This window comes from Romboutsia lituseburensis DSM 797 (assembly GCF_900103615.1).
Taxonomy (GTDB): domain Bacteria; phylum Bacillota; class Clostridia; order Peptostreptococcales; family Peptostreptococcaceae; genus Romboutsia_F; species Romboutsia_F lituseburensis.
In genome coordinates, this window is the sequence record NZ_FNGW01000005.1 from 115,343 (window position 1) to 173,013 (window position 57,671).

The following is a 57,671-nucleotide window of genomic DNA, read 5'->3' on the forward strand; positions in this document are numbered from 1 at the left end:
ATACTCCTTTTATAGCTTTAAAACTTTTTTTAGTTAAGATTACTAATGCAAATGGTATTATGATTATGAATGGTGCTAATTGAATTGATATGAGATAACTTAAATTCATAACATCTAATCCTGTCACTGTTGCTAATGTGGTTACTGGTATACCAATTGCTCCAAATGCTGTCGGAACTGTATTTGCTATAAGACAAATTATAGCTGCAAATACAGGATTAAACCCTATTGATGCTAATATACTAGCAGGTATTGCTACTGCAGTTCCATACCCTGCTACTGCTTCTAAAAAACCTCCAAAACCCCATGCCAGTATTAGTACTTGTATTCTTTCATCTGTAGTTATACTTGAAAGCATATTTTTCATAGTATCCATACTTTTTGTTTCAACAGCTAAATTATAAGTAAATAATGCAGCTACTATTACTAAAAGTATAGGCCAAATAGCAATTGCTATTCCTTCAACAGATGCTGTTATAGCATCCATAAAAGACATCTTCCAAAATATAACCGCTATAACAAATGTCAAAATAGCAGTAAAAAAACAAGTCTTATGAGCTGGCAACTTTAATGCTCCTAAAGATACAATTAACCATATTATAGGTACTATGGCTATAAAGAATAAGATATATTCATTCATCAAGTTTCATCCCCTTTTTAATTTTTATTATGTAACTTGAATGATGGTATGTGGTATTACCACTTATATCTTAATGGTAGTCAAAGTATAATACTATTTCAACCATTGTTTGAAAATTAACAATTTTCTGTATTGTTCATTTCCTCATAACTCTTTCTTATTATGTCCATGTGCTCTTTCATTTTATTATACGCTTCATCTGGATTTTTGCAACTTATTGCCTCATATATTGCATCATGCTTATCAACTAGTACCTCTTTAGTCCAGGAAGTTGCTATTATTTTTTCTCTTGCATCTTTTATGAATCCTTCAAACAGCTTTGAAGATGTCACAAATAAACTTTCAATTAAATAATTTTTACTCATTGATACTAATTTTTTGTGAAATTTTTGATCTAATCGTACAATTTCTTTTTTGTTGCTACTTTGTTGTGTTTCTTTTTTCATTTCGTCAACAATAGCTTTAAGTTCTCTGCAATCCTCCTCTGTAGATTTTATAGCTGCAATTTTAACTGTTTGAAGCTCTAACATTTCTCTAAGCTCTAATACATTTTGCCATGTGCCATCATTTAACTTAAATATCATAGAAAGAGGCTCTATTAAAGATTTTTCTATATTTGTACAGATAAAATTACCTTCACCTTGTCTACTTTCTACAACTCCCATAGTTTCTAATACCCTTAATGCTTCTCTTATAGATGTTCTACTTACCCTCATACGATCAGATAATTCTCTTTCTGATGGTAGCTTGTCTCCTTTTTTAAGTTCACCAATTAAGATACTTTCTTGTATCTGTTCTATAACTTGTTCATATACTTTTTTGCTAGAAATACTATTAAACATAAATACATCCCCCTTAAATCACACATTGTTGTCTATATATATTATATATCTTAAATGCTTTTATTCATATATATTTTAAAAACTTAATATAATTATTCTATACTATATTTTTTGTTAGGTGGTAAATATGAAAAAAAGTACACTATTTATGTTTTTTATGCCAGTATTAATTGTTCTTGTTTTAATATTCGGAATAATAATTTTTCCAAATGAATCTATACAATCAGCTAAAGAAGGATTATCTATTTGGACTACCGTTTTAATACCTTCTTTACTTCCATTTGTTATAGGCGCTAATTTAATAGTTGATTTAAAAATAGTAGATATAATAGGTTTTATAATAAATCCTATTACTAGGCTAATTTTTAATGTATCTGGTAAAAGTGCTTTAGTCTTTGTAATTTCTACTGTATCAGGGTACCCTGTAGGAGCTAAACTTGCGTCCGAATTAAGGACTAACTCTCAGATTTCAAGATCAGAAGCTCAAAGATTAGTATCATTTTGTTCTACTTCTGGACCTTTGTTTATAATAGGTGCAGTTGCTACGGGTATGTTTCAAAATTCTGATTTAGGTTACTTAATGATTTCATGTCATTATTTAGGAGCAATTTCAGTTGGTTTATTTTTTAGAAATTATGGAAATGAAAAAATACCTAAGTCACCTCATTCATTAAGATCTAATATTCAAAATGTAATAAATACTAGATATTCAAATGGCCAAGGTTTTTTTGTTTTATTTGGAAATGCTGTATTTAATGGAGTTAATACATTACTGATGGTTGGAGGATTTGTTATTGTTTTTTCTGTGGTATTTAAAATTTTATATTTATTTAATATAGTTTCTCTAATTTCATATATAATTTATATACCTTTATCTTTCTTTGGAGTTACAAAAGAGCTTTGTTTTGCTTTTATAAGTGGTTTATTTGAAATGACTATAGGATGTAATAAAGTAGCTGCTGTAGTTTCTACACCAGAAGTTTTAAGAGCTATTTTAGCTAGCTTTTTAATAGGCTTTAGTGGTTTATCTATACTTGCTCAATGTTGTAACTTTTTAGCAAAAACTGATATAGATATAAAATTATATATTTTTAGTAAACTATTGCATGGTACATTAGCTGGGTTATTCACATTTTTATTGTACCCAGTATTTAAATCAACTTCTATTGTGTCTAATTTCAATACTGTATATAATGTATTTTATAATAATTCTGTCTGGAATTTTTATCTAAGTAACTATAAATTAATACTTCCAATTTTTATAATTATTTACATATTAGCTTCATTAATTATACTAGAAAGAACAAGTAATAAAATAAAAAATGCTTCTTAAACGATATAAAAATAACCTCTAAATTGATTTAGAGGTTATTTTTTATAAGTTACTATCTATCTGGTTGCAATTCTTTTCTATCCCTAGATATATCTTCTAACATATTCTTTAAGTTATATTCTAAGTTAACCAATACATTATCAGCATAATCTATTGATCCTAATCTAATTTCATTTGCAACTCTTTCTGCTCTTGAAATTATTGCACTTGCTTGCTCTTCTGCTTTTGCTACAGGTTCACTTGCTTCTACATAAGCTTTTACAACTTCTTCAGAATTCTTTTTTAACTCTTCTATATTACTATTATATTCTTCTCTTACTTTTTCTGACTCTTTATTAGCTTGCGCTATTATTTCTGCTGCCTCTTGTTTTGCATCACTTATAATTTTATGTCTTTCTTTATTTATCCAAGTAGCTTGCTTTACCTCTTCTGGTATTAAAGCCTTTATTTCATTTATTATTCCTAAAACTTCATTTTTATCAATCCCAGACTTATGAGAAAAAGGTATTGAAGAAGCATTATTTATAATACTTTCTAACTCTTCAAATAACTCTATCATTTCTAAGTTTGCATACATTGCTTATTTCCCCCTATTTGCTTTTCTTTTTAACTCATCTAAAACCACTTTTGGCACTAAATTTTTTATATCTGCATCAAAATTTAAAACTTCTTTAATTAATGACGAACTTATAAATGAATATTTTGTTGCCGTAGGTAATATTATTGTTTCTATATTAGGATTTAACTCTTTATTCATATGAGCCATCTGTAGTTCATACTCTATATCTGCTCCACTTCTAATACCTCTAACTAGTGTATCTATTCCATTTTCTTGACAGTAATTTACTAAAAGTCCATTAAAGCTAACTACTTTAATATTATCTAAGTTACTTGTACACTTTTTTATTAAATCTACTCTTTCCTCAAATGTAAACATCCCTTTTTTATTCGGGTTGTAAAGTACTCCTATTTGCAACTCATCAAATATACGTGCTGATCTGCAAATTATGTCTAAGTGACCATTTGTTATCGGGTCAAAGCTACCTGCAAATATAGCTTTTCTTATCTTTTTTTCCATACTACAGCTAAGCCTCCAATTTATAGTTTATAAAATGTAAGAGTTGTATTTCCATATTTTTTAGACTTAGATTTTTCCAATCTTCCTATATTTTCTGGAAAATCATCTTTACTATCATGCTCTATTACTATTATCCCATCTTCATCTAATAAATCTGCATTGTCTATTTTTTCTAATGCGTTGATAAACATATCTTTATAATATGGAGGGTCCATAAATATAACATCAAATTTACTATTTTGAGTTTCTAATCTACTGATAGCATCTTTAAAGTCTAAGTTTAAAACTACACTTTCATTTTCCACTCTAGCCTTTTTTATATTTGATTTTACTAATGCTATGCTTTCTTTGCTTACATCTACAAAAACACATTTTTTAGCTCCTCTTGATAAACATTCTATCCCTAAAGATCCAGTTCCTGCAAAAAGATCTAACACAGTGCTTTCCATTATGTACTGATTTATTACATTAAATAAAGACTCCTTAACTCTATCAGTTGTAGGTCTTACATCATCATTTTTAGGAGTATTTAATTTTAATCCTCTAACTTTTCCTGATATTACTCTCAATGTTATTTCACCTCATTGTATATTTTAACATAATTTTAAATTAATTTAACGAAATTTCTTTTATAGAATGTTCAAATTTATTCATTATTTCTTTTTTAATTAATTGATTCTCATAATTTTGTAATTTCCTATCTTCACTTACTATATATCTGGCTTCTTGTTGAGCTAATTTTAATATTTTCATATGTTTAAATATATTAGCTACCTTAAGCTCTGGTAAGCCATGCTGTCTTGTCCCAAAAAATTCACCTGGACCTCTTATCTCTAAATCTTTTTCAGATATTTTAAAACCATCATTAGTTTCTTCCATAATTGACATTCTTTGCTTGCATACTTCAGATTTTGAAGCATATATCAGTATACAATATGATTTATGACTCCCTCTACCTACACGCCCTCTTAATTGGTGTAATTGAGCCAATCCAAATCTTTCTGCATTTTCAATTATCATAAGAGTAGCATTAGGGACGTTCACTCCAACTTCTATTACTGTTGTAGATACTAGTATATCTATTTCTCTATTTTTAAAACTCTTCATAATTAAATCTTTTTCACTTGGTTTCATTTTTCCATGTAAAAGACCCACTTTTAGGTCACTAAAATATTCTAATTTTAATTCCTCTACTAAATCTACAGCAGCCTTAGCTTCTATTGCTTCACTTTCTTCTACTAAAGGGCATACTATATACACTTGTCTTCCTTTTTCTACTTCTTTTCTTACTAAAGAATTATATGCTCTATCTCTTTTTGACTTATCTATAGCAATTGTTTCTATAGGTTGTCTACCTGGAGGTAGTTCATCAATTATAGATATATCTAAATCTCCATATAATATAAGAGCTAGCGTTCTTGGTATTGGTGTTGCTGTCATTACTAGTATATCGGGATTTTCTCCCTTTTCAGATAATTTACTTCTTTGCCTAACTCCAAATCTATGTTGCTCATCAGTGATTACTAAACCTAAATTATTAAATTCAACTTTATCTTCTATCAAAGCATGTGTTCCTATTAAAATATCAACTTCTTTATTTTTAGTTTTTTCTAGTACAGATTCTTTTTGTTTTTTAGTTAAACTACCTACCAATAACTCAATATTAATTCCAAAAGGTTTTAATGTTTCCGTCAATGATATATAATGTTGCTCTGCTAATATTTCAGTTGGTGCCATTAAAGCACCTTGAAATCCATTAAATACACAGTGTGCTAAGGATAGTAGTGCCACTACAGTCTTTCCTGAACCAACATCACCCTGTACTAATCTATTCATAGCTTTATTACACTGCATATCTTCAATTATTTCATTTAATGCCCTATTTTGAGCTTTTGTCAATTTAAATGGCAATGAAGTTAATACATCATCTAGTTTTTTATTTTCTTCAAATTTTATACCATCTGACTCCTCAACTCCATTTTTAAATAAAAACAAGCCTAATTGAAGTATTAAAAACTCTTCAAATACTATTCTATATAAAGCTATTTTTAGAGATTCCTTACTAATTGGATTGTGCAAATTTCTTATCGCATAATCTATACTACATAATTTATATTTATCAATTATATGTTTAGGCATATATTCTTTAATTACTAAACTTTCATCACTTAAAACATTTTTTATTATACCTATGATATCCTTATTACTTACACCATATGTCAAAGGATATATAGGCATTATTTTACAAGTATTTTTAGGACTATTGGTTAAATATTCTACTTCACAGGAACTTATCTCTATCTTTTTAAATTCTTTTTTAACTTTTCCAAAAACTAAAATAGTATCACCTGGTTTAAATGCATTTTTTACATATTGTTGATTAAAAAATACTAATTTTGCATACCCAGTTTCATCTCTAACATCAACTTTAGTTATACTTAATCCTTTTCTTGGACTTGATGTACTGACTCCAACTATAACAACTTTTATTGTAGCTTTCTCTTCATTTTCTAATTGTATTATTTTTTTCAAGTTATTTCTATCTTCAAACTGTCTAGGAAAATAATACAATAAATCTTTTAATGTAAATATATTTAATTTATTAAGCTTCTCAGCTCTTTTAGGACCTATTCCTTTTACATACTGTATATCTTTATTTAAATCTAACATTTTTATCACCTATTACGTAAAAATCCTGTATAACCCCCTAAAAATAGTGCGATTATACAGGACCTTTAAGTTATATTATATAACAAACAGTTGTATAAATTTTATTGATATTATTCTACTGATATTAAGTAATAATAAAGAGGTTGACCTCCATAGTATAACTCTACATCTATATCTTCAAATTTCTCTTCTAACTCATCACGAAGATTGTTTGCTTCTTCTTCACTTACATCTTCTCCATAGAATAAAGTTATTATAGCACTATCTTCATCAACTAATTTTTCAACAAGTTGTGAAGTCACTTTATCCACTGAGTCTCCTGCTCCCAATAAATTACCTTCTGCTATTCCTATTATATTGCCTTCTTTAACTTCTATATCATTCATAACTGTATCTCTAACAGCATATGTTACTTGACCTGATTTTACTAATCCTAAAGATTGCATCATTGCTTCTTCATTTTCTTGTACTGTAGCATCACCATTGAAGTTTACTAAAGCAGTAAATCCTTGAGGTGTATTTTTTGTAGGTATAACTATTATATTCTTTTCACTTAATTCTTTAGCTTGATTAGCAGCCATTATTATATTGCTGTTGTTAGGGAATATAAATATATTTTTAGCATGAATATGCTCTATAGCATTCATAAAATCCTCTGTGCTTGGATTCATTGTTTGTCCACCTTCTATTATATGGTCAACTCCAAAATCTTTAAATATTTTAGCAAGACCTTCACCCATAGATGTAGCTATAAATCCAAATTCTTTTTCCTCTACTGAAGATGCTGTTTCATCTTGAGCTTCAAGAACTAAGTTTTCATGCTGAACTCTCATATTTTCTATCTTTATAGTTACTAATTGACCATGTTTTAGTGCATCTTGTAACACTAATCCTGGATCATTAGTATGTACATGGACTTTTATTACACCTTCATCTCCAACTACAGCTAAACTATCTCCATATTTCATCATTATATCTCTTATCTCAGTATCACTTATAGAGTTACTTTCTAATATAAATTCTGTACAATATCCGAACTTAATATCATCTGGATTTATTTGATTATTTGATATTTCTATTGTAGATACATTTGATGCTGATGAATCTTGTACTTGTATAGAATTCCCTCTTAATGAGCTTAACATTCCTTCATATATTAAAACTAGCCCTTTTCCTCCTGAATCTACAACGCCAGCTTCTTTTAATGCTTTTAGAAGATTTGGCGTTCTATTTAAAGATTCATTTGCTTCTTTTATAACAAGTTCTAAGAACTTTATTAAATCTTTTTCTTTTTTGCAAGCTTGTACTGCATATTCTCCACTTTCTCTTACAACAGTTAATATTGTTCCTTCTATTGGTTTTATAACAGCTTTATACGCAGTATCTGAACCATTTTTAAATGCCTTAGCTAATTCTTCTGTTGATAAATTTTCTTTACCTTCTATTGCTTTTGCAAATCCTCTAATTATTTGTGATAATATAACCCCAGAGTTTCCTCTTGCACCCATTAAAGATCCTTTAGAAAGTGCCTTACCTATATTTGTTATATCGTCTCCCTCTACTTTAGATAATTCTTTCATAGCATAAGATATAGTAAGAGACATGTTTGTTCCTGTATCTCCATCTGGCACTGGGAACACATTTAACTTGTCTACTAAATCCTTATTATTTTGAAGGTTGTTTGCACCTGATACAAACATATCCCTTAACTGTTTTCCGTCTATATACTGAATCATTTTTTTCCTCCTAATTACTTAACTCTAATTCCTTGTACATTAATATCTATTTTACTAACCTTTATAGCCGTCATGTTCTCAACTGTATATTTTACTCTATCAATGATATTATTTGCAACTGTTGATATATTTGTTCCGTACTGTAATATTACATATAATTCTATTGCTATAGTGTTATCTTCTAGTTCTTCTACTAAAACTCCTTTAAAGCCATTCTCGCCTTTTAATAATTCTACTATACCCTTAGATTTGTATGCTAAGCCTACTAATCCATAACTTTCCATAGCCGATCTATATGCTATTTGAGATATCACTTGTTTATCTATTTCTATGCTTCCATATTGATTGTTTATTTTTGCACTCATGGTTGACCCCCTTAAGTTCTTTTTTTATTATTTTTATTTTGCTCAGAAAAAGCTTAAAACTTTCTATTTTTTATGATATATAAGATATTATATAGGTATTTTTAGTATAATTGTATATAATTTCAAATATATTATCTAAAAATTTCTATAATATGAAAATAAAAATTTTCATATTACTTTTTTTATATTATATAAATTTATATATACTATAATACTATAAATATGATATAATTTAAACCTACCCAAAATTGTTTTAACAAATATTATTGTATTTTGGGTTATTAGAAAAAGAAATTATTAGTATTTCTTTTTTTAATATTTACTTTATACAAAATTATATATATAATTCTATATGATAACAAGATATTTCTCAATATGTGTAAAGCAAATATATATTTCTATTGCACGTTTTCAATATTTATGTTAATATAAATATGTTTTTAGTCTTTAAATAGTTATCATTTTAAGGAGGTGTACTAAATGGCAAAGGTATGTAGCGTATGTGGTAAAGGTAAGGTTTCTGGAAACCAAGTATCACACTCAAATAGACATAGCAGAAGAACGTGGTCAGCAAACTTAAGAAGTGTTAGAGCAATAATAGATGGTGCTCCTAAGAGAGTTAAAGTTTGTACTAGATGTTTACGTTCTGGTAAAATAGAAAGAGCTTAATTGCTTTTTTAAAGCCTACTTGGAAAGTAGGCTTTTATTTTTGTTATATTATTTATTTATTTTTTATTAGGTCTCATAAAACGTAATACTATATTTGACATCCACTTAGGTAATTTTATTGTTACCATTTTCATAAATTATCCCCCCATGATTATTTTTATTTTAACTCTACTTATAAAGTATATTTTTCTAGATATAAAAAAATTATTCCTATCTTATAAATTTATAATTATGACTTAATATAAGAAAAATAATACCCCACATCCAATAAGAACAAAAGCTGTAAGTGCTGTCCATATCCAATTAGGTAATATCATAGATAAAATAACTGCACTACCAGTTGCTAAACATAAAACCCCTAATAGGCCTTTTGAATTATTCCTCATTAAAAACACCTCCTAGTGTGCTTTTATTAATCTATTGTTTAAATTCTATATTTTAAATTTATGCAAAATAATATATATTTAGACCTGTCCTACTTTTTTTTAATAAAAAAAGATGCATTGACTGCACCTTTTATATATTTTCCACTAACGATATAATTGATTTTTTATCGCACAAATCTATTTCTTTTTCAAATCCTTCTAATACTATTTTATCATCATCAGTTAAATCTCTGATACTTTTTCTATCAATACTAGATTTTAAGCCTTTCATAAGAAATTTATCGATTAAATTTAATTTTGAATAATCAAAAGCTCCTTTAAAATTAAAAACTTTAATATTTTCTAATTGCTCTTTATTAAAGTTATTCTCTATTAATTTGTTAAAATTATCTTCTTTTGAATCTAACCCTACTGTAAATACTATAAGTTTTTTATCCTTTATACGTTCATAATTTTTATTTATAAATTTTATTCCATTTATTTTACCAACATATATTCCTCCACCATATATTATAGTATTATATGTTTCTAAATCTTTTCCCCTAATATCATTTATTTCATATAAATCTGCATCTAACCTTAATGCTATCCATCCTGCATATCGTTTTGAACTTCCATATTTAGACTTATAAATTACTGCAATTTTATTTTTCATAGTATCCCCCTTTATTTTTTATTATATAGCTACAATAATACATATACTTTTTCTACACTTGCTTCTCCTCTATTATTTATGCTATTTTAAAATAAATAAAAGATAGCTTCCGCTACCTTTTATTTATTCTTTATTACAAGTAAACTACCTTCATCTACTTTTATTTTACATTTATTTTCTATCATCACATTTGAAATACCAAGAGGTAAATAAAATTTCATGTTATAGTTTTCAAGTGGATATTCTAAATTACTAAGAGTAACATATTTTGCATCTCCATTAATAGGTATCACTGAAATAACATCGCCTTTTTTCCCATAAATTTCAATTTCTTCATTATCAACTATATAAATTTCTTCATTATCAGAAATGATCCTAGGTATTATACCTTGCATTTTTACATAATATAATAAATTTATATTAGCAATCATATGATCAATTCTTCCACCTAATGCCCCTAAAAAATCTATGTTAGTTGCATTCAACTTTTGGGCTAAATATATACATAATTCTGTATCTGTTTCATTTTTTTTAGCAGGAAATTTTTCAAACTTAACATCTGAATTTTTGTAATAAATCCTAACCTCTTCTTTAACAGAATCTAAATCTCCTATTATAAAATTAGGTTTTATTTTCATATTATAAGTATGATTTGCCCCACCATCAGCACATATTATATAATCATAATTTTCTTTTAAGATATGATTTTTTAATTTATTGTAATTACTTATTTCTCCATTTAATACAATACATACTTTCATAATTATACCTATATATTTGCATTTTTTCTAAATAGCTGTACAGTTTCACTTATGTTATTACTGTTAAATATAGCTGATCCTGCAACTATAACATTTGCACCAGCTTCAACTACCTTATTTACATTTTCTGGTTTTATACCACCATCAACTTGTATATCTACATTCAGATTTTGATCATCTATTATACCCTTTAATTCTTTTATTTTAGGTATCATACCTTCTATAAATGATTGGCCACCAAACCCTGGATTCACAGTCATTATAAGTACCATATCTACATCACTTAATACATGTTTTATAGTTTCAATAGGTGTAGCTGGATTTAATGCAACTCCTGCCTTTATTCCATGTGATTTTATATTTTGTATCGTTCTATGTAAATGTATACATGCTTCCTGATGAACCACTATTAAGTCACATCCTGCATCTACAAAATCTTTTATATATTGATCCGGATTTTCTATCATAAGATGTGCATCAAATACCATATTAACATCTTTTCTTAAAGATTTAACTAACGAAGGACCTAATGTTATATTTGGTACAAAGTGTCCATCCATCACATCTATATGTAAATATTCACAACCTGCCTCTTCTACTTTCTTTACATCTTCTAATAATCTTGCAAAATCAGCTGATAATATCGATGGTGCTAATTTAATCATTTTTAATATCTCCTTTTCCCTTGTCTAATTTCATTTAGTAGCTGTATGTAGCTATCATATCTTTTCTTAGATATTTTTCCTCTTTCTACAGCTTCCTTAACAGCACAACTAGGTTCTTTTTCATGTATACATCTTGATCCAAATCTACAATCATCAAATTCATCAAATTCTATAAAGAATTCTTTAAGTTCAGTTTCAGAAATGTCATCAAGTGTCAATGAGCTAAATCCTGGTGTATCTGCTACCATACCCCCGCATTCTAATTTTAGAAGCTCTGCATGCCTAGTTGTATGTTTCCCTCTTTTTATTTTATCACTAACTTCACCAGTTTGTAGCTTAAAGTTTTTATCTATTTCATTTAATAAACTTGATTTACCTACTCCTGATGGACCGGCAAATACAACTACATTCCCAGCTAATTCATCTTTAACCTTGTCTATATTTAATTTAGTTTTATTACTTACAGGTATAACTTTATATCCGCTAAGTTCATATGTTGATTTTACTTCATCTAAAATATTCTCATCATCTAAGTCAGCCTTAGTAAGTATTATAACAATTTCTAACCCTTCTTTTTCTGCTAATACTATAAATCTATCTAATAGGGATAAATTCGGCTTAGGATTCTTTATAGCAAATACTATTAAAGCTTTATTAACATTTGCTATAGGTGGTCTCACAAGCTCTGTGTCCCTTTTATTTATCTCTTCAATAACCCCTTTTTTATTTTCTTCGTCAACTACACTTATAGCTACTCTATCTCCAACTAAAGGTGTTACTTTTTGTTTTCTAAATATACCTCTCGCTCTGCATTCATAAAGACCAACTTGTGTATCTACGTAATAAAATCCCCCTATTCCTTTTATTATTTGTCCATTTAACATTTATTGCCTCCTCTAATTTTTACTCATATATCTATTGTATCCTATTTTACTATAATATCATAATAAGTTTATAATTAATCATAATTATAATAAATTTATGATTAATCGTAAAAAAAGCCTAACTATTTAGTTAGACTTCTTTACTGTTTAATTTCATTTACTCTGTTTCTGAACCATCAGTTGCAGGGGGATGAGGAGTTACTGTACTTCCTCCACCTGTATTTTCATTGCCACCTTCTTCTGTACTTCCACCTGTAGATCCGCCATTATTTGATCCATTATTGCTTCCTGAACCGTTATTACTACCTGATCCTCCAGTATTATTTCCTGATCCACCATTATTGTGTGAACCATTATTATTTCCTGATCCATTATTATTTGATCCATTATCATTTCCACCAGGATTTGTAGGTAATGTTGGAGTCTCTGGAGTAGGAGTTACTTCTTCTTTCTTGTCCTCTTCTGGCTTTGGAGTTTCAACTGGCTTCGGACCTTTACTTATAACTACATCAATCTTATCGCCTTCTTCAACACTTCCTGATCCTGATTTTGGACTTTGACTTATAACTACACCCTGCTTAAAAGTATCGCTATACTCTTGTTTTATATTACCAAGTTTTAATTTATTTTCTTTAAGGATATTCTCAGCTTCTCCAAGAATCATGCCCACTATATTTGGTATTACACCTTCTTTTGCACCTTTACTTAGGTATATAGTTACTGTGTCTCCTTCTTGTAACTCTGTACCAGCTTTAGGAGTTTGATATATTACGCAATTTTCTTTTACATCTGCATTATATTCTTCTCTTATCTCAACCTTTAAATTTAAATCTGATAATTTCTTTTGAGCGTCATCTAAATATTCGTTTGAAACATCTGGAACAGTAACAGTCTGCTGTTGTTCAGAACTTTTTCCAAATAAATATTGACCTGCAAATTTAGTTGCTAAATAAACTTGTGTTCCTAATATCAACACTAAAACAACTGCAGCTACTACTAGAAGTTTTTTAGCTAAAGGGCTATCTTCTTTACGCTGCTTATTTTTCTTATTTTTCTTTTTATCCTTTTTGAATCTAGGTTTTTCTTCTAATTCTTCAGAGTATTCATCATCTTCATATTCATCTTCATACTCGTCTTCATCAAAGTCTTGTAATGGAGGACTCATTTTCATAGATTTATTTAAATCTTTTTCATCTATCTTTTGAGTAGCATAATTATCATATTCTTTTATAAAATCTAAATCTATATTTTTTTCAATATACTCAATATCCTCTATTAATTCTTCTGCACTTTGATATCTATTAACTGTAGACTTTTCAGTTAGCTTTTTAATTATAGTTCTTACACTTTGTGGTATATTTATTTTTTCATCCTGAGTAAATTCAATTTCATCATTTATATGCTGAAGTGCTATTGATATAGGACTATCACCTCTAAACGGTACTTTTCCAATTAACATTTCATATAACACTATACCTAAAGAATAAAGGTCTGCATTGCTAGTTACATACTTCCCTTTTGCTTGTTCAGGAGAAAAATAATGTACTGAACCTATTATACTTCCTATATTAGTCATAGTAGAATTCGAGACAGCTTTTGCTATACCAAAGTCTGCAACCTTAACTATTCTTCCTTCATTTGATATAAGAATATTATGAGGCTTTATATCTCTATGAACAATGCCTTTTTTATGAGCTGCACTAAGAGCCATAGCTATTTGTTTAGCTATGTCTAAAGCAGTATACTCATCTAAAGTTCCTTCATTTTGTATTATTTCTTTTAGATTTTGGCCATCTATAAATTCCATAACTATATAATGTACTCTTCCATCTTCACCTACATCATATACATTAACAATGTTAGGGTGCGAGAGGCTGGCAACAGCTTCTGCTTCCCTTTTAAATTTGCTTAAGAATTCTTCATCATCTACAAATTCAGGTCTTAAAACTTTAACTGCTACAGTTCTGTTTAATAACCTATCCTTAGCTTCATATACAAAAGCCATACCTCCATCACCAATTTTTCTGATGATTTCATATCTATTTCCTAAAACAGTCTCTCCCACTTTATCACCATCCTACTTATCTTCTACTAAAATAACCGAAATATTATCTTTTCCAGCTATATCATTAGCTTCATCTATTAATTCTTGAGCTAATAATTCTACAGATTCTCTTTTCTCTACTATTTCTTTTATAGTTTTATCATCTACAAATCCTGTTAATCCATCGCTTGCTAAAAGAACTTTATCACCTTTATCTATTTTATACTTAAATATATCAACAATTACCATCTCATCTGTTCCCATAGCTCTAGTTATATGATTTCTCCTTGGATGGTTCTTTGCTTCTTCTTCTGTTATAATATGAGCTCGTACAAGTTCTTCTACTACAGAATGGTCTATCGTTACTTTAGAAAACTCATATCTGCTTAATAAATAACATCTACTATCTCCCACATTCGCTACATATAAATTATTTTTATATAATATAGCAGTTGTCAATGTAGTTCCCATGCCTTCAAATTCTTCACTACTTTTAGATTTCTCATAAATAATAGAATTAACATTGTTGTAAGCTTGTTTTATTATATCGTCTACATAATCTATTTTTATGTTGTTATGTTGCAATAAATTCTCTTTTAAAAAACATATTATATTTTCTACCGCTAACTTACTTGCTACTTCACCTTTTTTATGACCACCCATTCCATCAGCTAAAGCAAATATTCCGATAGAACCAAAATCTGTTTGTACAATTTCCCCCTTACAGTAGTCTTCGTTATTTTTTCTAACTTTTCCTATATCGGAGGCACAACTATAAATCATACGACTTCCCCCTTAAGCTACTTATGTTTTCTTCTTAGTTGTCCACAAGCTCCACCTATATCAGATCCCATGGATATTCTAACTGTAGCTGGTATATTATTTTTTTCTAGTATATCTCTAAACTTGTATATATGAGATTTATCTGGTCTTTCAAAATCTCTTTCCTCTACATTATTTATAGGAATTAAATTTACATGACATAAAATTCCTTTTAATAAGCTTACAAGTTTCATAGCTTCTTTTTCCGAGTCATTGACACCTCTTATTAAAGAGTATTCAAATGTTACTCTTCTATTGGTTTTTCTAATATAATACTTACATGCATCTAGTATATCTTCTATCGGATATGCATTAGCTATAGGCATAATTTCTTTTCTTTTATCATCGTAAGGTGAATGTAGAGATAGTGCTAAGTTTATAGGTATCTCTAAATCAGCTAATTCCCTCATTTTATTTGCTATTCCACATGTTGATAAAGTTATATGTCTATATCCAATATTTAGTCCATTTTTATCATTAACAACTCTTAAAAACTGCTTAGTATTTTCAAAATTATCTAGAGGTTCTCCACTTCCCATCAAAACAAGATTAGATACTCTTTTGCCTGTATCTTCTTGTATTTTTAATACTTGATCTAAAATTTCCCATGGTTCTAAGTTTCTTATTAATCCATCTAAGGTTGATGCACAAAACTTGCATCCCATTCTACATCCAACTTGATTAGATATACAAACTGTAACTCTATCTTCATAATCCATCATTACAGTCTCTATTATATTACCATCATTTAATAAAAATAAATACTTTTTAGTTTTATCTACTTTTGATTCTAATTTTAATTCTATTTCTATGTTCCCAATATAAGATACTTCATCCAACTTTTCTCTTAAATTTTTTGGTATATTATTCATATCGTCAAAAGTTTTAGCACCTCTATAAATCCATGAATAAATTTGACTACCTCTAAATGGTTTTTCACCAATAGTCTTCATAAATTCTTTAAGTTCTGCTTCTGTAAAGTTTTTTAATGCTACCTTATTTTGATTCATATTATCACTACCTTACTCTTCTTAATTTTGATATAAAGAATCCATCCATACCATGGATATTAGGATAAATCTTTAAATAACCTTTATCTTGGTTATCTAAATCAATATTTATTTCATTTATTGGTACTAATTCAAAATTATCATATTCATTTATAAACTTTTCTATTACTTCTATATTTTCTTTATCTTGAATTGTGCATGTACTATAAATTAGTGTTCCACCTATTTTAACATATTTTGAAGCATTTTCTAATATAGTATATTGTATTTTAGGTAAATCTTTTAAATCTGCTTTTTCTTTGTACTTTATCTCAGGCTTTCTTCTTATAATCCCTAATCCAGAACATGGAACATCTGTAAGTACATAGTCAAATTTATCTAAACTCTCTGTGTCTATCTGAGATGCATCAAAATTTTCAACATCAACATTAGCTAAACCTAATCTATTTACTGTATCATTTATAAGTTTTAACTTATGTTCAAATACATCTCTAGCTACAACTTTTCCAGTATTATTCATTAAGGTTGCCATATGGGTAGTTTTTCCACCTGGGGCACTACAAACATCTAAAACCATAGAATTTTCTTTTGGATTCATTACTTTTCCAACTACCATTGAACTTATATCTTGAATAGTAAATAAACCTTGCTTAAATAACTCATTATTTTCTATATTTTTAAGATTTTCAACTTTTATAGCTTCCTCTATTGTATTTACTTTAGATGCCTTTATGCCTTGCTCTTGAAGTCTATTTATAAGTTCATCTCTACTTATTTTGATTGTATTTACTCTTAAATAAAGATTTGGTTTTTCACTATTTGCTTCAAGTAAATCTTGTGTAAATTCTTTGCCAAAGTTTTTAGTCCAGTCTTTTATTATCCAAGGGCTATAAGAGTACTTAGTAGCTATATCCATTATTTCATTTCCTGTATTTATATCTAATACTTCATCTTTATTTCTAATCACATTTCTTAAAATTGCATTAACAAATCCTGATGATCTTTTATCATATTTTTTTACTAAATTTACAGTTTCATTAACTGCAGCATATTCTGATATACTATCTAAAAATGCAATTTGATAAATTCCCATCCTCAGCAATATTTTAACATAAGTTGATAATTTTTGCGTCTTTATCTTTGAAAGTTTATTTATAATATAATCTAAATAATATTGATTTTCTATTACTCCATATATTAATTCTGTAGCAAGACCTCTATCTTGATTAGCTATGTCTAAATTTTTAAAATGTTTATTGATTGCTATGTTAGAATAGTTGTTATTATCTTCTATATCACATAATACCTTAAATGCTATTTCTCTTGCTTTCATTATTTTTCTCCTTATCTTTTTACACAGAAAAAGTCCTAGAAACCCCTAGGACAATCTCTTCTAATCATTATCTCTATTAGCTATAGCTAATAATCTTAGTAATTGAAGTACTGAAGTAAGTGCCGCTGCCACATATGTTAATGCTGCTGCTGTAAGTACTTGTCTGCTTTGACCAGCTTCTTTCCCATCTACAATACCTAAATTAGTCATTTGAACTATTGCTCTATTTGAAGCATTAAATTCAACTGGTAATGTTACTATTTGGAATAATACTGATACAGCAAATAATAATATACCTATCTGTAAAAGTGGTCCTCTAAACATAAATCCTAAAAAAATCAAAAACCAAGACATGTTAGATGCAAAATTTACAACAGGTACTAGTGCACTTCTAAAATTAAGAGGTGCATATCCTTTTGCATGTTGAATAGCATGACCACATTCATGAGCTGCAACAGCTATAGAAGTTATTGAAGTTCCGTAATACACATCCTGAGATAATCTTACTACATTACTTCTAGGATCATAATGGTCACTTAATCTACCTCTTACCATCTCTATTGAAACTTTATATAATCCATTTGAATCTAGTATTTTTCTAGCTACTTGCTCACCTGTATATCCTCTACTTGAATTCACTCTAAAGTACCTACTAGTAGTAGATGTAACCTTAAATTGAGCATACATTGTAAATAATATAGCAGGTAATAATATTATAAGTGTTGGATCAAATCCAAATCCATAGTATGGTGAATACATAAACACCCTCCTATCCAAATAAACTTTATAATATAAAGTTTATTATAATATAATTTTTGTATTATTAATATAGTTATATATAATATAAAGCAATATTAATTATTCTTATTTCCTACGAAAAAATTTATTGCTTCTTCTACTTCTTTTATATCTATACTTGTATCTACACAAGGTCCATTTGGTCTTTTATTAAATACACCTAAAACAGGTATTTTTTTTACATCCTGTACACCTGCAGTTAAATCTCTTTCACAGGCTACTGCTATAACAGCTTTAGGTCTATTATCTATTATTATCTTTCTAGCTAAAGTTCCACCTGTTGCAACAAAAACTTTTACATTTGTTTTATGTTGTAGTTGAACTAATTCTCCAACATTACACAATCCACATTTGGCACAATTATTAATATCATTTGTAACCTTTAATTTACAGCTGTTTTTTTGTACGCAATGAGGAATAAGTATAAGTATATCTTCAGGTTTTATATTATATTTATTACTATAAATATATTGGTTATTTAACTTAACATATACCTTTCTAATTTCATTCTTAGATATTCCTATTAAGTTAGCTACTAAAGTTATCACCGGGAATAAAACACTTACTATGTTAAAATTAATTTTCATTGCCCATGAACTTACTTTTTTATCCTTAATTACTTTATTTGTAACTATTATTGAAAATATTATAGCTAAAGCTATAAAAATTATTATGATGTCAATAATCACTGCAAATAAATGCGTTAAATTAGATATGAAAAGATTAATAGCTGCACCACCAATTATAAGTATCCCTAAAAGTATACTTATAGCTGCCATATACTTTTTTGAATCTATCATATTTTCACCTAACCTAAAACTATATTAGCTTCTATATTATTTCCTTTTATATATTCTGATACCGCTACTCTTTTTTTACCCGGCATTTGTATTTCTTCTATTAATATTATACCATCGCTTGTACTTACTCTTATACCATCTTTATCTACATTAAGTATAGTTCCTGGTAATTTATCAGTTTTTTCTTCTAATACCTTAGTCTTCCATACCTTCATAGTCTTGTCGTCATATATTGTATAAGCACTTGGCCATGGATTTACACCTCTTACTAAATTATGTATTTCCTTAGCACTTTTGCTCCACTCAATATTCCCCAATGACTTACTCATCATAGGTGCATAAGAAAACTCATCATGATTTTGCTTTTCTCTAGGAGCACATCCTTTTTCTATTAAATCTAATGTTTCTTTTAGAGTTTGAGCTCCTATTACCATCATTTTGTCATGTAATTCTCCAGCTGTAATTTCATCATCAAGTTCAAATTCTGTTTTTAATATCATATCTCCAGTATCTAAACCTTCATCCATATACATAGTTGTTACACCTGTTTTTGATTCTCCATTTATTATTACCCAATTTATAGGAGCTGCACCTCTGTATTTAGGTAATAATGAAACATGAACATTTATACATCCAAGTTTAGGTATCTCTAGTATTTCTTTAGGAAGTATTTGTCCAAAAGCTACAACTACTATAACATCTGGATTTATCTCTTTTAATATATTCACAAAACTTTCGTCTCTAGCCTTAACAGGTTGATACACTGGTATATCATATTTTAATGCTAACTCTTTTACAGGAGGCATTCCTAATTTTTTACCTCTGTTTTGTGGTTTATCAGGCTGAGTTACTACACCTAAAATTTCATGTTTTTCATCTATTATTTTTTGTAAACACCCTGTTGCTATTTCAGGTGTTCCCATAAATACTATTTTCATTTAATCAGCTCCTATTACTTTTCTATTTTATCTACGAATAATACACCCTCTAAGTGATCTATTTCATGACAGAAAGCTCTAGCTAATAATTCTTCTCCTTCTATCTCAAATAATTGTCCTTTTCTGTTAAACGCTCTAACCTTAACTACATATGGTCTTCTTACTTCTCCAGATTCTCCTAAAACACTTAGACATCCTTCATCTCCTATTTGTTCTCCTGATGTTTCTATTATTTCAGGGTTTATAAGTTCTATTATTCCATCTCCTATATCTATAACTACAACCCTTTTTAAAACTCCAACTTGTGGTGCAGCAAGACCTACACCATCTGCTTGATACATTGTTTCTGCCATATCATCTAATAATTGTATTAACTTATCATCTATTTTTTCTACTACTTTAGATTTCTTTCTTAATACTGGTTCTCCTATTTGAACTATTTCTCTTAATGCCATTGTGTTCTCCTCCTACATTTTATAATACATTATTCGGGTTAATATCTATTGATACATTAACATCCTTATTAAATACAACATCTCTTTTTGTTATACATATATACTTTATTATACCTTTTAATAAATTTATTTCAATATTATCATCTTTAAATAATATCTGCCATCTGTAATTTTGATTAATTTTTGATATAGAGCAAGGATTTGGCCCTAATATAAATTCAAAGTTATTTATACCCCTATTTTGTAAAAGATAAATAATTGAATCATACATATTTTGAGCATTTTGTTTTACTAAATTTTCATTTGCTCCACTTATAACTACACTTATCATATTATTAAAAGGAGCATATCCAAATACCTTTCTTATCTTTATCTCATCATCAAAAAATCCTTCATAGTCATAATTAATAGCTCTTCTTATAGCATAATGATCAGTGTCATATGTCTGTAATATTACAATTCCTTCTTTGTCAGACCTTCCGGCTCTTCCTGATACTTGAGTTACTAATTGAAATGTAGTTTCAAAACTTTTAAAATCTGGAAAATTTAATATCATATCTGCAGATAATATGCCTACTAAAGTTACATTTTCAAAATCCAATCCCTTACTTAGCATCTGTGTTCCTATCAATACTTGAGCTTCTTGGTTTTTAAACTTATTTAAAATTTCTTCTAGGCTACCTTTTTTAGATGTTGTATCCTTGTCCATCCTAAGTACTTTTATATCTTCGAAAATATCTTTTAGCTCTTCTTCTATTTTTTGAGTACCTACACCAAAAGGCTTAACATATGTGCTACCACAATCAGGGCATTCCTTAGGTATTTCTTTTTCATATCCACAATAGTGGCATCTACCTACATTATTTCGTTTATGATAAGTTAATGAAATATCACAATTATCACACTGGAATACATATCCACACTTTCTACAAGAGACAAAACTTGCATATCCTCTTCTATTTAAAAATAGTATTACCTGATTTTTATTTTTAATCGCTTCTTTTATTTCCTGTTGCAATCTAAAACTAAATATACTTTTATTTCCAACATTTAGTTCGTTTTTCATATCTACGACTTCAATTTTTGGAAGTGGTTTTTTATTTGCTCTTGATTTAATTTCAATTAATTTATATTCATCTTGTTTTGCTTTATAATATTCATCTATAGATGGTGTTGCCGAACCTAAAACTAATGAAACATCCTTTTTTAAAGCCATATATTTTGCAACTTCTATAGCACTAAATTTAGGATTTTTTTCTGACTTATATGATGTTTCATGAAACTCATCTATTATAATTACACCTAAACTATTAAATGGTGCAAATAAGGCTGATCTAGCACCTATTAAAATCCTTACTTTTCCGGCCTTTATAGCTTTGTAAACATCATGCTTTTGTCCTTCTGAAAGCTGACTATGAAATACTCCAACAATATCACCAAACCTATTTTTAAACCTATCTATAGTTTGAGGTGTAAGTGCTATCTCAGGAACTAGAACAATACTATCTAAGCCTTGATTTAATGCATAATCTATAACTTCCATATAAACTTCTGTTTTTCCACTACCTGTTACACCATGTATCATATACGGTTTTTTGTTTTCATCAAACATTTCAGAAGTTATTTTATTTATAGCATATCGTTGTTCTTCATTTAAATTTATTTCTTTGTAGCTTGATGTATATATACTTTCAGGATTCCTATAATAATCTTCTAGCCTTAATGTGATGAGTTTTTTATCATGAAGTGATGTTATACTTTTCTTAGATACATTTAAAATTTCCATTGCATCATTTATTTCTACATCTTTATTATATTTCAAAAAATTAATAATTTCTTTTTGTTTGCTACCTAGATTTATTTTATTTGCTTTTACGTATTCATCAATCTCTTCATCTTCCATAGTTAAAGCCAAGTAACAAACTTTTTTTTCATTTTTGTGATCTTTATACTCCCAATGTAAACTTATTATATTATTTTTATTCATTCTATCTAGTATGTTGTTTATATTAGGAATAAATTTAAGTTTTTCAACTTTTACTTTACCTTTATTTTTTTCAATAAGTTCAATAACTTGTTGATACTTTTCATCTAAATTAATAATAAATTCTTTTAATTGAGTATCATTTAATTTTTTTAAATCATCGCTTATTGTTGCTACTTTATAATTATTTAATTTATATCCTTTGGGATATATTAAATTTATACAATCTATGTATGTACATAAATATCTATTTTTCATCCACTTTACTAAATCTAGTTCTTCACTTCTAAAAATAGGTTCCTCATCTAGTACATCAACAATCTCTTTTGTTTTTATATCCTCTTCTAAATAATTTATTATTTCAAATACAAATGCTTCAACTGGCTTATTTCCTCTTCCAAATGGAACTAAAACTCTATGCCCTTCTTTTAATTCTTCAATTAAAAATTCAGGAACTTTATATGTAAATAAGTTATCTGTATGCACTGTATTGCTTCTAACTACTACTTTTGCATATCTATCCATTATCGTAACCTCGATTTTTAAAGCTGATTTATTCTTTATTTTGAAGTATTTCCTATTTGACTATGAATTACTCTAAAATAAACTTCATTAAGATTTTAACTATTTGATTTAATAAAAAGTAAGCATCTATTTTAATAGATGCTTACTTTTTAATTAGTTCATTGACTTTATCTAAAATTACATTTGCTACTTCATCTTTAGTCATTTTTGGATATTCTGTTATATGACCTTCTTTGTCTATAATTTTAACTATATTAGTGTCCACGCCAAAGCCTGCACCTTCTTTAGTTAAATCATTTGCTACTATAAAATCTAAATTTTTCTTTTGAACTTTACCTTTAGCATTTTCTGTAAGGTCATTAGTTTCAGCTGCAAATCCAACTAATATCTTATCTTTTTTTATTTTACCTATTTCATATGCAATATCTTTATTTCTGTCTAATTCAATAGATAAATCATCATCCGTCTTTTTTATTTTTTTATCAGAATAGTTTTTAGGCTTATAATCCGCTACTGCTGCACTTTTTATTATAACTTGATTTTCATCCATATTATTAAGTACCGCATTGTACATATCTTCAGCACTTTCAATTCTGATAAGTTTTTTTAGATTTTGTGGTGGTGTTAAGTTTGTAGGCCCTGATATTAAAGTAACTTCAGCTCCTCTTTTTATAGCTTGAGCTGCTATGGAATATCCCATTTTCCCAGTTGATCTATTACTTATAAATCTCATTGGATCTATGCTCTCCATAGTTGGTCCTGCTGTTACTATTATATTGTTACCTTTTAAATCTTGATTTTGAGTTAGTAAATTTACAACTTCATTAACTATAGTTTCTGGAGTTGCTAATTTACCCTTTCCAGTATCTCCGCAAGCTAATCTTCCACTTTCAGGCTCAACAAAATTATATCCTAATTCTTTTAATATACTTATGTTTCTTTGAACAATAGGATTTTCATACATGTTAGTATTCATAGCAGGTGCTATTAATACTTTTCCTTTAGTAGCCATAACTGTTGTTGTAAGCATATCGTCAGCTATACCATTAGCTATTTTTCCTATTACATTTGCAGTTGCTGGTGCTATTAAAAATACATCTGCTTTCTTTGCTAAAGATATATGTTCTACATCCCAAGTTTTAGGGTCTTCAAACATGTCACAAACTACATAGTTTTGACTTAATGATTGAAACGATAAAGGTGCTACAAATTCTGTTGCAGACTTTGTCATTATAACATTAACATTTACACCTAGTTTTCTTAATCTACTTATTACATCTAAACATTTGTATACAGCTATTCCACCACTTACACCTATTACAACAGTCTTATCCTTAAGCATGAGAATTACTCCTGTTCTATAGTTTTTTGTTGTTCTTCGTGATGTCTAGCTTCCTCTACATCTATTTCTTCTTGAGTTAATAATCTATAAGTTATTTTTCCATCAGCAACTTCTTGAGTAGCTAAACTAACTGGCTTAGTTTCTTGCTTTTTATTGTAAATATAAAGTTCTGAACCGTCTATTATTTCTCTTGCTCTCTTTGCAACAGTCCCAACTAAATAGTATCTGTTGTCTATTCTGTCTAATACTTCATTGATTGATGGTTTTAACATATTATAATTCCTCCTTGAATTTTGCTATTATATTATTTTTATATCTGCTAACTTTATTTTTTTCAGATAATATTATACTTTCAACTTCTTTAGATGATTTTGATACATCTTCATTTACTACAAAATAATCATAGTTAACAATTTGATTTATTTCTTCAAATGCACAACTAAATCTTTTAGCTATTTCTTCTTCTGTTTCTGTTCCTCTTCCAACTATTCTATTTTTTAATTCATTTAAAGATGGCGGTAATACAAATATAAATACACCTTCTGGATAGACTTCTTTTATTTGTCTAGCTCCTTGCATTTCTATCTCTAATATTACATCTTGCCCATTTTCTAGACATTCTATTATAGCAGCTTTTGGAGTTCCATAAAAGTTATCATATATTTGTGCATACTCTAGGAATTCTCCATTTTTTATCATACTTTGGAATTTTTCTTTTTCTAAGAAGAAATAATTAACTCCATCAACTTCACCATTTCTTGGTTTTCTAGTAGTTGCCGATACAGATAATTTTATTTGATCATTTTGTTTTAATAGTTCTTTACATATTGTACCCTTTCCAGCTCCTGATGGACCTGATACAACTAATAATAGCCCTTTTCTCTTAAGCATTATTATCTTCCTTTCTCAATATACAAGTGTTTATCAATGAAATCTATTTATATAGTTTTTGATATTCAATATTATTCTATGTTTTGGATTTGTTCTCTTATTTTTTCTAATTCAGACTTAACTTCAACTACTAAGTTTGTTATATTTAAATCTGACGATTTTGAACCGATTGTATTTGTTTCTCTATTCATTTCTTGAATTAAAAAGTCTATTTTTCTACCTATTGATTCATTTTTAACCACAGTGTTTTTAAGTTGTTCTATATGACTTTTAAATCTTACTATTTCCTCTGTTATACTGCTCTTGTCTGCATATATAGCAACTTCCTGTGCTAATCTATTTTCATCTACTAAACTTGGATTTTCTAGTATTTCACTTATTCTTACGTTTAATTTTTCTTTATAGTCAATAACAACATTATATGAGTATTTTTCAATTTCTTCAATATAATTTTTAAGAAGGTCACATCTCATTATAACATCTTCTGCCAATTTTTTACCTTCTTCACTTCTCATTTCTTTTAATTTTATTAAAGCTTCTTCTAAAGCACTCTTTAACATAGACCATAAAAGATCTTCATCTTCTTCTTTTTCTTCACTTCTTACTACATCAGGGAATTTTGCAACATTCATTACACTTATATCATCTACTAGATCAAATTTATCTTTTATTTGTTTTAGTATTCCTACATATTGACTAGCTAATACTTCATCAAACTTTAGATTTACATCTTCATTCCCTAATACTTCTAACTTTATATATAAGTCTACTCTTCCTCTTTTTACATAGTCTTTTATTAAGTTTCTTGATTTATCTTCTAAAAAAGATATCTTTCTAGGTAAACGAATATTTATGTCTGCGTATTTATGATTTATAGTTTTACATTCAACTAAAAAATTATAATTATCATTTTTATATTCGCCTCTACCAAAGCCAGTCATACTTATAGCCATATTTATTATACCTCCAAAAGTCCTTCGCATATTTTTATAGACGGTCCTGTCATATAAACAAAATCCTCTTCTATATCTATTTTTACACTTCCACCTTGTGATGTTACATTTACATTTTTATCAGTTTTTCCTAGATAGTTAGATATTATAGCTGAAGCTGTCATACCTGTACCACATCCTAAAGTATACCCACAACCTCTTTCCCAAGTATCAACAAATATATTGTTTTTATCTTGTATTTTTACAAAATTAACATTTGTTCCTTCAGGAAAAATATTATGCTTTTCTATTAAGCTTCCATATTTTTTTATTTCGCATAAACTCATCTCATCTATGAAAATTACTGTATGTGGTACTCCCATTAATATTGAACTTATTTCAAATTTTTTCTCATCAAAATTTAGTATCTCTTTTATAAATATTGGTTTCTTTGAAATTACAGGAATGTCTTCACATGAAAATTTTCCATTTCCCATGTTTACTTTTATTGTTTCAATTTTATTATTTTTTAAGTTGATTTTAATGTTTTTAATTCCATCTAATGTTTCTACATAAAAATTATTTTTATCAACTATATTATTGTCATAAACAAATTTAACAAAACATCTCAAACCATTTCCACACATTGATGCTATAGATCCATCAGAATTATAATATAACATTTTTATATCTGCTTTGTCTGATTTTTTTACTATTAAAAGGCCATCCGCTCCGACTGAAAATCTCCTATGACATACCTTTTTAGCTAAGTCAGAATAATATTTTAAGTCATTATTATTAAATCTTTGGTCAATTGCAATAAAATCATTACCTATTCCATGTAACTTCCAAAACTTCATAATATCGCCCCTTTTAAATTTTAAATCTCTAACTTAATATTATACAATATATTGCTTAGAAAAGGAAATTATATAATATATAATTTAATTTTTTTTTGTATATGTATTAATACTTAACCCTATTCACAATATAGATATTATGTGTAATAATTAACTTAAAATGATTTCGTCTAAGAAAGGAGCGATTATTATGGCTTTAGATGGTTTAGTTATACATTCAATTGTAGATGAACTGCACTCAAAATTATTAGGTGGTAAAATAGATAAAGTTTATCAACCTGAAAACGATGAAGTAGTTTTACATATAAGAAATAATAAACAAAATTTTAAACTAGTACTAAGTGCTAGTGCCTCTAATCCTAGAGTTTATTTAGCTAATGATTATAAAAAGGAGAATCCTATTAACGCACCTATGTTTTGCATGTTGTTTAGAAAACATATTCAAGGTGGAAATATAGTAAACATATCTCAAGTAGGTTTTGAAAGAATTATAAAGATAAGTGTAGAGTCTTTTGACGAACTAAAGGAAAAAACTACAAAGGATATAATAGTAGAAATTATGGGACGACATAGTAATATCATACTTACTCATTCTTTAGACAATAAAATCATAGATTCGGCTAAAAGAATTCCACCTAGCATAAGTAGAGTTCGTCAATTATTGCCAGGTTTAACCTATGATTTGCCACCAGAGCAAAACAAATTAAACCCTCTTAATGATATTTCTTTACAAGACTTTACAAATACATTAAAAGATTTTCAAGGAAATATTTTTAAGTCGATTTATTCTAAATTTTTAGGAATTAGTCCAATTATTGCCAAGGAAATTTGTTTTAGAGCTAAAGTCGATGAAAAAACTGATACTATAGATTGTTCTGATGAAATATTTAATTTAATATATATAGAGTTTTTAAATCTATTTAAAAATATTAAATCAAATAATTATACACCTTGTATGTTTATTGATGAAAGTATAGATAGAGTAATTGACTTTAGTTGTGTTAATATAAATCTTTTTAGCACATTATCATCTGTAAAAGATGATAGCATGTCTAAAATATTAGAGGATTACTACAAAACAAAAGATATTAAGGATAGAATTCACCAACGTTCTTCTGATTTAAGAAAAAGTATTTCTATTAAGCTAGATAGACTTTATAATAAGTTAAAAAAACAAAATGAAGAATTACTTGAATCTGAAAACGCTGACTCATATAAAGTTTCTGGTGAGCTTATTACATCTTATATATACATGATAGAAAAAGGGATGGAAAGTGTAGAAGTTGATAATTTTTATGACCCTGAATACAAGAGTGTAAAAATTAAATTAAATAAAAACCTAACACCTTCTGAAAATGCACAAAAGTATTTTAAAAAGTATACTAAAATGAAAACTGCAAAAGTAGAAATAAATAATCAAATAAAAATTAGCGAAGAAGAAATTCATTACTTAGAAAATATTCTTTTAAGTATCGAAAACTGTGAAAATTTAGCTGAATTATTAGATATTAGAGAAGAATTAGGGAAAGTTGGATATTTAAAATCTCAAAATAAATCAAAAAAAGAAACTAAACTTACCACTAAACCTCATGAATTTTTAAGTTCTGATGGATTTAAAATATTAGTTGGTAAAAATAACAAACAAAACGATCACTTAACATTAAAAGTTGCTGACAATAACGATATATGGCTTCATACGAAAAATATACCTGGATCTCACGTTATAATAAAGTGTGAAGGAAAAGAAGTATCTGATGAAACTTTATTTGAAGGAGCTATGCTTGCTGCTTATTTCAGTAAGTCAAAAATGTCAGCTCAAGTACCTGTTGATTATACAAAGAAAAAAAATATTAAAAAGCCTAATGGTGCAAAACCAGGTATGGTAATATATGAAACTAATAATACTATTTATGTAACTCCTACAGAAGAGTTAGTTGCTAAATTAAAAGTAAAGGTAAATTAAACTCAAAAAAACTCTTAATTAAATTTAATTAAGAGTTTTTTATTATCTATTTAGTTAATTGTTTATACTCAGCTTCATTCTTTGGAACTTTTATTTCCCCATTTTTTACTTTTTCAGATTCTTTTTCTACTATTTTCATTACATTTTCTGGTATATGTTTACCTGAATTATCAGCCATTCCAACTGCACCTTCTTTTAATCCATATACTTTTTCAACTCCACCTTTATATTTACCTTCAACTAATTCTTTAGCTAAATCGTAAGATGCTACATTTAATTTTTTTATAGCAGATGTTATTACATTCTCTGGTGCTAAATCACTTTGATCTCTATCAGCACCTATAGCTAATTTATTATTCTCTTTTGCTGCTTCTATAGCTCCCGTTCCTGCATCTCCAGCAGCAGATAATATTAAGTCTACATTTCCTGCATACATTTGCTTAGCAATTGATTTCCCTTTAGCTTGATCACTAAATGAATTAGCATATTGCTCACTTATTTTTACATCTTTATTTGCAGATTCTACTCCATATTTAAACCCATATTGATACTTAACAACTCCTGGAGCTGGTAATCCGCCTATGAATCCAACATTTTTGGTTTTAGTCATATTCGCTGCTATTACACCTGCTAAATATGCAGCTTCTTGTTCTTTGAAAGTTACTGGTACTACATTTTCTGGTATTTTATCGTATGTTTCATCCATTAAGGCAAACTTTTGGTCTGGATAACTTCCAGCAGCATCCTTTATAGAGTCTTTTAACTGATATCCAACGCCTATTATTAAATCCATATCTTCATCTACTAATGTTTCTATATTTTGTATGTAATCTGATTCTTGTTTAGATTCTAAATACTTTACATGTATTCCAAAATCTTTCTCAGCTTTTTTTAATCCTTCCCATGTAGATTGATTGAAAGATTGGTCATTTATACTACCCTCACCTAGTACAATACCTACAGAAAGCTTATCTGCACTTTCTTCCTTTTTTGATGAGCATCCTGTTAATAATGATGCCGATAATACTACTGATGCAGTTACTGCCATTAATTTTTTAAACTTCATAATTTTCCTCCTATTATGTCATTTATGAACTTTAATTCCAGTTTATTTTTTTTCGTTCGTGACAAATTCTTATTTTACAAGAAATTTTTAAATCTGTCTAGGGTTTTTTATTTAAAAATTAGTCTTATTAAATTTTCCCCTTATATTCAATATTTATTCGAAAACACTTTGGAAAAATTTTACTATACTTTATTCAGTTAAATTTATTAATATTTATTGATTTATACTTTATATAAATTAATTTTAAAATAAACTGGAGCAGGAATAAATTAATTTATTGAATAAAAAAAAGACTTATAAATATAAGTCTTTTTTATACTGTTCTTGTCTGAGCTTTTATAGATTGATTAGTTTTTTCTTCTGCTTTGAAATCTTGATTATTAAGTACTCTATTTAATACAATCCCAACTATAGCAGCTAGGCTTAATCCTGTTATAGTAACTGTTTTTGTTATAGGTATTCCTATAACAATTCCTTTATTACTTAGATATGTTGTTCCTAACCCGATTACCATTATTGTAGCTATTATAATTATATTATTTTTATGTTCAATACAGTTACTATCTTTAACTGTTTTAAATCCTACAAAAGTTATCATAGAGAATAATAATATGCTTATTCCTCCCATAACTGCACCTGGTATACTTTGTAAGAAACCTCCAAATTTACCTATACACGCAAGACATATTGCAAGCACGGCTGTGCGTCTAAGTAGTGATGGATCATAATTTTTAGTTATAGCAAGTACTGCTGTATTTTCTCCATACGTAGTATTTGCTGGACCACCTAAAAAACCAGCTACTATTGTTGCTAATCCATCCCCTAACAATGTTCTATTTAATCCTGGATTTTCTATGAAATTTTTACCTACAACAGCTCCATTTGTAGTCATATCACCTATATGCTCCATAAATACAGCTATAACTACCGGCGCTACTATTACTATTGCTTGTAAATTAAACTTTGGTAATGTAAATTTCGGAATTTCAAATAAGCTTGCTTGAGCTATCGTATTTATATCAACTAACCCTAACGATAATGATACTAAATACCCTACTATTACTGCTACTAAAATTCCTATTTGCTTTATAAATCCTCTACCAAATTTATTTATACAAAGTGCTATTGATAATGTTATTAGTGCAACTACTATATTTCCTGATGCCATATCAAATGCAGTTGGTAATAGGTTTAATCCTATAACACCTATCATTGCTCCTGTTACTTGAGCAGGGAAATACTTTTTAATTTTATCTACACCTACTATTTTCACAACAAATGACATTAGTACATATAAAATACCTGCTACCACTATACCACCTTGTGCATATGCTAAATCTCCATTAAAAGCTTCTTTAGCTGCTAATATTACTGGAATAAATGCGAAACTTGATCCTAAGAATACTGGGACTTTTCCTTCTGTACAGAAGTGGAATATTAGTGTTCCTAGCCCAGCGCAAAATATTGCTACTGAAGGGTTAAATCCTGTTAGTATTGGAACTAAAACCGTAGCTCCAAACATAGCTAATAAGTGTTGTAAAGACATTACTGTTTTCTTCATAAAAAACCTCCCAAATTTTTATTTAGGGAGAAATAATTCTCCCTTTTTCAGTCTCTCTGTACTGAATTAAAAGGTACTATAAATTCTTTATAGTGTATGTGTTTATTCGTTTATTGTTACTGAATCTTCTTCATCAGTTTCTGATAACTTAACTGATATTATCTCATGTTTAGATGTTGGAACATTTTTACCTACATAATCTGCTCTTATAGGTAATTCTCTATGGCCTCTATCAACTAATACCGCAAGTTGTATTGCCTTTGGTCTTCCTATATCCATTATAGCATCTAGTGCTCCTCTTACAGTTCTTCCTGTATATAAAACATCATCTACTAGTATTACTATTTTATCATTTATATCAAAATCAATATTTGATCCATTTAATACTGGATCTATATTTATTTGTTTTAAATCATCTCTATATAAAGTTATATCAACTTCTCCTGTATTTACATTACTACCTTCTATTTGCTCTATTTTATTAGATATTCTATTGGCTATAGGAACTCCTCTAGTCTTTATTCCTACTAGTACTATATCGTCTATACCTTTGTTTTTTTCTATTATTTCATGACTTACCCTTGTTATAGCTCTCGCTATTGCTTTTTCATCCATTAATTGGGCCTTTTCTCTCATGCTTGACCTCCTAGTGTATTTAAAATTATTTTAATTTTTACATGGTAATATGAAAAGCTTCTTATCATAAGACAAGAAGCTATAATATACTTACTTTATTTAGGTTAGCCTTAAACAAAACAAACTAGTTTATGTTTTAGCTTTCCTAATGCTTTTGCCTTATGATATCTCTGTATCAATTAAAGGTACTATTATTTTATATTGTTTATATTATATATTTATATTTTATTTTTTGCAATACTTATTTTAACTTATTGATAATATCCTTAAAATAATTAGGCAGTTCTGAGTCAAATTCTATATATTCATTTTTAGATGGATGTATAAATCCTAATTTCTTAGCATGTAATGTTTGCCCATTTGTTTTAAATTTATTATTTTTAGGTCCATACACTGGATCTCCTAGTAAAGGATGGTTTATAGATAGTGCATGAACTCTTATTTGATGTGTTCTACCTGTTTCTAGTCTAGCTCTCATGTGAGTAAAATTCTCAAATCTTTGAACTACTTCAAAATGAGTTACTGCATTTTTACCTCCAGGTACTACTGCCATTTTTAATCTATCTTTAGGATTTCTTCCTATAGGTTTATTTACTGTTATCTTATCCTCTTTAACTACACCATGACATATAAATTCATATTCTCTTGTTATTGAATGGTCTTTTAATTGTTCTGCTAAGCTATTATGAGAATTATTATTTTTTGCTATCATAAGTAAACCTGATGTATCTTTATCAATTCTATGAACTATGCCTGGTCTAATAACACCATTTATAGAAGATAATTTATCTTTGCAATGATATATAATTGCATTAACTAACGTATTTTCATAATTTCCTGGTGCAGGATGTACTACCATATCCTGTGGTTTATTTATAATTAATATATCCGTATCTTCATAAACTATATCTATAGGGATATCTTGTGGTAAAACTTCTAATAACTTCGGTGCTGGAATTTCTATTATCACCTTATCATCTTCTTTTACCAAATATTTTGCTTTTTCTTCTTTTCCATTAACTTTTACTTTTTTGTCTTTAATAATTTTTTGAATATAGCTTCTTGACATATCTCCAAGTTGTGATGATAGATAAACATCTAATCTATCTCCCTCTTCGTCCTCAAGAACTAAAAATTCTCTTATTTCGTCCATTACTTCACCTGCTTTTCTTCATCAAAAAATATTATATATGCACATAGCATTATTGTTCCTAACACTACAAAAACATCAGCTACATTAAATACATACTCCCATATAAATCTAAAATCAAAATAATCTACTACAAAGCCTAATCTGACTCTGTCTATTAAGTTGCCTATAGCACCCGATATTATAAGTATAATACCCGCTCTTCCTAATATATTAACCTTCTTAGTATGTAAGTAATACAATCCAAAAACTGATGCAGCTAACGCAACTATTATAAATATAGTTTGATTATTTTGCAACATCCCAAATGCTGCTCCTCTATTTTCTACATATGTAAGATGAAATACATTTTGTATTATAGGTATGCTTCCAATTTCTTTTAGAGCTTTTAATGCCCATACTTTAGACAACTGATCTATTCCTATTAGTAAAATTATTATTAACTCATATAACAATATATTTTCCTCCCAACTATTTATATATTACTATTATACAAAAAAAAGCTTCCTAATTGGAAGCTGTTATTTCTTATTTTGTGTAGGATGATCTTTATCTATATGATCAATTAACTGTGATACAGTTACAAATTTGTATCCCATTTCTTTTAATCTAGGTATGACAACATCTAAAGCTTGTATAGTTTGTGATTTAGAATTTCTTAAATTATTATAATCATGTAATAAAACTATATTACCATTTTCAACTTTAGAAGTTATTGTGTTAACAATATAATAAACACCTGGATTTGACCAATCTCTTGGATCTAAATTAGACCATAGAATAATATTCATATCTTTTGATTTTACGATACTACACATATCTTTGCTAATAGCTCTGTATGGTGGTCTAAATAGCTTTGGCTCTTTTCCTATAACATTTTTAATAGCTTTTTGTGTATCATTTATTTCTTTATCAATTTCTGCATAACCTCTTTTTGAAACATTAATATGCGTAAAAGTATGATTTCCAATTTCATGACCTTCTTCATATTCTCGTTTTAAGAGTTCAGGGTTCCAACCCACTTTTTCTCCTACAACAAAAAAAGTAGCTTTTACATCATATTTCTTTAATATATCTAATATTTGAGGGGTAAAATCCTCATCTGGTCCATCATCAAAAGTTAAAGCTATCATTTTTTCATCATCATTGCCTTTTTTTATAATAATATCCTCATAATCATTTACTATATCTTCTTTTAAATTTAAAGTTTCTTTAGTTTGGCTATCTTCTTTGCTATACGAGTATAGACCTATTACCATAAGTAACAATGCTGATACTACATATAATATTTTTTTCATTTAGAACAACCTCTTCTCTTATTATCAGTCTCTATCAGATTCATCGTTAGGCATTTTATTCATTTCATTTAACTGTAATAAAACATCATCATAGAAACTAGAACCTCTATTTATAAGATTTTGATTTTCATATCTACTTGTAAGGTGTTTATCTGGTTGGTTTTTCGCACAGCAACTGCATAAATTAGTTTCTGGAAGTATATCTAGTCTATCTTCATCTATATGTTTATGACACTCTTCACATATTCCATAAGTTCCATTTTCTATTTTGTATAAAGCATTTTCTATATCATTTAATTTTCCTTGCTCATGTATCGTCAAACTATTTTGCATATCTTGCATAAAAGTTTCAGTTCCCATATCAGCTAAATGATTATCATAACTTGATAGTTCAGAAGTAGTATATTTTTCACTAGTATGCTCTTTTGTATCTCCAAATAAAGTATTATCTTGCATTTCTTCTATTAAGTTTGTTAACTTTTTCTTCTCATTTAATAATTCATTTTTATATTTGTTTATATTCATATCTATTTTCCTCCTCATTATTTTCTATATTGATCTACAATATTTAGTAATTTTGCTATATATTCTCCTATTACAGGTAAATCAATCCAACTACCTAATAAGTAAAACACTACACCTGCTAAAAAAGAAAAACCTATAGCTTGCCCAAATCCTTTTCCCAGTCCAGCTACAAAATTTATTAAAAAGAGCCTTCTCTTGCTATCAGTTAACATCATATATTCTCTAATACGGCTTCTTTCTATAGTAAGCATTAATCTTTCTAAATAACGCCTTATCAACCCCAAATCTTCTGCAGTTCTATCACATAGATTAAATTCATTCATAGCTTTATCAAGATCTTTCATGCTTATTGGATTTTGTTGATCTAAATTATTGTCCTCTCTATGCTTAATATGTATCACATCCTTTTATAAGGCACTTTTCATATAAATATTATGTGAAGTTTTACTTATAAAAATACAAAAGGATTATACCTAAATTAAAAACCTTAATTTTGGTATAATCCTTTCAATTCTAAATATTAACTTTTTTATTTAAATTTAATATATATGTTAACTATCTAGGTAAGTATTTTCTTTCTATTAATCCAACTTTTTTATATACTTTTCTTAAAGTCTTTCTTGCTTGTCTTTCAGCTTTATCTGCACCAATTGCATATACTTGTTCTAAATAATCCTTGTTATTTAATAAATCATTATATTTTTCTCTTATTGGTCTTAGTGACTCTACTATAACTTCTGCAACATCTTCTTTAAATACACCATATCCTTTACCTTCATACATAGAAAGTAATTCTTCTATACTTTTGTTTCCAAGTTGAGAATATATTTCTAATAAATTCTTTATACCAGGTTGCTCATCAGTATAATTTATAATACCTAATGAATCTGTTACACTTCTTTTTATTTTTCTTCTTATAGTATCCGCATCATCTGCTAATAAAATAAATGCATTTTCATTTTCATCTGATTTACTCATCTTTTTAGTAGGTTCTTGTAAACTCATTACTCTACCAACTTCTTTTGGTATGAATGGTTCTGGAACTTTAAATGTAGGTGAGTATCTATTATTAAATCTACTTGCCAAATCACGAGCTAATTCTAAATGTTGCTTTTGATCTTCTCCTACTGGTACTAAATCTGTTTGATATAAAAGTATATCAGCAGCCATAAGTACTGGATAAGTAAATAAACCTGCATTTAAATTAGCTTCACTTTTTTGTGATTTATCTTTAAACTGAGTCATTCTACTTAACTCACCCATATAAGTCATAGTATTTAATATCCACATAAGTTCAGTATGAGCACTTACATGAGACTGTATAAATATAGTATTTTTTTCTGGATCTAATCCACAAGCTAAATATTGAGCAAGTAATTGCATTGTATTAGCTCTTAAATCCTTAGCTTCTTGAGGTACTGTTATAGCATGTAAGTCAACTACGCTATAAAAACAATCGTACTCATCTTGAAGCTTAGTCCAATTTTGTATAGCTCCTAAATAATTACCTAATGTCATCTTTCCTGAAGGTTGTGCTCCACTAAATATAATTTTCTTTTCACTCATTATTTTCACGCTCCTATAATGATTTTAACATATTAACTACTATGTCTTTAGAATTATGAGCTGCATCTTGTACAAACTCTTCGTATACTACATCAGCTGTTCCATCAGCCTTATCTGACATTGCTCTTATTATTACAAAAGGAGTATTGTTTAATGAACAAACATGCGCAATAGCAGCTCCTTCCATTTCTCCACAATAAGCATTAAATTCTTTTACTAATTCATCTTTTAACTCTTTAGAACTTATGAATATATCACCTGAAACAACTCTTCCTTTAACAACTTTATGAGTTTTTGTTTCTTCTACTGATGATTTATATGCAGCCTCTACTAATCTTTCATCAGCTATAAATATTGAATTTTCCATTCTAGGAACTATACCTTTTTTGTACCCAAATACTGTAGCATCAAAATCATGTTGTATAGCATCTGTAGATATTACTATATCATATACACCTAAGTCTGAATGTAGCGCCCCTGCAACACCAGTATTTACTACTGCATCTACGTCAAATTCACTTATTAATATTTGTGCACATAAAGCCGAGTTAACTTTACCTATACCACATCTTACTAATACTATTTCTTTACCTTCTAATGTTCCTTTATAAAATTTTAAACTTGCCTTTTCTATAGTTTCTTCGATATTCATTAATTCTACTAATATATCTACTTCTTCATCCATTGCTCCTATTATACCTATTCTGTTCATAATTACCTCCTGTATATTTTGATATTAAAAAATCCGTCCTATTAAAACATAGGACGGATAAATTTTTCCGCGGTACCACCTAAATTGTATGTAAATTAATACATACCTCTTTCTACTGCTGTAACGTGCTTACACGATTAAGGCTATTTTGCTATAATTGCATTTCACCTAATTCCTCAAAGGTCCATTCACTAAAATCTCTACGTTAAACTCTCACCTACTTTAACTCTCTGTACTAAAGTTATCTTAGCTACTAATCCTTTTCACGGGATTTTTATATTATTTTATAAAAATATAATATGCTTTACATTAAAATTTGTCAACCTTACTTTTTTATAATTATTATAAACTTTTTAAAATTGAAAATACTTTAATTTAAGTAAAAATAAATTTATAATATTTTCACATAAAAAATTCACTTCGCTTATGCCACCAACGACTTCGTCCGTTGCGCAAAAAAATAAAAAGACTTTATTATAATAGCCTTTTTATCTTATAAAATATACTACTTATTATTAGTATACAAATTTAAAATTTCCGTATCAAATATTCCCCCGAATCCACTATATATATTTATGTGGACTATAACCTAATATCTAAAAATCTCTTTTATATATAAATCTTATCCCCTTTTTACTCTTTCATTATATACCTTTACAAAATCTATGTAAATGTTTTCTTGATTTTACAGAAAATTTAGTCTTATTTATTTTTCTACATTTTTATCACTTTAAAATCAATTTATAAAAAAAAGTATATGCTAACTTATAAAGTTAACATATACTTTTATATTTAATATTTATATAAAGAATGATGTCGATGGTCCTATTGGTATTCCAGCTAAAGCCCATAATACCGCAACTATTGTCCATCCTATTAAGAACGCTATAGATATCGGCATCATCATACTCATTAAGTTTCCAACACCAAAATCTTTTTTATATTTTTGTCCAAACACTACTATAACACCAAGGTAATTCATTAATGGTGATATTACGTTAGTAGCTGAATCTCCTATACGATACATTAATTGTACACCTGCTGGAGAGAATCCTGCAACCATTAGCATAGGTACAAATATAGGTGCAAGTAATCCCCACTTAGATGACGCTCCACCCATAAATAAGTTAACAAATGCTGTTAAGAATATGAATGCAACCATTAATATCATAGACATAAACATGCTTCCTTCTGGTATTAATTCAACTAAACTAGCACCTAATGATGCAACTAATACTCCTAAATGTGAATCATTGAAGTAGTTTATAAATTGTGCAACGAAGAATAGTATAACTATTATCGGAGCCATATCTGCCATTGCTTTGCACATTGCAGGAACTATATCTGCTGCCTTTTTGAATTTACCTGATTTAAAGCCATAAAGTAATCCTGATGCTGCAAATATAACAAACATTAACATTATAACCATATCGCCCTTAAAGAATATAGAATTTAAGAAACCATCTGCTGCACTTGAAGCCATTGCTCCATCAACTAAGCTAACTAATGCTACAGTTGTTGATAAATCCCCCACTACTGGTATAACATTATTTTTATCTATTGGTAAAGCAGCTAACACTATTAAAGCTACTACTATTAACATTATTTTATTTGTAAACTTATATGCATTTTTCTCTTGTTGAGTTATTTCATGATCTGCTTCTATCTCTGCATCTTTTTTATTGTATGAACCTAATCTTGGCTCAACAAACTTGTCTACAACTATAGTACCAAGTATTATTATTACAAATGTTGATGCTATCATAAAGAACCAGTTACTTGTAACTGATAAAGTTCCTGCTAATTGAGTTTTAGCCATTGCATCACCTGTCTCAGCTGCTGCTTGAGTAAATGGTAATAATAATGCGTCTGTAGAACTTACGAATAAGTTTGCACTGAATCCTCCCGAAACACCAGCGAAACCTGCCGCAAGACCTGCTAAAGGATGTCTTCCTAATGTATAATACATTAATGCTGCTAAAGGTATTAATACAACATACCCTGCATCTGAAGCCATATTAGACATAACTCCTAAGAATATAACAACTGGAGTAACAAGCTTCATTGGAGTAGCTTGAACTATACTCTTCATTGCCATTGATAAATATCCACTTTGTTCCATAAGACCTATTGCTAACATTATTATTAATATAGTACCTATTGCATACATATTCATAAAGTTAGCTATTGCAGTTCCAACTACATATGATAAACCATTAGAGTATACTTCTGCAACTTGTGTCCCTGTAGGACCTACTTTTAATACTTCTATAGGCTTTTGACCTAATAAGTTATTTATTGGGAAATCTCCTAGCTCTGTGTGAGCTACTACTCCCATACTTCCTAGTACTGCTGAAAGAACTAATACAAATATTCCGATGTATATAAACATCAGAACTGGATGAGGTAATTTATTTCCAAGCTTTTCTATCTTGTCCATAAACCCCATCTTTTTCTTTTCTTGTGTTTTTGCACTTACATCCATTAAATTTTTTTCCTCCCTCAATTTTCTAGCTTTTTACATAATACCTAAGTTAATTCTATCACATTTCGACACCGTTTTCATTGTTTTCATGCAATTTCTAATTTTTTTATAAAATTCATCACTTTCTTTTTATTTTAAGTGTATTTTTCTAATTTTAACTTTATTTTTTAAAGTCAAAAACCTTATGAAAACATTTTTAAAAAGCTTTTTTATAATTTTCATTGTTTTTTTATATGCTTTTTTAAAGTTTTTTTAAATTATTTTCCATTTTTAAATTTTTAAATTTTCAAAACATTTAAACTTTTAAACTTTATTTTATTTCCATTTTTTTATATTTAGATTTACTTTTTAAGTTTTAACTAAGATTTATTAGATATTTTTTTAACAATAGGTTAAATTTTTATTTAATATTTTATTCATTTAATATTTCACACTTTAATTTTAACTAAATTTTATAAGGTTATTTTTTCATTTATTATAAATTCCATTTTTTACATAAATAAAAAAACTCCTCATAGTAGCAATCCTATGAGGAGTTTATCATATTATTTTCTTGTAACTTTTATACCTGTCATGTGGTCATTTAAGTTATGTTTTTCTAAGCTTTCATCATTTGATCTAGTTATTTCTAAAGCTAAAGTTTCTGATTTTATATAATCCTTGTAATTTTCAACTGCATTTGCTATCTCATCATCTGAGCAAAATTCTATATCTATATTGTCTAATACATCAAAATTACTTGCTTTTCTTAATTGTTGTATTTTAGATATAAATTCTCTTGCATATCCTTCTTCTATTAACTCTGTAGTTAATGTAGTATCTAATATAACGAATAAGTTATTTTCCATAGATACATTAAATCCTTCTTTAGCAGATATATTAACTAATACATGCTCTTTATTAAATTCAAAGTCTTCTCCATCTATATCTACAGTTAAACTTTCTCCATTTTCTAATTTAGGTACTACTTCGCTAGGATTTAACTTATTTAAAGCTCCAGCAAAGAATTTCATTTTTGCTCCTAATACAGGTCCTAATACTTTAAAGTTTGGCTTTAATGTAAAGTTCATATATTCACCTAAGTCTTTAGCAAATACAACTTCTTTTACATTAAGCTCTTCTTTTATTAATTCTACTACATCACTTATAGTTTCTTCATATTTTCCATCTACTAATACTTTTTGTATTGGTTGACGTACTTTTATTCTTGTAGCTTCTCTTGATGCTCTACCTAAAGTAACTAAGTTCTTAACTAAGTCCATTTTAATTTCTAATTCATTGTTTATTAACTCTAAATTAGCTTTTGGATATGAACTTAAGTGAACTGAAACTTCATTAGTTAAGTTTCTATATATTTCTTCAGATATATATGGAGCAAATGGAGCTATTAAACCACAAAGCTCTGTTAATATCTCATAAGTTGTGTTATACACTGATTTTTTATCTTCTGTTAGTTCAGTTGCCCAGAATCTTCTTCTTGAACGTCTTATATACCAGTTAGATAAATCTTCATTTATGAAATCTTGTATCATTCTTACTGTTTTATTTAATTCAAATATAGCTAAGTTTTCTTCTACTTCTTTCTTTAAGTTGTTAAACTTAGATAATATCCATCTATCTAATTCTGGTCTATCTTTGTATTCTACAAAGAATTCAGTTGGATTTACTTCATCCATATTTGCATATAATGTGAAGAAGTTATATACATTTTTCATAGTTCCTAAGAACTTACTTTGAACTTCTTTTAAACCATCAACATCAAATCTTGTTGGAGTCCATGGTGGAGATACATATAATAAGTACCATCTTAAAGCATCTGCTCCGTGTTGATCAAATAATTCAAATGGATTTACAGTATTTCCTCTAGACTTACTCATTTTTTTGCCTTCTTTGTCAAGTACAAGGTCATTAACTAAAACTCTCTTGTATGGAGCTTTCCCCATAACAAATGTAGATATTGCAAGTAATGAATAGAACCATCCTCTTGTTTGGTCTATACCTTCACATATAAAGTCAGCAGGGAATAATTCTTCAAAGTTTTCCTTGTTTTCAAATGGATAATGATGTTGTGCAAATGGCATTGATCCACTGTCAAACCAACAGTCTATAACCTCTGTTACTCTTGTCATTGGCTTTCCGCAACACTCACATTTTAAGTGTATATCATCAACATATGGTCTGTGTAACTCTACTGTTTCTGGATTTACATCCTCTATAGCCTTTTTAGCTAATTCTTCTCTTGAACCAACTGAGTCTTTATGTCCACATTCACACTTCCATATATTTAAAGGAGTTCCCCAATATCTACTTCTAGATATTGCCCAGTCATTTAAGTTTTCTAACCAGTTACCGAATCTTCCTTCTCCTACGAAAGATGGATACCATTCAACTGTATTATTGTTTTCGATTAATTTATCTTTTAATTTTGTCATTTCTATATACCAGCTTGGCTTAGCATAGTATACAAGTGGAGTTTGACATCTCCAACAGTGAGGATAGTTATGAGCTACCTTTTCTTTGCTGAATAATTTATTTTCTCCATGTAACCATTTTATTATTTCAACGTCTACTCCTTCTTCCATGACAAATTTACCTTCCCATGGAGTAGTTGTAAACTTACCGCTTTCATCTACTGGTTGTAATACTGGTAAACCATATTTTCTACCTAAATTGTAGTCATCTTCACCAAACGCTGGAGCAGTATGTACTATACCTGTACCATCTTCAGTTGTTACATAATCACCACAAGTTACGAAGAATGCTTTTTCATCAGTTTCAACAAAAGGCATTAATTGTTCATATTGTATATGTTCTAAATCTTTACCTTTCATTTCTTCTAGTACTTCATAATCTTCACCTAATACTTTATTAGCTAAAGCTTTTGCAACATAATATACTTCATCATTTTGTTTAACTTTTATATAGTCAACCTCTGGTCCTACTGTTAAAGCAACATTTGAAGGTAATGTCCATGGAGTAGTTGTCCAAGCTAAGAAATATTCATTAGCATCAGCTCTTTTAAACTTAGCTATTACTGTATTATTTTTAACTTCTTTGTAACCTTGAGCAACTTCATGTGATGCAAGTCCAGTTCCACATCTTGGGCAATATGGAAGTATCTTATGACCTTCATACACATATCCTTCTTTATTAAATTTATCTAATATCCACCATACAGATTCTATATAGTTATTATCTAATGTTATATATGGATTATCTAGGTCTATTTCATATGCCATTCTTTCTGTCATTTCTCTCCATTGCTTTTCAAAAGAAAATACAGAGTCTCTACATTTAGCATTAAATTTATCTAGTCCATAAGCTTCTATTTGTTGCTTATCAGATAATCCTAATTCTTTTTCTACTTGTATTTCTACAGGTAATCCATGAGTATCCCATCCAGCTTTTCTCTTTACTTGATATCCGTTCATAGTCTTGTATCTACAAACTGAATCTTTTAATGTTCTAGCTATAACGTGATGTATTCCAGGATTTCCATTTGCTGTTGGTGGACCTTCATAGAATACAAAACTTGGATCATTTTTACCTTTTTCTAAAGTTTTTTCAAGCATATTGATATCATTCCAATATTTTGAAACCTCTGCTTCTGCTTGTTTTACAGAACTGTCTACTAATGGCTTAAAGTTTGCCATAATATCACCCTTTCTTTAAATTTATTTTATTTATAACCTTGTATATACCCAGGTGTTAATATAGTGGAATTTATTTTTACATAAAAAAACCCGCCCCCTAATAAAAGGGACGAGTATTAATCGCGTTACCACCCTAATTCTATAAAATATTATTAATAAAATATTTTATAGCACTCTATAGTATAGTTTAACGGCACTAACCGGCTCAGCTTAATTGATTATAATCGTTCAGCCTGCAGCTTAGGAGTGATCTTCGACTTTATAAATTTATTGGTTCTCAGCTTATCCAACTCTCTGTGAAATTATTTAAAGCTTACTGTCTCCTTCATAGCTTTTATATAATTATATTTTGTTATATAATATGAAATTTTATAACAAGTTTTTGTAATAGTCAATATTTTTTTAATTAAGGTTGTTCCATTGTTACAGCAACTTCTGTTCCTTTTTCTAAATCAAATAATGTTGTTGTTTCAAAACCACTTCCATTATTATCATCTACATTGTAAAATATTTCGTCTATACTTCTAATCTCATCTTCTAATAATGATTTGAATTTATTTCTAAATATCTTAAACTCTTTTACCATTTCATCATATTCTTTTCTTATATCTACGACTCTATTATTTGCTTGCTCTATTATTTGTCTAGATTTTAAGTCAGCTTCTTCAATCATTATCTTAGCTTTTTTATTAGCTGCACTACAAGTATCTTCTGCAACACTTTCTGCTCTTATAAGAGTTGCCTTTAAAGTTTCCTCTATATTTTCATATTTATTTATTTGATCTTGATATAGTCTTACTTTTTCTTTAAGCTCTACATTTTCTCTATATAAAACTTCAAAATCTTCCTTAACTATATCTAAAAATTCATCTACTTCTTCTTCTTTGTATCCTCTTATTGCCTTTTTAAAATCTTTATTTTCTATCTCTATTGGAGTTAGCATATATTTCCTCCTATATTATTAACTTAGCTTCAATTTTTATTCTTCCTTTTTTAGTGAGTTCGCCAATTTTTACTATTTTAGATCTTCCTTTACCTCTAACAGAAATTAGTGATTCATCTTTTATTTCTTTAGACGGTGTTGTTATTTTTTCATAATCAACTTGAACTCTTTCACTGTTTATATATTTAATACTTTCTTGCCTAGATATATTGTATAAACCGCTAATTATACAATCTATTCGATGAGAAGATACAGTAAAAGATAAGTCTTTATAGCTTGGTGTACTTTCTATTATGTCACTTTTATTTATTTCAAAAACTCTTACATTATTTCTAGCTACTTTATTCAAATTAATTAATATAAAATCACAAATATCTTCACTAACTATTAACTGGCAAAAATTATCATGTATAATAATATCTCCAACCTTTTCTCTTTTTATACCTAAACTTAATATAGCTCCTAAATAGTCTTTATGAGATACACTTTTAAATTTAAAATTGCCCTCTATTTGTATAAATTTAAGACCTTGATTAATATCTTCATAGTCCATATAAAACGGATATATAAATATAGAGCATCTTTCTGCATTGTGATATCCACCATCAACAGCATATTTTAAGTCACTATTAGAATTAAGTATTGAAATCGCATTTTTTATTTCATAAGGATTAAAAAAATCTGTTTGTTTTACATCATAATTTTTCATACAGCTGTTAGCTTTATCTATAACTTTAAACATTTTATTTTTTAAATCTATATCTTTAATATGATTAGTTAATTTTAATTTTTCCATTATATCGCCTTACTAGAATATTAATAGTGCAACCCTCTGTAATAGCATTAAAACCAATATAGCTATCATAGGAGAAAAATCCATTGGCCCACTACTGTATTTATACATTACATTTCTTATAGGTGCTTCTATTGGATATGTAACACTGTTTAAAAAATTATATATACTACTTCCTATATCACTATTCATTACATTAGGTATCCAAGTCATAAAACTTCTAATAACTATGACCCATATTAATATATCAAATAGTTTATATAGTGCATACCCTATTAAACCTGTACTCATCTAAAAACCCCTCTACTTTTTATTTATTTTTTATTATTTTGTATTTTGCCAAGGGAATAATGTTTTACTGTTTTCAAGCTCTTTTTTTATGCTAGCGTCTATATCTACATTATTAGGAGCTAATATAAATATTGCTTTAGATACCTTTTGTATTGTTCCATCTAATACATAGACTGCTCCATTCATGAAATCAAATATAGATTTTCTAGCTGTAGCATCATTTAAATTTTCTAAGTTAACTATAACAGCTCTCTTGCTTTTTAAATGATCTGCTATAGTAGTTACTTCATCATACTTTTTAGGTTCTACTATTACTACTTTCATTTGTGTAGTTGTATGTAATTTAACTATATTTGTACTTTTTATTGCATTTCCAATGCCTTCACCTATTTCATCTTCTTCTGCAACTATCTCTTCTTCTTCTTCCATGTACTCATAATCATCATCTTCATCAACCACCCAGTTTTTGAATTTCGAAAATAATCCATCTCCCATTGTTAACTTCCTCCTTAATATTTATTCATTAGTTTACTATTTGTTATAGTTTCTTTCTCCAAATATTGACGTCCCTACTCTTACAATCGTTGATCCTTCTTCTATAGCTATTTCATAATCATTACTCATCCCCATAGATAAGTATTCCATAGATACATTAGGGATATTTTTTTGTTCAATATTTATAGATAAATCTTTAAGCCCCTTAAATACTGATCTTACAGTTTTTTCATCTTCAGTAAAAGGTGCCATAGTCATAAGACCTCTTATTCTTATATTTTTGTATTTTTTAGATACATTCTCAATAAATGATAAAACATCCTCTTTATCTAATCCATGTTTACTTTCTTCTTTTGATATATTTACTTGAACTAAACAATTTATAGTCCTATTTATTTTTTCGGCTCTTTTTTGAATTTCTTCACATAAAACTTCTCTATCTAATGAATGTATCATGTAGACCTTGTCTATTATATACTTTACTTTATTAGTTTGTAAACTTCCTATTAAATGCCAATTAACCTTATCACCTAATACATCATACTTTCTAGCAAGTTCTTGTGGCTTATTTTCTCCTACATTTGTTATTCCATTGTCTATAACTTCTTGTATAGCATCTACATCTACTGTTTTAGTTACAGCTAATAACATAACATCGTTTTCTTTTCTACTTGATTTTTCTGTTGATTTTTTTATATTATTTCTTATGTAATTTAAGTTTTCCTTTATATTACTCACTTTTTCACCTACTTCATTTTTATATTTTTATTTATAGCATTTGGCTTTAAAATAATTTCATCATATAAATTAACTGTTTTAGCTCTATCTATGTTGTTTTTATAATAATCTAAATATATAAACTCATCATCTTCATGTTCAATTCCTTTTAATTCTATGAATTCGGTATCCTGAGTTTGTTCATTTATTACATATACACCTTTTTTTTCATTGACAACCTTTACAGAGCTTTTAGGTATTTTTAAACCTTCTATTTGTTTATATATTATATCAAATTCTTCTACTCTTGTATCGTAAATTCCTACATTTTGATTAGTTATTTTAAATATAATAACAACATCTGATCCATTTTTTTCTATTTGTTCAACTTTAGCATCTATTTCTTCTTTATTTAATACTATTTTTACATTTTGGCCTTTAACAAAATTTTTAGATTCGTCTTTTGATATACAACTTACTAAGTAAGATTCATAATTATTTATAATCCTAGCTACAGGCTCTCCTTTTGTTATAGTTGAATTGCTTTTTACCTGATTATAATTATTTTCTTCTTTTTCTATATCATTTTTAGTTATTTTTTTCAACTCATCTAGTGTATATTTATCTTCTTTATTATCAAACTTATATGATACAACGCCTGACATCTCTGTATGAATGTAAGATGTGCCTTTCTCCTTTTCACTTTCCAGAATTTTTTTCTCCTCTTTTTTATTTTTCAATTTATTTTCTTCTATCTCTTTGGCTATCTCGTTATTTGACTCACTTATTGATTTTGTAATATCTTTAATTTCTTCATTAGCTTCATTTATTTTTTTATCTATTTTGTCAACTTTTTTATCTTTTTTTATACATGCTATAGTTTCATTTTTTCTTACTTTGTCTCCCTCTTTAAACTTTAAGTCTACAATTCCATTTTCCTGTGAATTTATTACATACTCTTCTCTAACTATTATACCCTTAGTTTTCATTGTTGCCTTAAATTCCTCAACTTCTAATGCTAATGTCTTTGTATTTTTACTTAAAAATACTAGTGATATCTGAAATATTAAATATATAAATACTCCTAGTATTAAAACTTTAGAGCGTCTTATCTTTTTCAATAGTATTCTCCTTTCACTGCAAATAATTTACTTAATTATTTCTCCAATAACCACTATATATCCTCTTATTGTAATTCACAAAAGGACTACATACTTTTTATCATTTCTACTAAAATCAATATTTAATGCTAATGTATAACATAAGTAGATAATTTTAATTATCTAAATAAATACTTTCAATATAAAATAGGCTAATTTAATAAATAAATTAGCCTATTTTATATTTTTAATTATTTATTTTTTAATTTTTCTACCCAAAAATCTGCATTTTTAATTCCTAGTTTAATAGGATCAAATTTTATATCCTCTCTAGGTATATTAGCTTTCTTTTGAGCTTCATAATCTTTAAGAGCGACTAATGCAGGTTTTGCTATTATTAATATTGCTATTATGTTTAACCATGCCATCATGCCTACACCTATATCCCCCATTGCCCAAGCTAATGTTGCAGTTTTTATGCATCCATAATAAGTTGCGCCTAATAGTACTATTTTCAATCCTATCATCACATATTTTTTAGAACTATCATTACCTTTAAATATTTTTTTATATAAATACGCTAAGTTAACTTCTGCTATATAGTAATATGCCATTAATGTTGTAAATGCAAAGAAAAATAATGCTATTGCTACGAATGCTGATCCAAAACCTGGTATTAATGTATCTACAGCTATCTGTGTAAATGCAGGGCCAAAATCTACTCCTGGTAAATTTTCTACTATCATTTGACCTTTACCATTTAACACGTTATAACTTCCTGTCATTAATATCATAAATCCTGTTGCTGAACATACAAACAATGTATCTACATATACCGAAAAAGCTTGAACAAAACCTTGCTTAGCTGGGTGACTAACTTCTGCAGCTGCGGCTGCTTGAGGTCCTGTTCCTTGACCTGCCTCATTTGAGTAAACTCCACGTTTTACTCCCCATGCTATTGTTGATCCTATGATTCCTGCAAATGCTTGTTCTGATCCAAATGCAGATTTAAATATTAATGCTAACACGTCTGGTAATTTTTCTATATTTACAAATATTATCACTAAAGCCATTAGTATATATGCAGCTCCCATAAATGGTACTATTAATTCTGCTGCTGAACTAATTCTTTTTATTCCTCCAAATATTATAAGTGCCAATAATGCTACCACAAATATTCCAGCCATCCAAGTTTGCATTCCAAAAGCATTTTGAACACCTATTACTATTGAGTTTGCTTGAACACCTGGTAAGAAAAATCCTGTTGCTAATACTGTTGCTACTGCAAATAGTATTGAATACCATTTTAATCCCATACACTTTTCTATATAATAAGCTGGTCCGCCTCTATATTGTCCATCGTCTACTTCTTTATAAATTTGTGCCAAGGTAGATTCAACAAATGCTGAACCTGCTCCTAAAAATGCTATTGCCCACATCCAAAATAGTGCACCGGGTCCTCCCATTGCTATAGCTGTTGCAACTCCAGCTATATTTCCAGTTCCTATTCGTCCTGCTAAGGCTGTACATAACGCTTGAAATGAAGATATTCCTTCTTCTGATTTTTCTCCTTTTACAAGTAGTACAACCATTTCTTTAATGTGCCTAACTTGTAAAAATCTAGTTCTACAAGAAAAATAAATTCCTGCTCCTAAACAAAGTCCAATTAACCAGTTACTCCAAATCACACTATTAATCGCATTAATCACAGATTCCATAAACTATCCCCCTATATAATTTTTAGGAACTCATCCCCAACTAAAAATGATTTCTATAATTCCTGGATTTAATTTCCTTAATAAATTATACTCATCTCCTATATTTTTAGTGTGTTAAGCAATAGTTAAATTTGTTAATATTTCATTAATTAAAATTTTATATTTAGATAATAGCTATTGTTATATTTATTTTTTTGTTAACTATATTAATTACCTGTAAAGTTTATAAAAAATACACTATATATAATATAAAAAGGCTCTTTAGCACACAAATATACTAAAAAGCCATTTTAAGTTATTTAATATTTTTTACTATTCGTTTGTTTCTTTCTATCCAAAAATCAGCATTTTTTATCCCTAATTTTTCAGGATCAAAATATATTTCTTCTCTAGGAACTCCAGATTTTAATTGACTCTCATAATCTTTAAAACACTTCATAGCAATATTTGATAATCCAAGTATAGCCACTATATTAAGCCATGCCATACTTCCAACTCCTATATCACCTAATGTCCATGCTAGTGCTGCTGTTTTTACACAACCAAATGCTACTGCTCCTAGTAACACAATTCTTAATAAATTTATTCCTAATTTACTACTACTTCCACCTGTTATTTTCTTACATATATATGTTACATTAACTTCAGCTATATAATAATATGCCATTAATGTTGTAAATGCAAAGAAGAATAATGCTATTGCTACAAAGGCTTCCCCAAATCCTGGAATTAAACTACTTACAGCAGTTTGAGTATATATAGGACCTATCTCTGCTCCCGGAAGATTTTCTACTATCATAGCTCCACCTTCACCCATTACATTGTAGCTTCCTGTCATTAATATCATAAATCCTGTTGCTGAACATACAAATAATGTATCTACATATACTGAAAATGCTTGAACTAAACCTTGTTTAGCTGGATGGGTTACTTCCGCTGCTGCTGCTGCTTGAGGCCCTGTTCCTTGGCCAGCTTCATTAGAATAAACTCCACGTTTTACTCCCCAAGCTATTGTCGATCCTATTATTCCTGCAAATGCTTGCTCTGCTCCAAATGCAGATTTAAATATTAATGCTATTATATCTGGTAATTGTCCTATATTAACAGCAATTATAACTAAAGACATTAATATATATAATCCACCCATGAATGGTACTATTAATTCTGCTGCTGATCCAATTCTTTTTATTCCTCCAAATATTATAAGTGCTAATAAAATTACTAAAACTATAGCTATTATCTGAGGACTTATATTAAATGCATTTTTTACTGCCACAGCTATTGAATTAGATTGAACACCAGGTAAAAATAATCCTGTTGCTAACACTGTTGCTACTGCAAATAATATACCGTACCATTTAGAAAAAGTTGTATTTCCAAATCCCTTTTCAATATAATATGCTGGTCCTCCTCTATATTGACCATCATGTTCTTCCTTATATATTTGAGCTAATGCAGATTCTGCAAATGCTGATCCTGCTCCTAAAAATGCTATTGCCCACATCCAAAATAGTGCACCTGGTCCTCCCATTGCTATAGCTGTTGCAACTCCAGCTATATTACCTGTTCCTATACGTCCTGCTAAAGCAGTACATAGTGCTTGGAATGAGGATATTCCCTCTGCTGATTTTTCTCCTTTAAATAACAACGTCACCATTTCCTTTATATTTCTAACTTGTGAAAATCTGGTTCTAAAAGAAAAATAAATTCCTGCACCTAAACATAAATATACTAGCCAATTACTCCAAATGACATTATTAACGGCATTAACAATCCCTTCCATAATATACCCTCCTAGATAAAAATAATAAAATTGAGATTAAATATAGATTTCTTTAATAAGTCCATTTTAAAATTTAATCTCTTCAAAATAATAATTCAATAAAAATTTCATTACACCTTTATATTTTTTCAATTTTCTGAATTTTAAAATTAAAAAAATATTCTGAATATTTAAATTATATCATAATATATAAATAAAATATATATTAATATACTATAATATTATATAAATTTAAGTTCCATTATAATAAAGAATTTATTTACCTATATAATAATTGTATCTTAAATTAATATTATAATTGGTTAATAAAAAAAGGTTAATTTTATACTATAAAAAATTAACCTTTTTCTCATGACTATAGCAAAATAGTTATTATATTCATACTACCTTCATTAATAATTTTTTGTAATGTTTTTTGTATTTTTACTCTTATTTCCTCTGGCATAGTATATAACTTGCTTTGTAATTGTTCTTTAACTAAATCATGTAATGATTTTCCAAACATATTTGATGACCATATTTCATTTGGATTTTGCTCAAATTCATCTTGTAAATATTTAACCATTTCTTCTCCTTGATTTTGGCTTCCAACTATAGGAGATATTTCAGTTGATATATCAGCTTTTATAATATGAAGAGAAGGAGCATTTGCTCTTAATTTAACTCCATATTGCTTTCCTTGTTTTATTATTTCTGGTTCCTCTAAGCTAAGTTCTTCTAATGAAGGTGCTACAACACCATATCCTTTAGTTTTAGCATCTATTAAAGCAGACTCTACTTTATCATACTCATTTTTAACTCTTGATAACTTAGTTATAAGGCTTAATAATTGATGATCTCCTTCTATTTTAAATCCACTTTTTTCTTCTAAAACATTGTAGAATAACCCCTGTTTCGCTGCTAAATCTATAGTTATTACACCTTCTCCAAGCTCAACATTATCTACTGAGGTATCATCTAAGAACTCTAATTCAGAAAAACCTTCTACAATTGCATTTATATCTCTTATTTTACCTATTTCCGCTATACTTTCTTTCAATGCAAATATTATATTATTTTTAACCCAATGATTTGTTTCTAAGCCTTCTATCCATTCTGGTAAATTTATTCTTATCTCGTTTAGTGGAAAATCATAAAGTACTGTTTCCATAACATTTTCTATATCTTCTTCATCCATAGCTAAAACGTTTAATGGAACTATAGGCGCATCATATTTTTCTTCTAACTCTGCTCTCAATTGCTCTGTTTCTTCACTATCAGGATCTAATGTATTTAATACAATTGCAAATGGCTTATTAAGTGATTTTAATTCAGATATAACCCTCTCCTCAGCTGAAAGATAATTACCTCTGTCTATTCCAGTTACTGATCCATCTGTAAGTACTACTATTCCTAAAGTAGAATGGTCTCTTATAACTTTTTTAGTTCCTATTTCTGCTGCTTGTTCAAATGTCATAGCTTCTTGTGACCATGGTGTGGAAACTAATCTTTGTTTTCCATCTTCTTCATGACCTAAAGCCCCATCTACTATGTACCCTACACAATCAACCATTCTAACTTTTAAAGATACTGTATCTCTTATTTTTATTTCTACTCCATCTGCTGGAACAAATTTTGGTTCAACTGTCATAATAGTTTTACCTGACCCACTTTGTGGTATTTCATCTTGAGTTCTTTCTCTTTTGAAATCATTCTCTATGTTTGGTAATACTAATTTTTCCATAAACTTTCTTATAAATGTAGACTTCCCTGTTCTTACAGGCCCTACTACACCAATATATATATCTCCCTGTGTTCTTTTTGCTATGTCTTCATATATGTTGTTCATTAAATTCCCCTCCTGCATATAGTTTCTTAATAAATTATATTGAGGATTTAGGACTATTATTACTAATAATTTAAATTTATTTTAAATATTAAAATAAATTTTATCTTAATTTTATAAAGAAAATTTAATTATATAAGATTTTGTAGATAGTATTATATAAAAAACTTAATTATTTTATTTATGAAAATTTGCTTATACATAGTTTTTAATATATTATGATTCCATTAAGCACAAAAAAAGCTAGGATTAAAATCCTAGCTTATCTTCAACTACTTCTTCCATTTCATGAGTTTTATTTCTCATCATTAATTCAATTACTACTTCATTTGGATTAGATCCATTATGTAATACTGAATATATCGCATTAGTTATAGGCATATCTATTTTTAAATCTTTAGCAACTTCATACGCTACCTCTGTTGCTGTAATTCCTTCAACTACCATTTTAACTTCTTTTAGTGTTTCTTCTAGATTCTTACCTTCACCTATTAATATACCAGCTCTTCTATTTCTACTGTGCATACTTGTACACGTAACTATTAAGTCACCTATACCTGAAAGACCTGCAAATGTAGATGAATTAGCGCCCATTGCTTGGCCTAATCTTCCAATTTCTCTAATTCCTCTAGTCATTAAAGCAGCTTTAGCATTATCACCATATCCTAATCCATCACATATACCAGCTCCAAAAGCTATTATATTCTTTAAAGCTCCACCTAATTCAACACCTACTATATCAGGATTTGTATATACTCTAAACTTAGGGCTCATAAATATATCTTGAACGCTTTGAGCTATTTCTAAATCCTTAGATGCTACTACAACAGTTGTAGGTATATCTTTTGCTACCTCTTCTGCATGTGATGGGCCTGATAGTGTTACATATGGATTATTTGGTAGCTCTTGCTCACACACTTGTGATAATCTAAGTCCAGTTCCTTTTTCAAGTCCTTTTGCCACATCAACAATTATCTGATCATCATTAACAAATGTTTTTATTTGTTTGCAAACACTTCTTATTGCTTGTGATGGTACTGCTAATACTATTATCTTGCTATCTTTTATTGCATTTTCTATGTCTGTAGTTAATGTTATGTTATTTGGAAACAATACTCCAGGCAAATAGTCTATATTTTCTCTTGTTCTATTTATCTTTTCAGCTTGTTCTTCACTTAAAGTCCACATATTTACTTGATAGCCTTTTTTAGCTAGTACAAGTCCTAATGCACTTCCCCAGCTTCCAGCTCCTAGTATACATAATTTTTCCATTTAAAACACCACCTAACCATGCTAAATTATTCTTTTTTTTGACCTATCTTTCTCTCAGTTCCTTTTAACAATCTTTTTATATTTTCTCTATGAGTATATATAACTGATATAGTTAAAAATAATGTAACTAATAGACCTTTTTTATTATTTAAAAACATCATAAATATAGGAGACATTGATATACCTAATACTGAACCTAATGATACATATTTGGTTACGGCTACTATTATTAAGAATATACCAAAGCAAGTTAATGCTATTATAGGATTTACAGCAATCATAGCACCTAGAGATGTAGCTACACCTTTACCACCTCTAAATCCTAAGAATGCAGGCCAGTTATGACCACATACAACACCTATAACAGCTATATATCCAGATGTAACTACATCAAGTCCTGTTAATCTTGCTACAATTTGTGCTATAAATACAGCAATCATACCCTTCAATAAATCTCCTAAAAATGTAATTGCTCCTGCCTTTTTACCAAGAGTTCTCAGCACATTTGTTGATCCTGCATTACCAGAACCTTGAGTTCTTATATCAACACCAATCATTTTTTTAGCTACTAAATAAGACGTTGATATATTTCCTAAAAGATAGGCAATTATAATAATTAATATATAGCTAAGCATATTAATCCCCCTTAGGTAGTTTTATTAACCTCTATTTTTTTCTCTGTACTCAAATTGTACTGGTGTACCTTCAAATCCAAAGTTTTCTCTTATCTTGTTTTCAAGATATCTTTGATATGAGAAGTGAGTTAACTTTTTATCGTTTATAAATAATGTAAATTTAGGTGGCTTAACTCCAGTTTGAGATCCATAGTAAATCTTTAATCTCTTTCCTTTATCTGATGGTGGTTGATTTAACATTACCGCTTCACCAATTACATCATTTAATGCTGAAGTAGATACTCTCTTTGCATGTTCACTTGCTACATATTCTGCTACTTCTAATACTTTACTCATTCTTTGATTAGTTTTAGCTGATACAAATACTACTGGTGCATACATCATGAATGGGAACTTTTCTTTTATATCCTTAGTATAATTACCTAAAGTTTTATTATCTTTTTCTATTAAATCCCATTTGTTTACTACGAAGACACAAGCCTTTCCTTCATCATGTGCTATACCTGCAACTTTTGTATCTTGTTCTGTAATTCCTTCTGCAGCATCTATTACTATTAAAACAACGTCTGCTCTGTCAACAGCTGCCATAGATCTTATTACACTGTATTTCTCTACAGATTCGTATATTTTGCTTTTTCTTCTTAATCCAGCAGTATCTATAAGAAGGAATTTTTGTCCATTCTTTTCTACATAAGTATCTACTGCATCTCTTGTTGTCCCTGCTATAGGACTTACTATAACTCTTTCTTCTCCTAATATATTGTTAAGTATTGAACTTTTTCCTGCATTAGGCTTTCCAGTTATAGCAACTCTTATTATATCTTCGTCATACTCAGTGTTTAATCCTTCTGGGAAATTCTGAATAACTTCATCTAGTAAATCTCCAAGTCCCATACTATTTGCACTTGATATTGCATATGGCACCCCAAGTCCTAACTCATAGAAATCATAAACATTATCGAATTGACTTTGACTATCTATTTTATTAACTACTAATATTACAGGTTTGTTAGTCTTTCTAAGTATTTGTGCTACTTCTCTATCTGCTGGTGTTAATCCTGACTTTCCATCAACTACAAAAAGTACGATATGAGCCATGTCCATAGCAAGCATAGCTTGATTTCTCATATGAGATAATATTATATCTCCATTCTCTGGTTCAATACCTCCAGTATCTATTAATGTGAAGTATCTGTTTAACCATTCTACCTCTGTAAATATTCTATCTCTAGTAACACCAGGAGTATCTTCTACTATAGATATTCTTTTTCCTGCTAATTTATTAAATAATGTTGATTTTCCAACATTAGGTCTTCCTACTACTGCAACAATCGGTCTGTTATCGCTCATAATATTCTCCTTTCACCTAAAAAAAATTATTTTAATATTTTATCTACAAAGTCACACCCTTCATTTAAGCACGGTACAACTTCTATGTTCATAGTTTTTTGTAATTCATCTAAAGTTATATTATCTAAGAATATTTCCTCATCTGCTTTAAGCATACTTCTTGGTATATATAAAGTCTCGCCTAAGTCTTCATCCTTTAATTGTTCTATAATATCTGTAGCTGTTATTAGACCTGAAACTGTTATTGTTTCTCCAAAGAAATTATTTACGATTTTGAATACATTAATTTCTACATCCTTGCATTCATTCATAATTTCATCAGCCATTTTCTTTATAAATTCAAATGCTGAATGTCCTGTTGCTATAGATATCTTCTTTTTTCTTGTTTTTTGAGGTTGAGAAATTTTCATTAAGTATTCTTGTATTTCTCTTTCTAGTTTGCTTATCATACCTACACCATTCTCAAATTGTATAAATCCTTCATATTCATCATATTCTAATAGCTTTCTGTTCGCTATAATATAAAACTCATCTGATAAAAATGCAAATCTTGTACCTATTTTATCTAAATACATCTTTTGAAGATTTTGTATCTGATCTATAGTTTCATTTGCTGTTTTTTGATCAAATATATCTAAATTAGGCAAATGACTTCTATGCTTAGTAATTCCAACTGGAACAATCGCAGCACTATTTACATATGGATATAATTGCTC

General features: G+C 28.4%; 55 protein-coding genes and 2 other annotated features (2 of these 57 running past the window's edge). Of the genes, 3 read left to right on the forward strand and 52 right to left on the reverse strand.

Translation table 11 applies throughout. The features are described from left to right. A protein-coding gene (locus BLP75_RS11135; RefSeq protein ID WP_092726106.1) for an L-lactate permease crosses the window boundary here: on the reverse strand, positions 1-640 show its beginning. The gene continues 917 nt to the left of window position 1, outside the view; only the first 640 of its 1,557 coding nucleotides appear in the window; it begins with the start codon at positions 638-640; its stop codon lies beyond the left edge, outside the window. A 116-nt stretch (positions 641-756) separates the two neighbouring features. Next, positions 757-1,482 (reverse strand): FadR/GntR family transcriptional regulator, encoded by a 726-nt coding sequence (locus tag BLP75_RS11140; protein WP_092726108.1) that lies wholly within the window; start codon positions 1,480-1,482, stop codon positions 757-759. 127 nt (positions 1,483-1,609) lie between these two features. On the opposite strand from BLP75_RS11140, the gene ylbJ reads away from it, so the two are divergent. Continuing rightward, a complete protein-coding gene (gene ylbJ, locus BLP75_RS11145) occupies positions 1,610-2,815 on the forward strand; it encodes a sporulation integral membrane protein YlbJ (protein ID WP_092726109.1) in 1,206 nt (401 codons plus the stop codon). A 52-nt stretch (positions 2,816-2,867) separates the two neighbouring features. On the opposite strand, the gene BLP75_RS11150 is transcribed toward ylbJ, so the two are convergent. The 6 genes from BLP75_RS11150 to BLP75_RS11175 form a co-directional block, all read right to left on the reverse strand. Continuing rightward, complete coding sequence (locus tag BLP75_RS11150; RefSeq protein ID WP_092726110.1) at positions 2,868-3,392, reverse strand: hypothetical protein; 525 nt, start codon at positions 3,390-3,392, stop codon at positions 2,868-2,870. A gap of 3 nt (positions 3,393-3,395) precedes the next feature. Next, on the reverse strand, positions 3,396-3,893 hold the full coding sequence (gene coaD, locus BLP75_RS11155) for a pantetheine-phosphate adenylyltransferase (protein ID WP_092726112.1): 498 nt from the start codon (positions 3,891-3,893) through the stop codon (positions 3,396-3,398). 20 nt (positions 3,894-3,913) lie between these two features. Next, on the reverse strand, positions 3,914-4,462 hold the full coding sequence (rsmD, locus tag BLP75_RS11160) for a 16S rRNA (guanine(966)-N(2))-methyltransferase RsmD (protein WP_092726113.1): 549 nt from the start codon (positions 4,460-4,462) through the stop codon (positions 3,914-3,916). Between the two features lie 40 nt (positions 4,463-4,502). Further along, positions 4,503-6,563, reverse strand: coding sequence for an ATP-dependent DNA helicase RecG (gene recG, locus BLP75_RS11165; RefSeq protein ID WP_092726114.1), 2,061 nt, complete (start codon positions 6,561-6,563; stop codon positions 4,503-4,505). Positions 6,564-6,673: 110 nt separating this feature from the next. Continuing rightward, positions 6,674-8,299 (reverse strand): DAK2 domain-containing protein, encoded by a 1,626-nt coding sequence (locus tag BLP75_RS11170; protein ID WP_092726116.1) that lies wholly within the window; start codon positions 8,297-8,299, stop codon positions 6,674-6,676. Positions 8,300-8,313: 14 nt separating this feature from the next. Next, on the reverse strand, positions 8,314-8,664 hold the full coding sequence (locus BLP75_RS11175; RefSeq protein WP_092726117.1) for an Asp23/Gls24 family envelope stress response protein: 351 nt from the start codon (positions 8,662-8,664) through the stop codon (positions 8,314-8,316). Between the two features lie 480 nt (positions 8,665-9,144). Here BLP75_RS11175 and rpmB point away from each other — a divergent pair, with 480 nt between their 5' ends. Continuing rightward, positions 9,145-9,333: a 50S ribosomal protein L28 gene (rpmB, locus tag BLP75_RS11180; RefSeq protein ID WP_092726118.1), complete on the forward strand. Its 189-nt coding sequence runs from the start codon at positions 9,145-9,147 to the stop codon at positions 9,331-9,333. A 236-nt stretch (positions 9,334-9,569) separates the two neighbouring features. Here rpmB and BLP75_RS11185 read toward each other — a convergent pair whose 3' ends face one another. From BLP75_RS11185 to dapF, 19 genes are all read right to left on the reverse strand, one after another. After that, the gene (locus BLP75_RS11185; RefSeq protein WP_092726120.1) at positions 9,570-9,719 is read right to left on the reverse strand and encodes a 2-oxoglutarate translocator; all 150 of its coding nucleotides are present in this window, start codon (positions 9,717-9,719) and stop codon (positions 9,570-9,572) included. Between the two features lie 130 nt (positions 9,720-9,849). Continuing rightward, the gene (locus tag BLP75_RS11190) at positions 9,850-10,374 is read right to left on the reverse strand and encodes a flavodoxin domain-containing protein (RefSeq protein ID WP_092726121.1); all 525 of its coding nucleotides are present in this window, start codon (positions 10,372-10,374) and stop codon (positions 9,850-9,852) included. A gap of 119 nt (positions 10,375-10,493) precedes the next feature. Next, positions 10,494-11,135 carry a thiamine diphosphokinase gene (locus tag BLP75_RS11195; protein WP_092726123.1) on the reverse strand — a complete coding sequence of 214 codons (642 nt, stop codon included), beginning with the start codon at positions 11,133-11,135 and terminating at the stop codon, positions 10,494-10,496. Between the two features lie 8 nt (positions 11,136-11,143). Beyond that, on the reverse strand, positions 11,144-11,800 hold the full coding sequence (gene rpe / locus BLP75_RS11200) for a ribulose-phosphate 3-epimerase (protein WP_092726124.1): 657 nt from the start codon (positions 11,798-11,800) through the stop codon (positions 11,144-11,146). 2 nt (positions 11,801-11,802) lie between these two features. After that, on the reverse strand, positions 11,803-12,684 hold the full coding sequence (gene rsgA / locus BLP75_RS11205; RefSeq protein WP_092726126.1) for a ribosome small subunit-dependent GTPase A: 882 nt from the start codon (positions 12,682-12,684) through the stop codon (positions 11,803-11,805). Positions 12,685-12,841: 157 nt separating this feature from the next. After that, complete coding sequence (gene pknB, locus BLP75_RS11210) at positions 12,842-14,749, reverse strand: Stk1 family PASTA domain-containing Ser/Thr kinase (protein ID WP_092726128.1); 1,908 nt, start codon at positions 14,747-14,749, stop codon at positions 12,842-12,844. A 12-nt stretch (positions 14,750-14,761) separates the two neighbouring features. After that, a complete protein-coding gene (locus BLP75_RS11215) occupies positions 14,762-15,511 on the reverse strand; it encodes a Stp1/IreP family PP2C-type Ser/Thr phosphatase (protein ID WP_092726129.1) in 750 nt (249 codons plus the stop codon). Between the two features lie 17 nt (positions 15,512-15,528). Then, complete coding sequence (gene rlmN / locus BLP75_RS11220; RefSeq protein WP_092726130.1) at positions 15,529-16,560, reverse strand: dual-specificity RNA methyltransferase RlmN; 1,032 nt, start codon at positions 16,558-16,560, stop codon at positions 15,529-15,531. Positions 16,561-16,567: 7 nt separating this feature from the next. After that, entirely contained in the window at positions 16,568-17,893 is a 1,326-nt protein-coding gene (rsmB, locus tag BLP75_RS11225; RefSeq protein WP_092726132.1) for a 16S rRNA (cytosine(967)-C(5))-methyltransferase RsmB, read from the reverse strand. 60 nt (positions 17,894-17,953) lie between these two features. Then, the gene (locus BLP75_RS11230; RefSeq protein WP_092726133.1) at positions 17,954-18,652 is read right to left on the reverse strand and encodes a zinc metallopeptidase; all 699 of its coding nucleotides are present in this window, start codon (positions 18,650-18,652) and stop codon (positions 17,954-17,956) included. A gap of 95 nt (positions 18,653-18,747) precedes the next feature. After that, positions 18,748-19,491, reverse strand: a complete 744-nt coding sequence (locus BLP75_RS11235) for a DUF116 domain-containing protein (RefSeq protein WP_092726134.1) — start codon at positions 19,489-19,491, stop codon at positions 18,748-18,750. A gap of 8 nt (positions 19,492-19,499) precedes the next feature. Beyond that, positions 19,500-20,429: a methionyl-tRNA formyltransferase gene (gene fmt, locus BLP75_RS11240; RefSeq protein ID WP_092726136.1), complete on the reverse strand. Its 930-nt coding sequence runs from the start codon at positions 20,427-20,429 to the stop codon at positions 19,500-19,502. Between the two features lie 14 nt (positions 20,430-20,443). Next, entirely contained in the window at positions 20,444-20,884 is a 441-nt protein-coding gene (gene def / locus BLP75_RS11245) for a peptide deformylase (protein WP_092726138.1), read from the reverse strand. 19 nt (positions 20,885-20,903) lie between these two features. Then, positions 20,904-23,393 (reverse strand): primosomal protein N', encoded by a 2,490-nt coding sequence (priA, locus tag BLP75_RS11250; protein WP_092726140.1) that lies wholly within the window; start codon positions 23,391-23,393, stop codon positions 20,904-20,906. A gap of 142 nt (positions 23,394-23,535) precedes the next feature. Continuing rightward, positions 23,536-24,735 carry a bifunctional phosphopantothenoylcysteine decarboxylase/phosphopantothenate--cysteine ligase CoaBC gene (coaBC, locus tag BLP75_RS11255; RefSeq protein WP_092726141.1) on the reverse strand — a complete coding sequence of 400 codons (1,200 nt, stop codon included), beginning with the start codon at positions 24,733-24,735 and terminating at the stop codon, positions 23,536-23,538. A gap of 5 nt (positions 24,736-24,740) precedes the next feature. Next, positions 24,741-25,007, reverse strand: a complete 267-nt coding sequence (gene rpoZ / locus BLP75_RS11260; protein ID WP_092726142.1) for a DNA-directed RNA polymerase subunit omega — start codon at positions 25,005-25,007, stop codon at positions 24,741-24,743. 1 nt (position 25,008) lies between these two features. Beyond that, a complete protein-coding gene (gene gmk / locus BLP75_RS11265) occupies positions 25,009-25,626 on the reverse strand; it encodes a guanylate kinase (protein ID WP_092726144.1) in 618 nt (205 codons plus the stop codon). 71 nt (positions 25,627-25,697) lie between these two features. After that, complete coding sequence (locus BLP75_RS11270) at positions 25,698-26,579, reverse strand: YicC/YloC family endoribonuclease (protein WP_092726145.1); 882 nt, start codon at positions 26,577-26,579, stop codon at positions 25,698-25,700. Between the two features lie 5 nt (positions 26,580-26,584). Continuing rightward, a complete protein-coding gene (gene dapF, locus BLP75_RS11275) occupies positions 26,585-27,418 on the reverse strand; it encodes a diaminopimelate epimerase (RefSeq protein WP_092726147.1) in 834 nt (277 codons plus the stop codon). A 190-nt stretch (positions 27,419-27,608) separates the two neighbouring features. Here dapF and BLP75_RS11280 point away from each other — a divergent pair, with 190 nt between their 5' ends. Continuing rightward, positions 27,609-29,381 carry an Rqc2 family fibronectin-binding protein gene (locus BLP75_RS11280; RefSeq protein ID WP_092726149.1) on the forward strand — a complete coding sequence of 591 codons (1,773 nt, stop codon included), beginning with the start codon at positions 27,609-27,611 and terminating at the stop codon, positions 29,379-29,381. Positions 29,382-29,427: 46 nt separating this feature from the next. On the opposite strand, the gene BLP75_RS11285 is transcribed toward BLP75_RS11280, so the two are convergent. The 25 genes from BLP75_RS11285 to BLP75_RS11405 form a co-directional block, all read right to left on the reverse strand. Continuing rightward, positions 29,428-30,447, reverse strand: coding sequence for a BMP family lipoprotein (locus BLP75_RS11285; protein WP_092726151.1), 1,020 nt, complete (start codon positions 30,445-30,447; stop codon positions 29,428-29,430). 313 nt (positions 30,448-30,760) lie between these two features. Beyond that, entirely contained in the window at positions 30,761-32,008 is a 1,248-nt protein-coding gene (locus BLP75_RS11290; RefSeq protein WP_092726153.1) for a uracil-xanthine permease family protein, read from the reverse strand. Between the two features lie 102 nt (positions 32,009-32,110). Continuing rightward, on the reverse strand, positions 32,111-32,644 hold the full coding sequence (pyrR, locus tag BLP75_RS11295; protein WP_092726154.1) for a bifunctional pyr operon transcriptional regulator/uracil phosphoribosyltransferase PyrR: 534 nt from the start codon (positions 32,642-32,644) through the stop codon (positions 32,111-32,113). Positions 32,645-32,885: 241 nt separating this feature from the next. Then, positions 32,886-33,797, reverse strand: coding sequence for an RluA family pseudouridine synthase (locus tag BLP75_RS11300; RefSeq protein WP_092726156.1), 912 nt, complete (start codon positions 33,795-33,797; stop codon positions 32,886-32,888). Next, a complete protein-coding gene (lspA, locus tag BLP75_RS11305; protein ID WP_092726157.1) occupies positions 33,797-34,249 on the reverse strand; it encodes a signal peptidase II in 453 nt (150 codons plus the stop codon). The genes BLP75_RS11300 and lspA overlap by 1 nt, the downstream gene beginning before the upstream one ends. Positions 34,250-34,315: 66 nt before the next feature. After that, a complete protein-coding gene (locus BLP75_RS11310; protein WP_092726158.1) occupies positions 34,316-35,092 on the reverse strand; it encodes a polysaccharide deacetylase family protein in 777 nt (258 codons plus the stop codon). Positions 35,093-35,116: 24 nt separating this feature from the next. Next, positions 35,117-35,617 (reverse strand): TraR/DksA C4-type zinc finger protein, encoded by a 501-nt coding sequence (locus tag BLP75_RS11315; protein ID WP_092726160.1) that lies wholly within the window; start codon positions 35,615-35,617, stop codon positions 35,117-35,119. Between the two features lie 17 nt (positions 35,618-35,634). After that, entirely contained in the window at positions 35,635-36,018 is a 384-nt protein-coding gene (locus BLP75_RS11320; protein ID WP_154029573.1) for a DUF5665 domain-containing protein, read from the reverse strand. Positions 36,019-36,172: 154 nt separating this feature from the next. Next, complete coding sequence (gene trpS, locus BLP75_RS11325) at positions 36,173-37,183, reverse strand: tryptophan--tRNA ligase (RefSeq protein WP_092726162.1); 1,011 nt, start codon at positions 37,181-37,183, stop codon at positions 36,173-36,175. A gap of 13 nt (positions 37,184-37,196) precedes the next feature. After that, positions 37,197-37,895, reverse strand: a complete 699-nt coding sequence (locus BLP75_RS11330) for a 5'-methylthioadenosine/adenosylhomocysteine nucleosidase (protein ID WP_092726164.1) — start codon at positions 37,893-37,895, stop codon at positions 37,197-37,199. Positions 37,896-37,941: 46 nt separating this feature from the next. Continuing rightward, positions 37,942-38,171 (reverse strand) — a binding site (T-box leader). Between the two features lie 523 nt (positions 38,172-38,694). Next, entirely contained in the window at positions 38,695-40,380 is a 1,686-nt protein-coding gene (locus BLP75_RS11335) for an AbgT family transporter (RefSeq protein ID WP_092726166.1), read from the reverse strand. Between the two features lie 545 nt (positions 40,381-40,925). Beyond that, entirely contained in the window at positions 40,926-44,033 is a 3,108-nt protein-coding gene (gene ileS / locus BLP75_RS11340; RefSeq protein WP_092726168.1) for an isoleucine--tRNA ligase, read from the reverse strand. A 102-nt stretch (positions 44,034-44,135) separates the two neighbouring features. After that, positions 44,136-44,371 (reverse strand) — a binding site (T-box leader). A gap of 68 nt (positions 44,372-44,439) precedes the next feature. After that, on the reverse strand, positions 44,440-44,976 hold the full coding sequence (locus BLP75_RS11345; RefSeq protein WP_092726169.1) for a DivIVA domain-containing protein: 537 nt from the start codon (positions 44,974-44,976) through the stop codon (positions 44,440-44,442). A gap of 10 nt (positions 44,977-44,986) precedes the next feature. Continuing rightward, positions 44,987-45,772 carry a YlmH family RNA-binding protein gene (locus BLP75_RS11350; protein WP_092726171.1) on the reverse strand — a complete coding sequence of 262 codons (786 nt, stop codon included), beginning with the start codon at positions 45,770-45,772 and terminating at the stop codon, positions 44,987-44,989. Between the two features lie 12 nt (positions 45,773-45,784). After that, positions 45,785-46,060, reverse strand: coding sequence for a YggT family protein (locus tag BLP75_RS11355; protein WP_092726172.1), 276 nt, complete (start codon positions 46,058-46,060; stop codon positions 45,785-45,787). A gap of 33 nt (positions 46,061-46,093) precedes the next feature. Next, a complete protein-coding gene (locus BLP75_RS11360; protein WP_092726173.1) occupies positions 46,094-46,555 on the reverse strand; it encodes a cell division protein SepF in 462 nt (153 codons plus the stop codon). 36 nt (positions 46,556-46,591) lie between these two features. Beyond that, positions 46,592-47,293: a YggS family pyridoxal phosphate-dependent enzyme gene (locus tag BLP75_RS11365; protein ID WP_092726174.1), complete on the reverse strand. Its 702-nt coding sequence runs from the start codon at positions 47,291-47,293 to the stop codon at positions 46,592-46,594. 8 nt (positions 47,294-47,301) lie between these two features. Beyond that, on the reverse strand, positions 47,302-48,393 hold the full coding sequence (locus BLP75_RS11370; protein ID WP_092726175.1) for a biotin/lipoyl attachment domain-containing protein: 1,092 nt from the start codon (positions 48,391-48,393) through the stop codon (positions 47,302-47,304). Positions 48,394-48,623: 230 nt separating this feature from the next. Next, a complete protein-coding gene (locus BLP75_RS11375) occupies positions 48,624-50,090 on the reverse strand; it encodes an alanine/glycine:cation symporter family protein (protein ID WP_092726176.1) in 1,467 nt (488 codons plus the stop codon). 295 nt (positions 50,091-50,385) lie between these two features. Continuing rightward, entirely contained in the window at positions 50,386-51,873 is a 1,488-nt protein-coding gene (locus BLP75_RS11380; RefSeq protein ID WP_092726177.1) for an alanine/glycine:cation symporter family protein, read from the reverse strand. Positions 51,874-52,228: 355 nt separating this feature from the next. Further along, complete coding sequence (gene spoIVA / locus BLP75_RS11385) at positions 52,229-53,701, reverse strand: stage IV sporulation protein A (RefSeq protein ID WP_170139178.1); 1,473 nt, start codon at positions 53,699-53,701, stop codon at positions 52,229-52,231. Positions 53,702-53,947: 246 nt separating this feature from the next. Further along, positions 53,948-54,970 (reverse strand): NAD(P)H-dependent glycerol-3-phosphate dehydrogenase, encoded by a 1,023-nt coding sequence (locus tag BLP75_RS11390; RefSeq protein WP_092726179.1) that lies wholly within the window; start codon positions 54,968-54,970, stop codon positions 53,948-53,950. Between the two features lie 26 nt (positions 54,971-54,996). Next, positions 54,997-55,611 carry a glycerol-3-phosphate 1-O-acyltransferase PlsY gene (gene plsY, locus BLP75_RS11395; RefSeq protein ID WP_170827951.1) on the reverse strand — a complete coding sequence of 205 codons (615 nt, stop codon included), beginning with the start codon at positions 55,609-55,611 and terminating at the stop codon, positions 54,997-54,999. Between the two features lie 18 nt (positions 55,612-55,629). Further along, a complete protein-coding gene (gene der / locus BLP75_RS11400; RefSeq protein WP_092726182.1) occupies positions 55,630-56,955 on the reverse strand; it encodes a ribosome biogenesis GTPase Der in 1,326 nt (441 codons plus the stop codon). 26 nt (positions 56,956-56,981) lie between these two features. Continuing rightward, positions 56,982-57,671 carry the 3' portion of a DUF512 domain-containing protein gene (locus tag BLP75_RS11405; RefSeq protein ID WP_092726183.1) on the reverse strand. 639 nt of this gene lie beyond the right edge of the window, so only the last 690 of its 1,329 coding nucleotides appear in the window; its start codon lies beyond the right edge, outside the window — the gene reads right to left on this strand; its stop codon occupies positions 56,982-56,984.

Excerpts from the sequence above, each read along its gene's own strand:
- coaBC (WP_092726141.1), bottom strand. The coding sequence starts at position 24,735 with ATGCTTAAGGATAAGACTGTTGTAATAGGTGTAAGTGGTGGAATAGCT.
- BLP75_RS11310 (WP_092726158.1), bottom strand. The coding sequence starts at position 35,092 with ATGAAAAAAATATTATATGTAGTATCAGCATTGTTACTTATGGTAATA.
- rsmB (WP_092726132.1), bottom strand. The coding sequence starts at position 17,893 with ATGAAAGCAAGAGAAATAGCATTTAAGGTATTATGTGATATAGAAGAT.
- spoIVA (WP_170139178.1), bottom strand. The coding sequence starts at position 53,701 with ATGAACAACATATATGAAGACATAGCAAAAAGAACACAGGGAGATATA.
- pyrR (WP_092726154.1), bottom strand. The coding sequence starts at position 32,644 with ATGAGAGAAAAGGCCCAATTAATGGATGAAAAAGCAATAGCGAGAGCT.
- BLP75_RS11215 (WP_092726129.1), bottom strand. The coding sequence starts at position 15,511 with ATGATTTATAGTTGTGCCTCCGATATAGGAAAAGTTAGAAAAAATAAC.
- BLP75_RS11175 (WP_092726117.1), bottom strand. The coding sequence starts at position 8,664 with ATGAGTGCAAAAATAAACAATCAATATGGAAGCATAGAAATAGATAAA.
- BLP75_RS11330 (WP_092726164.1), bottom strand. The coding sequence starts at position 37,895 with ATGAACAGAATAGGTATAATAGGAGCAATGGATGAAGAAGTAGATATA.
- BLP75_RS11380 (WP_092726177.1), bottom strand. The coding sequence starts at position 51,873 with ATGGAAGGGATTGTTAATGCCGTTAATAATGTCATTTGGAGTAATTGG.
- BLP75_RS11345 (WP_092726169.1), bottom strand. The coding sequence starts at position 44,976 with ATGCTAACTCCAATAGAGATAGAAAATAAAGATTTTAAAAAGGCAATA.
- rlmN (WP_092726130.1), bottom strand. The coding sequence starts at position 16,560 with ATGAATCAAAATAAGGTAGCATTAAAAAACTTTACAGAAGCAGAACTT.
- gmk (WP_092726144.1), bottom strand. The coding sequence starts at position 25,626 with ATGCTTAAGAGAAAAGGGCTATTATTAGTTGTATCAGGTCCATCAGGA.
- BLP75_RS11280 (WP_092726149.1), top strand. The coding sequence starts at position 27,609 with ATGGCTTTAGATGGTTTAGTTATACATTCAATTGTAGATGAACTGCAC.
- BLP75_RS11335 (WP_092726166.1), bottom strand. The coding sequence starts at position 40,380 with ATGGATGTAAGTGCAAAAACACAAGAAAAGAAAAAGATGGGGTTTATG.
- BLP75_RS11350 (WP_092726171.1), bottom strand. The coding sequence starts at position 45,772 with ATGGAAAAATTAAAATTAACTAATCATATTAAAGATATAGATTTAAAA.
- rpe (WP_092726124.1), bottom strand. The coding sequence starts at position 11,800 with ATGATTAAATTAGCACCATCGATATTATCAGCTGATTTTGCAAGATTA.
- BLP75_RS11185 (WP_092726120.1), bottom strand. The coding sequence starts at position 9,719 with ATGAGGAATAATTCAAAAGGCCTATTAGGGGTTTTATGTTTAGCAACT.
- fmt (WP_092726136.1), bottom strand. The coding sequence starts at position 20,429 with ATGAAAATAGTATTTATGGGAACACCTGAAATAGCAACAGGGTGTTTA.
- BLP75_RS11375 (WP_092726176.1), bottom strand. The coding sequence starts at position 50,090 with ATGGAATCTGTGATTAATGCGATTAATAGTGTGATTTGGAGTAACTGG.
- BLP75_RS11140 (WP_092726108.1), bottom strand. The coding sequence starts at position 1,482 with ATGTTTAATAGTATTTCTAGCAAAAAAGTATATGAACAAGTTATAGAA.
- BLP75_RS11285 (WP_092726151.1), bottom strand. The coding sequence starts at position 30,447 with ATGAAGTTTAAAAAATTAATGGCAGTAACTGCATCAGTAGTATTATCG.
- def (WP_092726138.1), bottom strand. The coding sequence starts at position 20,884 with ATGGCATTAAGAGAAATAGTTCAAATAGGAGAACCAGTATTAAGAAAG.
- BLP75_RS11355 (WP_092726172.1), bottom strand. The coding sequence starts at position 46,060 with ATGAGTACAGGTTTAATAGGGTATGCACTATATAAACTATTTGATATA.
- rpoZ (WP_092726142.1), bottom strand. The coding sequence starts at position 25,007 with ATGTTAAAACCATCAATCAATGAAGTATTAGACAGAATAGACAACAGA.
- BLP75_RS11235 (WP_092726134.1), bottom strand. The coding sequence starts at position 19,491 with ATGATAGATTCAAAAAAGTATATGGCAGCTATAAGTATACTTTTAGGG.
- der (WP_092726182.1), bottom strand. The coding sequence starts at position 56,955 with ATGAGCGATAACAGACCGATTGTTGCAGTAGTAGGAAGACCTAATGTT.
- BLP75_RS11195 (WP_092726123.1), bottom strand. The coding sequence starts at position 11,135 with ATGAAAGTATGTATTGTATTAAATGGAGAAATAAGTAATTACAATAAA.
- BLP75_RS11300 (WP_092726156.1), bottom strand. The coding sequence starts at position 33,797 with ATGGACGAAATAAGAGAATTTTTAGTTCTTGAGGACGAAGAGGGAGAT.
- BLP75_RS11270 (WP_092726145.1), bottom strand. The coding sequence starts at position 26,579 with ATGGCTATAAGTATGACTGGCTTTGGTAGAGGCGAATATAAAAATGAT.
- rpmB (WP_092726118.1), top strand. The coding sequence starts at position 9,145 with ATGGCAAAGGTATGTAGCGTATGTGGTAAAGGTAAGGTTTCTGGAAAC.
- coaD (WP_092726112.1), bottom strand. The coding sequence starts at position 3,893 with ATGGAAAAAAAGATAAGAAAAGCTATATTTGCAGGTAGCTTTGACCCG.
- priA (WP_092726140.1), bottom strand. The coding sequence starts at position 23,393 with ATGGATAGATATGCAAAAGTAGTAGTTAGAAGCAATACAGTGCATACA.
- BLP75_RS11290 (WP_092726153.1), bottom strand. The coding sequence starts at position 32,008 with ATGAAGAAAACAGTAATGTCTTTACAACACTTATTAGCTATGTTTGGA.
- BLP75_RS11315 (WP_092726160.1), bottom strand. The coding sequence starts at position 35,617 with ATGAATATAAACAAATATAAAAATGAATTATTAAATGAGAAGAAAAAG.
- dapF (WP_092726147.1), bottom strand. The coding sequence starts at position 27,418 with ATGAAGTTTTGGAAGTTACATGGAATAGGTAATGATTTTATTGCAATT.
- BLP75_RS11170 (WP_092726116.1), bottom strand. The coding sequence starts at position 8,299 with ATGATTCAGTATATAGACGGAAAACAGTTAAGGGATATGTTTGTATCA.
- ylbJ (WP_092726109.1), top strand. The coding sequence starts at position 1,610 with ATGAAAAAAAGTACACTATTTATGTTTTTTATGCCAGTATTAATTGTT.
- recG (WP_092726114.1), bottom strand. The coding sequence starts at position 6,563 with ATGTTAGATTTAAATAAAGATATACAGTATGTAAAAGGAATAGGTCCT.
- rsgA (WP_092726126.1), bottom strand. The coding sequence starts at position 12,684 with ATGTTAAATGGACAAATAATAAAAGGAATAGGGGGATTTTATTACGTA.
- BLP75_RS11190 (WP_092726121.1), bottom strand. The coding sequence starts at position 10,374 with ATGAAAAATAAAATTGCAGTAATTTATAAGTCTAAATATGGAAGTTCA.
- BLP75_RS11230 (WP_092726133.1), bottom strand. The coding sequence starts at position 18,652 with ATGTATTCACCATACTATGGATTTGGATTTGATCCAACACTTATAATA.
- BLP75_RS11150 (WP_092726110.1), bottom strand. The coding sequence starts at position 3,392 with ATGTATGCAAACTTAGAAATGATAGAGTTATTTGAAGAGTTAGAAAGT.
- ileS (WP_092726168.1), bottom strand. The coding sequence starts at position 44,033 with ATGGCAAACTTTAAGCCATTAGTAGACAGTTCTGTAAAACAAGCAGAA.
- BLP75_RS11360 (WP_092726173.1), bottom strand. The coding sequence starts at position 46,555 with ATGGGAGATGGATTATTTTCGAAATTCAAAAACTGGGTGGTTGATGAA.
- BLP75_RS11390 (WP_092726179.1), bottom strand. The coding sequence starts at position 54,970 with ATGGAAAAATTATGTATACTAGGAGCTGGAAGCTGGGGAAGTGCATTA.
- trpS (WP_092726162.1), bottom strand. The coding sequence starts at position 37,183 with ATGAGTGAAAAGAAAATTATATTTAGTGGAGCACAACCTTCAGGAAAG.